Source organism: Streptomyces harbinensis (genome assembly GCF_900116145.1).
GTDB lineage: Bacteria > Actinomycetota > Actinomycetes > Streptomycetales > Streptomycetaceae > Streptomyces > Streptomyces carpaticus.
On sequence record NZ_FPAB01000004.1, the window covers coordinates 502,777 to 558,099 of the forward strand.

The following is a 55,323-nucleotide window of genomic DNA, read 5'->3' on the forward strand; positions in this document are numbered from 1 at the left end:
TTCGCTGCCCCGCGTCTCCGGCCACCGGGCGGCGGAGGCCACCGTCATCGACGTCATCACGGCGGCCCGGTCGGCGGGCGTCGAATGGCTGAGCCTGTACGCCTTCTCCACCGAGAACTGGCGCCGCCCCGCCGGCGAGGTCGACTCCCTCATGCGCCTGGTGCGCCGCGCGGTGCGCAAGCACGCCCCGCTGCTGCACGCGCGCGGCATCCGCTGCCGGTTCCTCGGCGCGAGCGACCCGCGCATCCCTGCCCCGCTCGCCCGGGACATCGCCGACCTGATGACCCTCACCCGTACCAACCGCGGGATGACGCTCACCGTGGCGTTCGACCACGGTGGGCGCGGCGACATCGTGGAGGCCGCCCGGTCCCTCATCCGCAGCGGCGTCCCCGCCGAGGCCGTCGACGAGCGGCACTTCGCCGCCCACCTGCCCTACCCCGACACCCCCGACGTGGACCTCGTCATCCGCACCTCCGGCGAACAGCGCATCTCCAACTTCATGCTCTGGCAGGTCGCGTACGCCGAGTGGATGTTCCCGCCGGTGCTGTGGCCCGACTTCCGCGCGCCGCAGTTCGCGGAGTGCCTGCACGCCTACCGGCACCGCGACCGCCGCTTCGGCGGCGTCGCCCCGCACCCGAACGGAGAGACCCCGCCATGACGGACCCCGCCGACCCACCCGGATCGCTGTTCGGCCCCGACTCCCAGTTCCACCGGTTCTTCAACGATCCGCGCTGGGCGCTCGCCGTCGTCCGCGCCACCGTGCTGGAGGCCGCCCACCCGCAGGTCGGCGCGGCCCTCGCCGACAACTCGACGTTCGTCATGCACCCGTGGCGGCGGCTGCGCAACACGCTGGTGAGCCTCCAGCGCATGTTCGGGCCCGACGAGGCGGTACGGCAGAAGGAAGCCGCGCGCCTCAACCGGCTGCACGCCCGGCTCAGCGGCACCGACGCCCGCGAGCGGCCGTACGACGCGATGGACCCCGCGGTACGGGCCTGGGTGGTCGCCACCCTCTTCGAAAGCTCCGTCACCATGTGCCGGCTGAGCGGACAGCCGCTGGACCGGGCCACCACCGAACGGCTCTACGCCGAGTTCCGCGCCTTCCTGGCCGCCCTCGGCGTCGATCCGGACCATCTCCCGGCCACGCTGCCGGAGTTCTGGAGGTACTACGACCGGGTGGTCGAGGAGGAACTGGAGGACACCGAGGCGCTGCGGATCATCCTCTTCCGGCTCTTCGACCACCTCCCCGCCCCGCCGCTGCTCACCGCCGTACCGACCGTGTGGGCGGCGGGCCGGGCGCTCGCCGGGCCAGCCCTGGGCGCGATCACCGTCGCGTCGCTCCCGGAACCGCTGCGCCGCCGGGCGGGCCTGCCGGAGTTCCCGGGCGCGCAGACGCTCATGCAGAGCGCGTACCTCGCCACCGGCCTGGCCCGCTTCCTGCCCGACGGCTGGCTGCGGACGGAGACGCTCATCGACCTCGTCTACCTCTCCCCGGACGCCGACGGCCCGCACGCGGCGACGCTCGGCGCGCTGCGCGACCGGATGCGGCAGGCCGGCGCGCTGCTGCGGCTGGCCGTCCCGTTCGCCGACCGGGACGGCACGGCGGACGCCGCCGGCCCGCGCTCCGCCGAGGCGTTCTTCACCGAGGTGCTGGACCAGACCGGCGACGGCTTCGTGGAGTGGCCCGACCTGGCCGCGATGGCCCGCGAACTGGCCACCCGCCTGGACCTGGAGGAACCGGCGGAGACCAGGCTCTACAGCGCGTTCGCCGACTGGTGGCGCGAACTCCAGGCCGAACTCGACACGGACGGCGACGGCCGCGTCAGCCGGGACGAGTACGCCCGGGCCGTTCCGTCCCTGTCCGGGCCGGCGCTGATCCGGGTCGCGGAGGTGCTGTTCGACGTCACCGACACGGACGGGAACGGTGTCATCGACGAGGCCGAGTACCGCGCCCTGTTCCGTACCGGGTTCCACCGCACGCCGGAGGGCACGGCGCACGAGGGGTACACGCGGGGCGCGTTCGTCCGCGACTTCCTCGCCTTCATGACGGGCCGCCGCCGCTCCACCCCGTACGACCCGCTGTTGGCGGACGCGTAGCCGGCTTCCCCGTCAGTGCCCGGGGTGCGCGATGTCGACGACGAGCCGCTCCTCCTCGACGTGCACGCGGTAGGACAGCGGCTCGTCGGTGGGGTTGACGACCCCGATGCCGACGCCGAGTTCGCCCTCGAAGATCCCGAGGTCCCGCACCTCGGGCAGCACGGCGGTGCCCTCCGTGACGGGAAAGGAACTCTCCTCCGTGACCCCCACGAGCACGATCTTCAGATGCTGGTCGCCCGGCATCTCGACCTCGGTCCCGAGCCCGCCGTGCGCCAGCGGGTCCGAGGGGTCCGCTATGTAGTCGGGCACCCCACCGCGGAACCGCAGCACCACCCGGTCGTACCCGTCGTCCTCCTCCACCATGACCTCCTCCAGCACGGCCGGGCTCACATGCGTCCCGTGGCCGTCACCGCGGGTCGTATCGGTGCTCCAGGGCTCCTCCTCCACCGCCGGCGCGGACCCCGCCGGCCCCTCCGGCTCCGGCGTCTCGCTCCCGCACCCGGCGGCCAGCAGCACCACGGCCCCCGCCACCGCCAGCCCACGCCCGACCCGTCCACCGAACGAATGCACCCGACGCATGTCCCAACCTCCCACTCCCGCCGCCCACTCCGGACGCTCAGGACCACTCACGCTCCCACGGAAGGCTCACGTACCCGAAACCCGCCCGCACAGACGCCCGCGCCGGCCGGCCCCGGATCAGCGGCGGACGGCGCGCGCCTCCTGGAGTTCGGTGAGCCGGTGGACGACGGCGATGGACAGCGCCGCGCTCGGGATGCACAGCAGGTTGAGGAAGATGGCCCAGCGGTTCGTGGCCAGCATCCGGTCGAAGTAGATGCCGTCCGGTTCGATGGCTCCCTCCAGCACACCGGGCAGGAAGAAGAGGACGGTGAGGGCGAGATGGAAGACGATGGTGCTCGCCCACCACCAGCCGAGCAGGACCCGCCCCTCCCAGCGGCGGTTCGTCTGCCAGCCCCGTTCCCCCGGCCGGCCCCGGTCGCGGTCACGGAGCGAGGCGTACCAGGTGTCGTAGGCGATCTTGCCCGGGATGATCCAGCCCGCGACCGGGATGAACCAGCCGCCCACCGCCATGCCCTGCGTGTACCGGTGCTCGCCCGGGGCGAACACCTCGGCGTTGCCGCGTACCCGCCAGAACCAGGTCAGCAGGACGGCGTAGATCCCGGCGAAGAACAGGAGATCCACCGTGACCAGGGTGGCCGCGTCCGCGATGAGCCGGTCCACATCGACCCACAGGGCCCAGTCGTCCCGCTTCCAGCCGTCGATCTCGCCGCCGAAACCGCTGTGCAGGGCGACGGCCAGGCATTTGAAGCCGATGTAGAGGCCGAACAGCCAGGACAGCGCGGTGGCCAGGCCCCGCGGGGAGCGCAGCATGGCCTGCCGGCCGCCCCAGGGTGAGGCGGTCGGGGCGGCGGGTATCGGCTCCTGCCGCACGTAGTGGGTGTGCGGCGGACGGGCGGGTGGCGTCGGCCCGGGGCGGCCGGCCGGGGGCTGCGGCGGCGGCGCGGGGGCCGCCGGGGGGCCGCTGGGCGCGGTGACGGTCGGGACGTACGGCAGCCCTTGCGCGGGCGGCGGGGCGGGCGGCGCCGGACGGGGCGGGGTCTCGGCCGCCGCATCGCCGCCGCCCCGGGGGCGCCATTCCCCCTGGGCGAGCGCGCGGCCGGAGATCCGGGCCACCTCGGCGAGCGCGCGGGCCGGCAGCCAGGGCTCGGCGTCGCCCGGCCCGGCGGCGTACGCGCTGAGCCGTCGGGCCAGCTCGGACATGTCCGGCCGGTCGGCGGCCTCCTTGGCCAGGCAGGCCCCGACGATGTCGCGCAGTTCGGCCGGCACCTGCCCGTAGGACGGCTCCTGCTGCACCACGGCGAACATGAGCGCGTGCTGGTTGGCGCCCTCGTCCACCTCGAAGGGCAGCGCGCCGGTGGTCGCGTACACCAGCACGCTGCCCAGGGAGAACACATCGCTGGCGGGTGTGAGGGAGCGGCCGAGCACCTGTTCCGGCGACATGTAGCCGGGCGAGCCCACCGACGTACCGGTACGGGTCAGCCCGCCGCTGGTCGACGCGTCGACGAGCCGGGCGACCCCGAAGTCGATCAGCCGCGGCCCCTCGACGGTGAGCAGGATGTTCGACGGTTTGACGTCGCGGTGGATCAGTCCGGCGCCGTGGACGGCCGCCAGCGCGCGGGCGAGCCCCAGCGCGAGCGCCCCGGCGCTCCGTACGGGCAGCGGCCCCTGGGCGGCGACCAACTGCTGGAGGGACGCACCGGCCACGAACTCGGTGGCCACCCAGGGCCGTTGCCCGCCGTCCCCGGGCTCGGAGTCCACGACCCGGGCGATGCCCTCGGCGCGGACCATGGAGCTGGTCTCGATCTCCCGCGCGAACCGGGCCCGGAACCCGGGCTCGTCGGCGTACCCGTGCCGGATGGACTTCAGCGCGATCCGCTCGCCGCCGCTCCCCTCGGCGAGGTACACGGTCCCCATCCCGCCCTCACCCAGCCGCGCCAGCAGCCGGTACGGCCCTATCCGCGGCGGATCCCCCTCATCCAGCGGCCACATACGTACGTCCTCCCCGGCCGGCCCCCTGCCCGCCCATGATCGCGACCAGAGTGCCCCACCCCCACACCCCCGCGCCAGTGTTCTGCGACGGACCGAAGCGCGCCTGCTGCGGCCGTACCGGCCGGCCTACTTGCCCTGCTCCGGGCCGTACCACTGAAGGGCCTGGCCGGTCACGGAAGCGATGCACTCGAAGTCGTGATCGCGATGGAGCAGGGTGAGCCCCTGCAACTCGGCCGTTGCGGCGACGACGAGGTCGACCGCTCCCGCGCTCCGGTGTCTGCCTTGCTTGGTCAGAGCCTCCTGGACCTGCCAGGCGCGATCGTAGGCACGGTCGTCCACGGCGACCCAGCCGAAGATCAGCCGCATGTCCTCGATGCCGCGCGCCCGGTCGGCGGCCGACCGGGCGCTGTAGAAGAATTCGAGCTCGGTGATGGGGCAGGTCGCGATGAGTCCCGCTGCGGCGGCCTGGTCCCAGCCGTACTGCTCGGCATCCGCGCGCATGAACCGCGCGAGCGCGCTGGTGTCGATCAGGAACTGGGCCGCGTTCACCGGCGGTAGTTCTCCTTGTTCTCGAACAGGTCCAGATCGAAGGCGCCGTCGTCGGCCGCGGCCCGCAGCCGAGCGAGAGCGAGGGCCCGGCGCCGGCTCTCCAGCACCTCGCGGAGAGCGGTGTTGACGGTCTCCTTCTTGGTGCTCGTCCCGAGGGCTTTGGCCACGTCCGCGACCAGGTCGTCGTCCAGGTCGATGACCGTCCGGCTCATCCGCGCCTCCCTGATATCACGAGTCGAATCCAATATATCTCGGCAGGTGCATTCTTGCCCTCCTGGCCGCTCTCCCGGAGTGGCCGCCGAGGCTGCCGCCCGCGACGCCTCCGGCGACCCACGATCTCGGATCAGCGCGCCAGGGGCCGAACCCACCGGGACTGGGACCATCCGGGTGAGGCGTCCCGGTCAATACGGTTACTCCTCCCTGAGACGGATTGCCAGCACGGTCCCGTCGGCGCGGATGGACACCGCGCTCCAATGTTTCGCGGTGCTCCGGCCCGGCCACTGGTCTCGGAGCTCGTGTACTGCGCGTCGGTACTCGTTGACGCGCCCGTGGTGAAGATGCATGTACAGGCTCTTCCTGAGGCCGGAGAAAGCCTCCACGCGGGTGCCGTTGAGGCGGTAGATGTGGTCCGTGCCGACGAAGTCGATCCCGTGGATCTGGTGCGCCGCATCTCTCAGCTTGTCCGTGTCGGCGTGGACGTTGTGCTGGAAGTGACGTTGTCCTTGCTCTTTGGTGAGGTACTGCGCGGTGGGTTTCCCACCTCCGGTGAAGGCTGTCAGCGTGGCCGCTTCCGTCCGTGCAAGCACGGCGCTGAACCAGGGGAACGACTCAGGCAGTACCTGGAATCCGGGGATGGTTGTCCGTCCTCGTTCCGTGTGCTGCACGACCTCAGCCATGCGGTTCCCCTGGTCCAGGGTGAGGTCCAGGTCGGCCTCTGACGTCTCTCCGGACGGGCGGAGGACGGTCGTACCCGGCGCCTCCAGCATGTGCAGGGCGAGGCTTTCCTTCTTGGGGATCTCTGTTCCGATGAGCAAGTACGGGACGGTGCCGTAGGGCCCGATGTGCACGGACTCCACGTGAGCACTGGCCGTGCTGAGCTGCTTGTGCACCTGCTGGACGCTGCTGTGGGTCCCCTTCGAGGATACGAGGAGGACCTTGGACGGCTGCCCCGGTTGCCAGGCTTCGACGAAGAAGTGGGGCCGTCGCTGTAGCGGCTCGGGGCGCGCGCCCGTTCCGGAGGCGCTGCGGAGTGTCCAGCCGGCCTTCAGTGCGACATCCGCGGGAACCACGGAGACCGAGTGGTCGGGGTACCGGGACCTGACCAGCTTCTCGGCCAGGAGGGAGGCGAAGCCGGTGCCGATCTCCCCGGACTGCGTGGCTTTGTAGAAGCGCAGGAGATCGCGCCCTTCAGAGGACAGCCGCAGGTAGTCGCCCTCGTTGCTTTCCAGAGCCTGGATATAGCGCAGGCTCCCCCAGTGCTCGGCCAGCCCTCGTCCCGCACCTTGGCGGGCGGAAGCAGCTCCGAGGCCGATGGCGTGAATGATTTGCCAAGGGGTGAGGCTCAGTGAGCGCGGCGCGTTTCGGACGGTTCTGTAGTCGGTCCGTCGGCGAAGCGGTCCCTGCCCGTTGTCCGTCCGCTTCTCGTCCTCATCTTGCGCAGCCTCGGAGACACGGGCAGCCAGTTCGACGGACGAGCGGATCTGAACGTGTGAGGTGTTGCTCAGCTCCTGGAGAACATCGCTGACGGCTTTGGATTCGTCCTTGTGCACCGGCTGCCCTTCCATCGGTGTCGTGGGCGTGAGCCGAAGGACGTTAGGGCCCGGCAGGGGAGCGCAAGCAAGTGCGCACGAGGGGGCGCAGACCGCTATTCGGCCATTCCTTGACAGCTGCTGGTGCGGTACGACGGCGGGACCGCCGCCATGTGATGCCGTTCCACAACAGATGGTTGAGGACGGCCAGGACCCCTCCCACCCAGGTCTGCGGCTGGCCGGAGGGAACTGCAACCACGCACGTCGAAGGGCCCCACCGCGAACGGTGGGGCCCTTCTGTACAGCCCGGTGAAGGCTGGGCGGAGGATACGAGATTCGAACTCGTGAGGGTGTGAACCCAACACGCTTTCCAAGCGTGCGCCCTAGGCCACTAGGCGAATCCTCCGCCGGAAACAATACAAGACGCGGAGGGGTGGTCGCGACCAGCCGGGGGTGGGGGTGGGAGGGGGCCGGGATCGGGTAGGCTGGCGTCAGCCCCTCACGTGGCGCTATCTCGCTGAACTCCCCCAGGGCCGGAAGGCAGCAAGGGTAGGCGGGCTCTGGTGGGTGCGTGGGGGGCCCTTGTCAGTGGTGGCCGATATCGTCGGGGTTGTGTCGTCTCTCGCGCTGTACCGCCGCTATCGTCCCGAGACCTTCGCCGAGGTCATCGGGCAGGAGCATGTCACCGACCCGCTGCAGCAGGCGCTGCGGAACAACCGGGTCAACCACGCGTATCTCTTCAGCGGCCCGCGCGGCTGCGGCAAGACGACCAGTGCGCGCATCCTCGCCCGCTGTCTCAACTGCGAGCAGGGCCCCACGCCCACCCCGTGCGGTGAGTGCCAGTCGTGCCGCGATCTGGCGCGGAACGGCCCCGGGTCGATCGATGTGATCGAGATCGACGCCGCCTCGCACGGTGGTGTCGACGACGCGCGTGAGCTGCGGGAGAAGGCGTTCTTCGGGCCCGCCTCCAGCCGGTACAAGATCTACATCGTCGACGAGGCGCACATGGTCACCCCGGCGGGCTTCAACGCCCTGCTGAAGGTGGTCGAGGAGCCGCCCGAGCATCTGAAGTTCATCTTCGCGACCACCGAGCCCGAGAAGGTCATCGGCACCATCCGGTCGCGCACCCATCACTATCCGTTCCGGCTCGTGCCACCCGGCACCCTGCGTGAGTACCTGGCGCAGGTCTGCGAGCAGGAGGCCATCCCCGTCGAGAGCACCGTGCTGCCGCTGGTGGTCCGGGCCGGGGCCGGGTCCGTGCGGGACTCCATGTCCGTCATGGACCAGCTGCTCGCCGGCGCGGGAGAGGCCGGTGTGACGTACGACATGGCCACCGCGCTGCTCGGGTACACCGACGGCGCGCTGCTCGACGCGGTGGTGGACGCGTTCTCCCGGGGCCGGGAGGGCGGGGCCGCGGCGTTCGACGTGGTGGACCGCGTCATCGAGGGCGGGCACGATCCGCGCCGGTTCGTCGCGGATCTGCTGGAGCGGCTGCGGGACCTGCTGATCCTGGCGGCCGTGCCGGACGCCGCCGACAAGGGGCTGGTGGACGCGCCCGCCGATGTGCTGGAACGGCTCCAGGCCCAGGCGAACGCGATGGGTGCGGCCGAGCTGAGCCGCGCCGCCGATCTTGTCAATGCCGGGTTGACGGAGATGCGGGGCGCCACCTCGCCCCGATTGCAGCTGGAGCTGATCTGCGCCCGGGTGCTGCTCCCGGCTGCCTACGGGAACGACGAGCAGGCTCTTCAGGCGCGCCTTGAGCGGTTGGAGCGGCTGGGGCCCGTGGCCTCTGCCGCGGTCCCGGGCGCGGTGGCACCCGGGGCGGCGGTGCCGCCGCCGGTGCGCCCCGCGCCTGCGGCACCGCAGCAGGCCGCTCCGCCGCCGCCTCCCGCTCCGCAGGCCCCGCAGGCGTCCCAGGCCCCACAGCCGGCGGCTCCTGCCGCGGGTGGGCCCCGGCCCGGTGCCTGGCCGACCGGTACCGGTACGGGCGCGGGAGGCGGCTCCGGTACCGGTGCGGGCACGGGGACCGAGGGCGGTCCCCGGCCCGGTGCCTGGCCCACCGCTCAGCCCGCGCAGGCCCCCGCCCCCGCCGCGCCCGCTCCGGCGGCGCCCGCGCCGTCCGGCCCGGCCTCTCCGGCCACCGAAGGCGCCGCTGCCGGTGGTGCGGATCTCGGGCGGGTGCAGAGCATGTGGGGCGACATCCTCGACGCAGTGAAGGGCCGCCGCCGGTTCAGCTGGATTCTGCTGAGCCAGAACGCCCACGTGGCCGGTTTCGACGGCACCACCCTCCAGCTCGGGTTCGCCACCGTCGGCGCCCGCGACAGTTTCCTCGGCAGCGGCAGCGAGGAGGTGCTGCGGCAGACCCTCAGCGAGGTCTTCCACGTGCAGTGGAAGATCGACACCGTGATCGACGGCGGCATCGGCGGCACCCCCGCCCCCGCCGTCACCCGGCCGCTGCCGCAGCCGCCCGCGCCCCAGGCCCCGCCGCCCCGGCCCCAGCCGTCGCAGCAGCCGCAGCAGCAGGCCCCGGGCCCCGCCGCGCCGCCGCCCGCCGCCCCCGCGCCGTCGCAGGCCCCGTCGTCCCGGCCCCAGTCGCCGTCGCCCGAGCCGCCCCCGCCGCCGCCCGTCGAGCCCTCGCCCGAGGACGATCCGCCGGCGCCCGACGACTACGACCCGGGCAGCTCCTCCCTCTCCGGCCGCGAACTGATCATGCGCGAGCTGGGCGCGACGGTCATCGAGGAGTTCCACCACGAATGAGCCACCCGCGGCCCGACCCCGTAGGCTCGGAGGCGACAGCGAAGCAAGAGAATGTTGCCGACGGACCAGGAGTGAGCGCCCGTGTTTCCCGGTGGTGGCGGAGCCGACATGCAGCAGCTGCTGCAGCAGGCCCAGAAGATGCAGCAGCAACTCGCCGAGGCCCAGGAGGAGCTGGCCGGCACGCCGGTGGAGGGCAGCGCGGGCGGCGGCCTGGTCAAGGCCACCGTCACCGGCGCCGGTGAGCTGAAGAGCCTGGAGATCGACCCCAAGGCCGTGGACCCGGAGGACACCGAGACCCTCGCGGATCTCGTGATCGCCGCCATCCGCGACGCCAACAATTCCGCGCAGGCGCTGGCCCAGGCCAAGCTCGGCCCGCTCGCCCAGAGCCTCGGCACCGGCACCCCCGGTGGCGGCAGCGGCATCCCCGGACTGCCGTTCTAACCCCCCGGTTACTCCGGTTTCTCTAGCCCTGCGGCTGACCGGCAACTAGCCTCATCCGCAGGGAACCCGCCCCTCCCGTGGGCCCAGTGGAAGGCGTAGGCATCTCGTGTACGAAGGCGTGGTCCAGGACCTGATCGACGAGCTGGGCAGACTGCCCGGTGTCGGGCCCAAGAGCGCCCAGCGGATCGCCTTCCACATCCTCCAGGCCGAGCCCACCGACGTACGCCGGCTCGCCCACGCGCTCACCGAGGTGAAGGAGAAGGTCCGCTTCTGCGCGCTGTGCGGCAACGTCGCGCAGCAGGAGCACTGCCGGGTCTGCCAGGACCCGCGCCGCGACCCGGCCGTCATCTGTGTCGTGGAGGAGCCCAAGGACGTGGTGGCCATCGAGCGCACCCGCGAGTTCCGGGGCCGGTACCACGTGCTGGGCGGCGCCATCAGCCCCATCGAGGGCGTCGGCCCCGACGATCTGCGGATCAGGGAACTGCTCGCCCGCCTCGCCGACGGCACGGTCACGGAGCTGATCCTGGCCACCGACCCGAACCTGGAGGGCGAGGCCACCGCCACCTATCTGGCGCGGATGGTCAGCACGCTGGGACTCAAAGTCACCCGGCTGGCCAGCGGGCTGCCGGTGGGGGGAGACTTGGAGTACGCCGATGAGGTCACGTTGGGGCGGGCCTTCGAGGGAAGGCGGCTGCTCGATGTGTAACGCCAGGGGTATCGCTGGGGAGGCGATCGCATGACGTCCACGGTTCACGTCCATGACCAGGCCACCACTCCCGGTAACGGCAGCGGCAGCGGCAGCGGTGCCGGGCAGGTCGCCGGCCCCGCGGAACCCATAGGCCCGGACGCGTTCGCCGTCCAGATCGCCGATCAGATCGAGAGCTTCACGGTGGCCGTGGTGGAGGTCGCCAAGGGCGGCGACCCGGACGCCGCCGTGCCCCATCTGCTGCTCCAGGTGTCCCAGCTGCTGCTCGCGGGCGGCCGGCTGGGCGCGCACGAGGACATCGTTCCCGAGGAGCGCTACGAGCCCGACACCGGCCCCGAGCCGGACATGGACGAACTGCGCGAGCGGCTGGCCCACATGCTGGCCCCGGTGGACGTCTACTCCGAGGTCTTCGACCCGTACGTCCCGCGCAGCACCCCGGTTCCGAGCCGGATCTCCGACGACATCGCCGACATCGTGACCGATCTGCGGCACGGCATGGCGCACTACCGCGCCGGCCGGGTCAGCGAGGCACTGTGGTGGTGGCAGTTCTCCTACCTCTCCAACTGGGGCCCGACGGCCGGGGCCACGCTGCGCGCGCTCCAGTCGCTGGTCGCGCACGTCCGGCTGGACACCCCGCTCGCCGAGCTGGACGGTCTGGACACCGACAGCGAGGCCGCCGAGGCCGAGGAGGGCGTGCTGGAGCGGCAGGCCGGCCGCGTCATGGCCGCCGAGATCGCCGCCCCGCTGGGGCTGCGGCCCCAGCCGCGGGACTGATGGCCGCGCCCCAGGAGCCGCCCACGGAACCGGCTCCGGACCCGGCCCCGGACCTGGGCGAGCCCCCCGGTACGCCGCTGATCGCCGACGCCTGCCTGCGGCTCGGGCTGCCGCTGCGGCTCGCCCCCGCCGGCCTGCGCCCGGTACGGTCCGGCGCCCGCGTGGCCGCCCCCGTGCTGCCGGTCCGGCACTACGGCAGCGTCGATGTGTTCCTGGAGGCGTTCGAACGCGCCACCGCCGCCGGTACGGCCCCGGGCGCGGTCCTCGTCGTCGACAACGGCGGCCGGACGGACGAGGCGTGCATCGGCGATCTCGTCGTCCTGGAGGCGGAGGCGGCCGGACTCGCGGGTCTGGTGGTGTGGGGCCTGCACCGCGACACGGCGGACATCGCCGCCATCGGACTGCCGGTGTTCAGCTACGGCGCCCTCCCGGCCGGCCCGGTGCGGCTCGACGACCAGGAGCCGCAGGCCCTCACGAGCGCCCGGTTCGGCCCCGGACTCGTGGTGGACGGTACGGACGTGGTGTTCGGCGACGACGACGGCGCGCTGTTCGTCCCGGCGGCCCGCGCGGCCGAGGTGGTGCGGACGGCGCACGCCATCCTGCGGACCGAACGGGACCAGGCCCGCCGCATCCGCACCGGCGACACCCTGCGCCGCCAGACCGGCTTCGCCGGCTACCTCACCCGCCGCGCCGCCGACCCGGCCTACACCTTCCGCCATCACCTGCGCCGCATCGGCGGCGCCATCGAGGAGTAGGAGGAGAGCGGGGGAGGACGGGCCGGCCGCCGGCACAGCACGACGGTCACGGAACCGTCCGTCCGCTCATCCGTGCCGACGTCGGCGCCGTGGCCCGCGCCCCGGCGCGCGCAGCGCGTCCAGGTCCTCCGTCGTGAGCGCGGTGCGCACCGGAACGCCCGTCGCCCCGGCCGCCGCGAGCCGTTCGCGGATCTCGCGCGGATGCCGGGGCCGCCAGCCGGGCCCGTCGCAGCAGCGCGAGTGGAAGGTGACGCCCGCGTTCAGCAGCGCGCCGAGCGCCTTCCACCCGGCGGTGTCCCGCCGCGCGGGTACGGCCAGATCCTGCCCGGCGTCGATGAGCTCACCCCGGCAGCGCGGACAGCGGTGCGCCCCCGGTGTCTCACCGGGTACGGGCCGCTTCTTGTAGCCGGCGCGGCACGGCAGGCAGATGTAGTGCCGGCGGGTGGTCGTCGGGCGGAAGCACATGCCGTCAGTGTGGCGCACCGGCACCCGGCGGCACGAGCCAATTCCCCGCCCCCGCCCGCGTGGACGCGATCCCGGCGGCTGCCGCCGGGCGTCCGCACCACTGGGCACACTCCGCCCACCCCCGCACGTCCGCGCGCCCCCGGCCGCCAAAGGACCTGCACCGCCCCACCCCGGCATGGCACGGTGACCGCATGACCCAGCCACCGCCCTCCCCCCGGAACACGCCCCCGCACGACGGCCGCGTGATCATCCTGACCGGCCCGCCCGGAGCCGGGAAGAGCACCGTGGCGCGCTTGCTGGCGGATCGCCTGACGCCCAGCGTCCACCTGCACACCGACGATTTCTGGAGCGCCATCAAGCGGGGCGCGATCGCGCCTTATCTGCCCGAGGCGCACCAGCAGAACGAAGTGGTCCTGCGGGTGCTGGTCTCGGCGGCGTTCGGCTACGCGGACGGCGGTTACCAGGTGATCTGCGACGGTGTCGTCGGCCCCTGGTTCATCGATCTCTTCCGCGCGGCGGCCCGCGAACGCGCCCTGCCGCTGAGCTACGTCATCCTGCGGCCGGACGAACGCACCACCGTGGCCCGGGCGACGGCCCGTTCCGGCGACGCCCTCACCGACCCCGGGCCGGTCCGCGCGCTGCACGGCCAGTTCAGCGATCTGGGCGGGTACGAGGCGCACGTACTCGACTCCACCGGACTGACGGCCGACGCGACCGCCGACCGCGTACTGCGCGGCCTCGCGCGCGGCGCCCACCTCCTCGACCCGGGCGGTACCCCCACCAGCGCGGACGCCCCGGCCCACCGTTCCTGACGCCGCACTCCGCCGTGCGGCCCATGGCCCGTGACCTGCGGCGCAGTGGTGCGGGCGCGGCTGCCGGCCGTTGAGGAACAATCGTTCTTGACTGATCGTTCCCAAACCCCGTAGGGTCATGTCATGGGAAGGCCAAGGGCGTTCGACGAGGACATGGCGGTACGCGCCGCCGTGGATCTGTTCAGCAGTCGTGCCTACGACGGGGTGTCCGTCGACGATCTGGTCACACACCTCGGCGTGCACCGCAACAGCCTGTACAAGACGTTCGGCAGCAAACGGGGCCTCTACATGGCCGCCCTGCGCCGCCACCTCGCCGACGACGTCCGCCCGTTGGTGAACGTACTCACCACGGCACCGGACGCGGCGACCGTGCTGCGGCTCATCACGTCGGCCGACCTCGGCCTGCTGCTGCTCGCGGTGGCCGAACGGGCGCCGGCCGACGAGGAGGTCGCCGCCGAGGTGCGGGCCGCGCTGGGCGCGGTCGACGAGGCGATCGCCGGCGCGCTCGGTCTTCCCGCCGCCCAGGCCACCGCCCTCACCGCCGCCGCGCTGGGCATGCTCCTGCGCAAAAGCCCCGAGAGTGTCGGCACCGCGCTGTCCCAACGCCTCGATCTTCTCGTCTGACAAGGAAACGACATGGCACTGGTCCGCATCGACGGTGACGACCTCGTCGTCGTGATCGAGGGTCTGCACAAGGTCTGGGCGCTGAAGAGCAGCCTGACCATCCCGCTGGCCAACGTGCGCGGCGCGACCGCCGACCCCGGCATCTCCGCCGAACCCAAGGGGATACGGGCGCCCGGCACCCGCGTCCCCGGCCTGATCACGGCGGGAACGTTTCACCTCGACGGCGAGAAGGTGTTCTGGGACGTCCGGGACCCGGCGAAGACGGTCGTGGTCGAACTCGCCGACGAGCACTACGCCCGGCTGGTTCTCCAGGTCGAGGACCCGCGCGCCACCGTGGCCCTGGTCGAAAACGCCCTCCTCTAACCGAAAGAGGCAGCCTGTGTTCCTGAACATCGTCGCGGTCGTGATGGCGTTCGCCGTCGTGACCGCCACCCCGGCCGAGGCGGCCCCCCGCCTGGTGCCCGCCTCCGACCGCGAGGTCGTCTTCACCGTTGACGGGACGACGACGTACGGCACCCTGCACGTTCCCGAGCACCGCCCCGGCCAGCGACTGCGGGCCGCCCTGCTGCTGCCCGGCAGCGGCCCCACCGACCGCGACGGCAACCAGCCCCCCGCGCTCTCCCCGAACACCCTGGCCCTGGTGGCCGACGCGCTCGGCGACAAGCAGGTCGCCACGCTGCGCTTCGACAAGTACGGCACCGGCCGCACCGGGCTCGGCGCCTACGAGGGCCGTCCGGAAGAACTCGACTACCCGGCGTTCGTCCGCCAGGCCACGGCCGCCTACGAGACGTTGCGGGACCAGCCCGAGACCGACCGCCGCGCGCTGATGGTCGTCGGGCACAGCGAGGGGGCGATGACCGCACTGCAACTCGGCGGCACCGTCAGCCCGCGCCCCGTCGGCCTGGCGCTGCTGCAACCGCAGGCGATACGCCTGCTGGACCTGGTCACCCTCCAGCTGAAGGAGCAGATCGCCGAAGCGACCCGGCAGGGCCACCTCACCCCCGAGGAACAGCGCACCATCGACGCGGCGATCGACGCCGCTGTCGCCGCCCTGCGTGACGACCGGCCGGTGGACACCACGGAGCTGCCGGCCCCGATCGCCCAGCTCTTCGAGGCCTTCCAGGGGACGAACCACCGGTTCGTGACCAGCTCGGACGCCATTTACCCGCCGGACACCGCCGCCGCACTCCGGCCCGGGACCAGGGTGCTCCTGACGTGCGGTACGAACGACCCCCAGGTCCCCTGCGACACGACCGACGCCCTGACCACCGCCCTGCGCCGCGCGCACGTCGGCATGCCGGGCCGGGTGACGCTGCACGGAGTGGACCATCTCCTGCACGACGAGAACCACCCGGACACCCTCGCCCCGGCGGTGCTCAGCGCCTTGCACCGCTTCGCGAAACGCTGAGGCGGCCGGAAGACGAAACCCGGACCGGTTCGGACGCTCCGGCGACACCGGCGCAGCGAGGCAGCGGGGCGACGAGTTCGGCGCAGGGCCCGCCGAGGAAGTGGTGGACGTTGATGCCGCCGTACAGCGCGCCATCGGCGGCCCGGACGGCGGCGCCCATCGTGTGGACGCCGTCCTCCCCGTCGGTCTGGGTGTCCACGATCCGGCGCGCGTACGCGATGAGTTCGTGGTCGTCGTCCGTCAGGTCCCGGGCCGGTACGCGCATGCGGGCATGCTACGGCCCGTGGCGGGACGGACGGCGCGCGTCCGCCGCCTCAGGCGGTCTTCCCGTCCCGGGCCGATGGTTCGCTGTCCCCCGGGCGGTCCGGGAAGATCCAGGTCACCCCGCCGTGGATCAGCCCGTACGCGCAGAGCCCGATCGCGAATCTCACGTACCGCATGTCGCCGGACCAGCCGTTCGGCGCGCCGAAGAAGATCCAGAACGCCAGCGCGATCCCGAGCAGTATCCCTGCCGCGCCGATCATCCTTCGCAAGGAGTCATGCATGAAGGGGAGCCTTTCATACGAGTACCCGCTCGTAACATACCGAGATCGCCGAGCCCACGTACGCGCCGAACAGCGGGATCGGACGGTACCCCTGCCGCCGGTAGAACCGTTCGGCGTCCGGCTGCCGGTGGCCGGTCTCCAGCCGGAGCGTCGTCCAGCCGCGCTCGACGGCCGCCGCCTCCAGGGCGCGCAGCACGGCGGCGGCCACCCCGGTGCCCCGGGCCTGTGGCGCGACGTACATCCGCTTCACCTCTGCGCTGCCCGCGTCGAGCCGCCGCAGCGCGCCGCACGCCAGCGCCGCCCCCGCACCGCCGCCGTCCCGGGCCACCAGGAACAGGTCGATGTCGGCGGCGGACGGTACCGTCCCCGGCTCGTGGTCCTCGCTCCCGTACCGCGCGTCGAGTTCGGCCCGCTGCGCGGCGCGCAGCGCGGCGCCCTCGGGGTCGTTCCAGTCCAGCGCTTCGATCGTCCACCCGGACATATGCCGCCACCTCCGTAACAACTGTTACGGTAACAAGCGTTACGAGCCCCCTCCCAGCCTCCCGAGGTGAGATCCGTGTCACGACCGTCCCACGGCGGCGCAACCGACGAACGCCTCACCCGGGCCGTGCACGACGTCCTCGCCCGGCAGGGCCTCGAACGCCTCACCATCCGCGCCGTCGCCACCGCCGCCGGATGCACGACCGGCCTGGTCATGCACCGTTTCCCCAACCGCCGCGCACTGCTGCTGCACGCCCGCCGCACCATGCACGAGAACGCCCGCGCCCGCGTCGAGGCCATCGAGGCGGCGGCCCCCGACCCGCGCACCGCGCTGCGCGACGTCCTGCGCAACGGCCTGTCGCTCGACGAGCCGACGACCGACGCCAGCGTCGTCTGGGTCGGCTTCCTCGCCGCGTCCGTGACCGACCCAGAACTCACCGCCGAACACCGCGCGCACAACGCCTCCTGGCGGCAGCGCATCACCCGGCTCGTCGCCTCGGCCGCCCCCGACTGGCCGGCGGAGCGGGTACGCACCGTCGCGTACGCCCTCGTCGCCATGGTCGAGGGCGCCGCCGCCCTCGCGACCGCCGACCCGGACACCTTCACTCCGGCCGAACAGACCGGACTGCTGGATGCGACGCTGGCAGCTCACGGCCTGGCGTGAGCGCAGCCGAGGCCAGCCGCAGGTGCGCGATCGCGGCACCCATCGCCTCGCACAACTCGGAGCCGTTCGTCGCCAGCGGCTCCATCGGAACCGGCGGTACGAGCCACCGCCGCCCGCACAGCGCGTGCCGGTGCGACCCCACGGCGGCCAGCGGCGTCGGCCACCGGATCGCGCCACGCCCCACGCACCGGGTGCCCGGCAGCGGTGGCCAGCTCACGCTGGTCCCCAGCGGCACGACGAACTCGATCGCCCCCCGCAACGGCGCATCCAGCACCGCCCCCAGCCGCACCCCCAGCACCCGCGCCCGCGCCACGGTCAGCGCCCCGACCGCGTGCGTCACACGCGCCACGTCCCAGGCGGTACCGACCGGCACCTCTGCGGCCTGATCCCACCGCCACTTCGACTCGACATCGAGACGGCAAGCCCCGGCCGCAACTGCCCTCGAAAGGGCGGAACTTTCTGCATCCATGGGACACACGGTGGATGACCAGCGGATACTCGCGTCAGTGACGAGGTGGGTACGTAAGGTGTACGTGCGGCCTCGGAGACGCCTGGTACGTACCGTAAGAGGGAAGGCCGCTCACATGGCAGATGAGAGTTCCCAGTTTCCGGTCAGCTATCGCTATTTCGGCAGCCAGTTCCAACTCTGGCGCCAGAACGCCCAAGTACGGCGAGAAACGATCGCCGAGGCGGCGAACTACTCCGTGGACACGGTGAAGTCCGTCGAACAGGGACGGAGGCGGGTCCCGCCCCGGCTCGCGGAGATCGCGGACGAGATGTTCGGGGCGCGGGGGTTGCTCCTGGCCGGCATCCCGTACTTGAAGCGGGAGCGCTACCCGGAACGGTCCCGCACGTACTTCGAGTACGAGAACGAAGCGATCGCGATGTGGTGGTACGAGCCTCTGCTCATCCCGGGGCTCTTGCAGACGGAAGAGTACGCCAACGCCCTGATCAGCGGTCGCTACCCGCCCTGGGAGGACGACGAGGCGGAGGAAAAGGTCAGGGGGCGACTGGCGCGGAGGGCCCTTCTGACGAGCAAGCCAACCGTTGCCTTCAGCTTCGTACTCTACGAAGCTGTACTGCGCTGTCCTGTGGGAGGCGACCAGGCCCTGAAGGAACAACTCTGTCACCTGGTGGAGGTGGCAAAGCTGCGCAACGTCTCTATTCAGGTACTCCCGTTCGAACGGGTGGTGCCCTCAGCGCTCAATGGCCCTATGGTCCTGTTGGAAACGCGAGATCACGAGCACTTCGCCTTGGTTGAAGGCCAATCACTGAGCCAGCAGACGACTGCACCCACCGATGTCAGCACGCTGACTCAGCGTTATGGCATGATCCGCACGCAGGCTCTCAGCGAAGAAGAGTCCGTGTCTTTCATCGAACGAATGGTGGAACCTCTATGAGTGACGAACTGATGTGGTTCACGTCCAGCTACAGCGACACGGAAGGCAGCGCCTGCGTCGAAGTCGCCCTTGCCTGGTACAAGTCCAGTTACAGCGACGACGAAGGCAGCGCCTGCGTCGAGGTGGCGGCCTGCCCCACCACCATCCACGTCCGGGACTCCAAGTGCCCGGCCGACCCGCACCTCAGCTTCCGGCCGGACGCCTTCACCGCGTTCCTCGACACCATCCGCTGAGCCGCACGTTCAGTCCAGACAGAACTCGTTGCCCTCGACGTCCTGCATCACGATGCACGACTCGTTCTCCTCGTCAGCCGGGAGCAGCCGTACCCGCGTGGCGCCGAGGGCGACCAGGCGCGCGCATTCGGCCTCCAGCGTGGCCAGGCGTTCCGCGCCGACGAGACCGATGCCGGCCCGTACGTCGACGTGCACGCGGTTCTTGACGACCTTGCCCTCGGGTACCCGCTGGAAGTACAGGCGCGGGCCCACGCCGGAGGGGTCTGCGCAGGCGGCCCACGTGTCCCGCTCCTCCGGCGGCAGGGACTCGTTGTACGCCTCCCACGTGTCGTAGCCCTCCGGGGGCGGCGCCACGACGTACCCGAGCGTCTCGGCCCAGAAGCGCGCGACGCGCAGGGGCGAGGCGCAGTCGAACGTGATCTGAACCTGCTTGATCGATGCCATCGGCGCACCATAGCAACGGAGGGGGCCCGCTTCCTCCCCTTTTTCCGCGTGCGTCAGGAGGTGCGCGCCTCGTGGCTCTCGCGGTGCGCGAGAACCTCGCCCATGTGCGTCTGCGCCCAGCCCCTGACCTCGCGCATGACGTGGTGCAGCGACAGCCCGAGGCCGGTCAGCTCGTAGGAGACGGTGACCGGGACGGTCGGCGTCACGGTACGGGTGAGCAGCCCGTCCCGCTCCAGCGAGCGGAGGGTCTGGGTGAGCATCTTCTGGCTGACCCCGGCCAGCAGCCGGGAGAGTTCGGAGTACCGCATCGCCCTCGGCCCGTCCGCCTGCGCGCTTGTCTCGCCGGTCCGGCCGGGGCCGCTGTCGCCGCCCAGGGCGCACAGGATCAGGACGGCCCACTTGTCGGAGATCCGGTCGAGCAACTGCCGGCTGGGGCAGCCCGCCAGGAACGCGTTGTACTCCGCCTTGGCCTGCGCCCGCCGCTGCGCCGCGTTCATCGTCGTCATCGCTCGCACCTCTCCCCGCTGGGTGGGTTACGCACTCGGAAGTGCCTACTTCCCGATGGGAAGCAGCTCTCCCATGCTGAGGGAGGGAGGCGGCAGGCGCCACCCCCTCCGTGCACGACGAAAGGCAGCAGCATGAGCAGCACACCCTCCCTTCCTCTCCCCGGTGGTACCTGGGCCCTGGGGACCTGACCGTTACCCGCTTCGGTTACGGCGCGATGCAACTGGCCGGGCCGTGGGTCATGGGGCCGCCGGCCGATCGCGAGGGGGCGCTGGCCGTGCTGCGGGCGGCGGTGGAGGCGGGTATCACCCACATCGACACCAGCGACGCGTACGGGCCGCGTATCACCAACGAGTTGATCCGCGAGGCGCTGCACCCCTACCGGGCGTCGCTGCACATCGCGACGAAGGTGGGCGGGACGCGCGACGCGCAGGGTGGCTGGCCTCCGGCCCGGCGGCCGGAGGAACTGCGCCAGCAGGTCCGCGACAACCTCACGTCCCTCGGTCTCGATGTCCTCGATGTGGTCAACCTCCGGCTCGGCGACGCGGAGGGGCCGCAGCCCGGCTCGCTCGCCGAGGCGTTCGGGACGCTCGTCGAACTCCAGCAGCAGGGGCTGATCCGGCACCTCGGGGTCAGCAATGCCACCGCCGAGCAGGTCGCCGAGGCGCAGGGCATCGCTCCGATCGTGTGCGTGCAGAACCTGTACAACCTCGCCCATCGCCAGGACGATCCGCTCATCGACCGGCTCGCGGCCGAGGGGATCGCGTACGTGCCGTTCTTCCCGCTCGGAGGCTTCACCCCGCTCCAGTCCGCTGCCCTGTCGGCGGTCGCGGCCCGGCGCGGGACGGCTCCGATGTCCGTCGCGCTGGCCTGGTTGCTGCGACGGTCGCCGAACATCCTGCTCATCCCCGGTACGTCCTCGACGGCCCATCTGCGGGAGAACATCGCGGGTGCGGGACTCGACCTCTCTCCCGAGGACCTGACCGAACTGGATGCCATCGGCCGGTGACCGCTCCACAGCGTCAATGCGCGTACGGAATGTTCATTCCCCGGGGGGCGAACGGTATTTCGAAATATCGTGTGTTGATGCAGGTGGTACGGCGTGGCGAGGGGAATTCACTGGGGTTTTGGCCAACGCTTGGGGCTTGCGTCGTCACTATGTGCGACGCGTAGTGTCTGCGCTGTTCAGAGCCACAGCAAAAGCCCCCGCGATGCTGGAACATCCGGGGGCGTGACACCAAGGGACGACAGCCCTCGATGCGTTCTCATCGTACCCGGCCGACGCGCGGATTCACCACTCTGCGGAACGACATGATCCGCGACCGGCGGCTTTCCTTCGCCGCCCTCGGGCTGATCGTCTACCTCCTGTCGCTGCCCGCCATGGCCCGGGCCAGCATCCGGCACTTGGCCGGACTGCGCACCGAGGGACGGACGCGGATCGGGCGCATGCTGCACGAACTCGAAGACGGCGGTTATCTGAAGCGTGTGGTGCGCAAGACCGACGAGGGACTGTTCTACACCGAATACGAACTCTTCGACGTGCCCGGTGGGTCCTGTGCGTGTGGCTCAAACTGGGATCCCCGTGCGACAGGCTCCCTTCCTTCGGAAGAAAAGACGGGGTTGCAAGAACCCCCCTCCCTCCCCCCGGAACCCGAGCCCGAGCCGGAACCCGAGCCCGAGCGGGAGTTGGGTCCGGAGCCGGAGTGGGAACCGGAGCCCGAGCCGGAGTTGGGTCCGGAGCCGGAGCCGGAGCCCCAGCCGGTCGCGCCGGTGGAGTGGCCGGAGCCTCCCGCTCCGCCCGCACCGCCCACTCCACCCCGCCGGGCCAGGCTGCCCCGCCAGGCCAGGGCGCCGCGCCGGGCGGAATCACCCGGCCCGGTCGAGGTACCCGAGGCGCTGCGGCACGAGATCGAACTGCTCGGCTCCCTCGGCCGCTGCGTCCCCGCCCTGGCGCTCGGCGCACGCGACGCGATCGAGCTGGCGCCGCTGCTGCGGCCCTGGCGAGCCGCAGGACTCCCGGACGCGGCGGTACGCGAGCAGCTGACCGCCGGATTGCCCGAACGCGTCCTGTCCGCCGCCGGGTTGCTGCGGGATCGGCTCGTTCGGAAGGCTCCGGCCCCGCCTCCGCCGCCACCTCCGTCCGGCGCGACGCCGCCGCCGGGGCTGCGCGAGTGCCCCGGCTGCCGGGGCGTGAGCCGCACCGCCGGGCTGTGCCGTACCTGCCGGGAAGGCCCGGAGGCCGTGGCGGACCACAGCGCCGCGTCCGAGGCGGCGCGGCGCGGCGCCGCCCTGGCCCGCGCCGCCCTGCGCGGCGGCCCGGGACGCCCGGCGGCTGTCCCCCGGCGCTCGCGGCGCCCGGCAGCGCCGCGCACGCCTTCGGCCCCCACGCCGGCCCCAGCCCTCAGCCCGAACCCCACCCCAACCGAAAGAGGCTCCCATGAGCGATGACGCCACCGCCTACGTCCGGATCGAGCAGCGGCTGACCGAGGACCACCGGATCTCGTTCGGCGCCCTGGGCCTGCTCAGCTACCTGCTCAGCGTCCCGCCGGACGAGCGGGTCAGTATCGAGTCGCTGGCCCCGCTGCGGGTCGAGGGGCAGACCAGGATCGCCCGCTATCTGCGCGAGCTGGAGGAGCACGGCTATCTGAAGCGCGTGGTGCGCAAGCTGCCGGACGGGCGGTTCTGGACGGCGTACGAGCTGTTCGGGCCCTCCGGGCGCCGGTACCGGCCCGCCTGAACCCCGCCCGGCGAACCCGCCACCCTGTCATGTCCCCGACGGGATTCGCGCGGGCAGGCCCTGGGGAACCTTCAGCAATGGGAGAACTGCTCACCGTTGGTGTCGAGGAAGAGTTCTTGTTGGCCGACCCCGTCAGCGGGGTGGCGATGCCGGTGTCCGAGGACGTGATCGCGGCCGATGCCCCCGCCGCCGGGCCGGTCGGGCGGCTGAAGCCGGAGACCTCCCTGGCCGTGATCGAGACGGCCTCGGAACCGCACCGTGAACTGTCCCGGCTGGCCGACGATCTGCGGTCCCTGCGGTCCGCCGCGGCCACCGCCGCCGAGGCCGTGGGGTGCGCCGTACTGCCGTGCGCCACCGAGCCGCTGCCCGCGCCGCCCTCGCCGCCGACCGGCGGGGAACGGTACCGGCGGATCTACGAGAAGTACGGCGCCCGGATCTTCGGCCACATGACCTGTGGCATGCACATCCACATCGGGATGCCGGACCGGGAGCGGGCGGTCGCGGTGAGCAATCACCTGCGGCCCTGGTTACCGGCGCTCCAGGCGCTCGCCGCCAACTCCCCCTACGCCCTCGGCGAGGACACCGGCTGGGCCAGCTTCCGGTCCGTGTGGTGGGGGTACATGCCGGTGGCCGGTCCCGCGCCGGTGTTCGCCTCGGCCGCCGCGTACGACGCGCTGCTGGACCAGCTGGTCGCCTCGGGCGTCATCCTGGACCGGAAGATGGCGTACTGGTTCGCCCGTCCCTCCGAGTTCGTGCCCACCATCGAGGTCCGGGTCACCGATGTGTGCCCGACCGCCGACACCGCCGTCCTGCTCGCCGCGCTGACCCGCGCCCTGGTGGCCACCTGCCAGGAGGAGCTGGACACCGGCGCCCCGCCCCCGGCCGTCTCCGGCCAGCTGCTGGCCGCCGCGCACTGGCAGGCGGCGCGGTACGGGATGGAGGGGGACGCCGTGGACGTGTTCACCGGCCATCCGGTGCCCGCCTGGTCCTGGGTGGAGAAGCTGGTCAAGCACATCACCCCGGCGCTGTCCGACGCCGGGGACCTCGCGTACGTCACCGGTGGGCTCGCCGAGCTGCGCGCGCACGGGTCGTGGGCCGCCCGCCAGCGCGGAATCGTTTCTGCGGGCGGCGGCCCCGCCGACGTCGCCGCCTACCTCGCCTCGCTCCTCCTGAAGTAACCCGCCCGCGACGGCGCACCCCCGCACCCCGCACACCCCGCGCACACGGCGCGCGCGTCCGTCCGGGGGAGGCCCGCGCCTCCCACCGGACGGCGACCGTCCGTGTGAGCCTCGTTACGTTTCGCCCGTGTTTCGTGTGGGCTTTTCCAAGCCGGGCAGGGCTTCCCGCTGGATGAGCCCGGTGTCTCAGGATGTGGCATCGGATGGGCGGTTTTCGCCTGCTCGGTAGACTTCAGCAGACCGTGGTCCCCGCTCGGATCACGGCGTGAGAGATACGAGGAGCGAGCACACGTGGGCCTTGTCGTGCAGAAGTACGGCGGCTCCTCCGTTGCCGATGCCCAGGGCATCAAGCGCGTCGCCAAGCGAGTCGTCGAAGCCAAGAAGAACGGCCACCAGGTGGTCGTCGTGGTTTCCGCGATGGGCGACACGACGGACGAGCTGATCGATCTCGCGGGTGAGGTGTCCCCCGTCCCGTCCGGGCGAGAGATGGACATGCTGCTGACCGCCGGAGAGCGCATCTCCATGGCCTTGCTGGCCATGGCGATCAAAGCGCTCGGGCACGAGGCGCAGTCCTTCACCGGCAGCCAGGCGGGCGTCATCACCGACTCCGTTCACAACAAGGCCCGCATCATCGATGTGACCCCGGGCCGTATCCGTTCCTCCGTCGACGACGGCAACATCGCCATCGTCGCCGGGTTCCAGGGTGTCTCCCAGGACAAGAAGGACATCACCACGCTGGGCCGCGGTGGCTCCGACACGACGGCGGTCGCCCTGGCCGCCGCGCTGGACGCCGAGGTGTGCGAGATCTACACGGACGTCGACGGGGTGTTCACCGCCGACCCGCGCGTGGTCTCCAAGGCCCGCAAGATCGACTGGATCTCCTTCGAGGACATGCTGGAGCTGGCCAGCTCCGGTTCGAAGGTGCTGCTGCACCGCTGTGTGGAGTACGCGCGCCGCTACAACATCCCGATTCACGTACGGTCGTCCTTCTCCGGTCTCAAGGGCACCTGGGTCAGCAGTGAGCCGCCGCAGGCGCAGTCCGCACAACGGGAAGGACAAGGGGAGATGGAGCAGGCGATCATCTCGGGGGTGGCACACGACACGTCCGAGGCCAAGGTCACCGTCGTCGGGGTGCCCGACAAGCCGGGCGAGGCGGCGAAAATCTTCCGCGCGCTGGCCGACGCCGAGCTGAACCTCGACATGGTGGTGCAGAACGTCTCGGCCGCCTCCACCGGGCTGACCGACATCTCCTTCACCCTGCCCAAGGACGAAGGACGGTCGGCCATCAACGCGCTGGAGAAGCGGCGTCCGGACATCGGGTTCGACTCCCTGCGCTACGACGACCAGATCGCGAAGATCTCGCTCGTCGGCGCCGGTATGAAGACCAACCCCGGTGTCACGGCGCACTTCTTCGAGGCGCTGTCGAACGCGGGCGTGAACATCGAGCTGATCTCGACGTCCGAGATCCGCATCTCCGTCGTCACCCGCGAAGACGATGTGAACCCGGCGGTCAGGGCGGTGCATACGGCGTTCGGTCTGGACAGCGAGTCGGACGAGGCCGTCGTGTACGGCGGGACGGGGCGCTGAGCTGGCCCCGGATCGCCGGGCGTACCGCTGCCGTACCGGCACCGGGCCCGGGGCGATGCGTGACCTTTTGAACGACATTGGCGGGATGTGAAGCTCCCGTGACCAACTCGTAGGTCCGGATCGCTTGATCCGGACCAATCCCCCGGGGGACGATTTCAACTCCCCGCACCCACTCACGGACCATGTGCGGTGCGGGGAGCGTCTTTTCCACCCTCTCGCGAGGGCCACAGGCGCTGCACCACTCGGACATTTCAGGGTAGGCGGTAGGTGTGAGCCGATGTGACTCATTCAGAAACCGACCCGCGCCGTACAACCTTCGCGGGGGAGAGAGTGTCCAACTGGCGTGGCAGAGGTCCTGGAATTCACCGCGACGGCACCTCCGCATCTCCCGCGCCCGAAGGGTTCGGACGGTGCCGGGGGCATGCCCGTGATCGCCCCGCTGCCGGCTCCCGGGTCCGTCCCGGGCCCCGCCTCCGGGTCCGCCTCCCAGCCCGTCCCGCCGCCCGTCACCGGCCCCGCCGGCCCGTCCGCCGCGCCGGATGCGCCCCACCGCGCGCCGTCGCCGTCCCACGACGCGGACACCGCTATGGCTGAGGGGACCACCACCGACCACCTGACCGAGACCTACCGGGCCCACTACCGCTCGCTGCTCGGTCTCGCTGCGCTGCTGCTCGACGACATCGCCTCCTGCGAGGACGTGGTCCAGGAGGCGTTCATCCGGGTGCACTCGGCGCGCGGCCGGGTCCGCGACCCGGAGAAGACCCTGGCGTACCTGCGGCAGACCGTCGTCAACCTCTCCCGCTCCACCCTGCGCCGCCGCATCCTGGGCCTCAAGCTGCTCTCCAAGCCGATGCCGAACATGGCGAGCGCGGAGGAAGGCGCCTACGAGCAGCTGGAGCGCGCCGAGCTGATCCAGGCCATGCGCGGACTCCAGCGCCGCCAGCGCGAGGTGCTGGTGCTGCGCTACTTCGCGGACATGACCGAGGCGGAGGTCGCCAGGACGCTGGGGATCTCGGCGGGTTCGGTGAAGGCGTACGGTTCGCGGGGCATCGCCGCGCTGCGGGTCGCCATGGAGGCGGCCCGATGAGCGACCGCGATCCGCACGCGGGGGACGACCGGGAACGCGAGCCGTCCGGCGCCGGGGAACCGGCCCCCGCGCCGGACGGCTGCTCCGATCTGCCGCCCCTCCCCGAGGGCATCGACATCCCCGACAGCCCGGGACTGCTGTCCGACGAGGAGAACCTGCGCCGGCTGCTGCACGACGCGGTGGGCACCATCCCCGTCCCGGACGTCTCCCTCGACGCGCTGCGCGACGGCATCACCGCCCGGCGCCGCCGCCGGCGCCAGCTGCTGCTGAGCACCGTGGCCGCCGTCGGCGTCCTGGCCATCGGCACCCCGGCAGTCCTGGAGGCCACCGGCAACGGGGTCCGGCGCGGCAACGACCAGGCCACCGGCCTGGCCGGCGAGGCCGCCGCCGAGGGCGGCCCGGCCCCCTCCAGCGGCGCGGACGGCGGCCCCGAGGCGTACGACGGCCTGGGCGAACCCCCGCTGGGCGACCCCGCGTACGGCTCCGACGACGGCGCCGCCCACCAGCCGGACGGCACGGGCGGCGCCGCCGCCGAGAGCGGCACCCCCTACGACGGGCGGCTCACCGGCGCCGACTCCCCGCGCTGCACCGCCGGTCAGCTCGGCGCCGCGAGCGCCGTCACCGAGGAGCCGGACGCGCTCGGCAAGGTGTACGGCACCATCCGGGTCGCCAACGTCTCCGAGACGCCCTGCCGGGTCACCGGCGACACCGACGACCTGTCCGTCCTCCCCGCGGCGACCGGCACCGGCGGCTCCGGCGAGGTGCAGATCGTGCCGCGCACCGAGGACGACCGGGCCATCCGGCTGCCGGGCCCCGAGGAGGCGCACAGCGAACTGGTGCTGCCGCCCGGCGAGGCGTACGAGGTGCGGTTCGCGTGGGTGCCGGGCGCCGGGGCGTCGCGGGCCTCGTGCGCCGTGCAGCCCGACCCGGGCGGGCTGAGCCCGGACGCGGGCCGCGGCGCCGAGCCGCTGCCCGACGAACTGGAGGGCGGCGCGGGCGGTGCCGGCGGCGGTGACGGCGCGGGGCCAGGCGACGGGGACGCGGGCGGCGGCGAGCAGCCCGGCGGCCCCGGCGACCCGGGCGAGGGCGAGCCGGGCGGCGGCGACAGCGGCGCGGCCCCGACGAACGGCGCGGGCAACGGCACCCCGGGCAGCGGCGGCTCCGACAGCGCGGCCGGCGGCTCGGGGCCCGGCGGCGCGACCACCGGGCCCGGCACCGGACCGCCCCCCGGCCCGGACGAGGACACCGTCGTGCTGCGCTACACCCCGCCGGCCGGCAACGCCGCCGTCGACATCCACCTCGAAGGCACCTGCACGGGCACCGTCTACCGCACCGGCGTCCTGCCGTCCCCGAGCGCTTCGAGCACCCCGGCGCCCTGACCGCCCCGGCCCACCCCGTACCGTGGGCACGTGTACCGGTTTCTGCTGACTCCCCGCTGGTGGGGGATCAACGTCTTCGTGGTGCTGTCCGTGCCGTTCTGCCTCTTCATGGGGTTCTGGCAGCTCGACCGCTTCGAGGACCGGGTGGACAGCCACCGCGAGCGGGAGAAGCAGGCCGAGGCGGCGGAGGTCGCCGAGCCGCGCCCGCTGCGCGAGCTGCTGCCCGTCACCACCGCGACGGTGGGGGAGCAGGCCACCGTCACCGGTACGTTCGATCCCGAGCAGGAACTGCTGGTCCCCGAGCGGATGCTGGACGGGGAACGCGGCTTCTACGTCCTCACTCCGCTGCTGCCCGACGACGGCGGCGACGCGCTGCCCGTGGTCCGCGGCTGGCTGGCCGGTGACGCCGACCCGGCCGCCGTACCCCCGGCGCCGACCGGCGAGGTGACGGTCACCGGGGCGCTCCAGGGCGCCGAGTCCCCGCGCGATGTCGGCCCGCCGACCGGGCTGCCGCCCGGGCAGCTCGGCGTGATCGGCTCCGCCTCGCTCATCAACGTGCTGCCGTACCCGGTGGAGAACGCCTGGGTGACGGTGCGCGAGCCCGCCGAGCCGCTGCGCGCGGTGCCGCCGGCCACGGCGACCAACACCGGTCTGGACATCAAGGCGTTCCAGAACCTGGGCTACACCGCCGAGTGGTTCGCCTTCATCGCCTTCGCGCTGTTCATGTGGTACCGCTTCTTCCGCCGCGAGCTGGAGGCCCAGCGCGATGCCGCGCTGGGCCTCGGAGAGCCCGGGGCGCCCGGTGAGTCCGGGACGCCCGGGACGCCCGCCGCCGTACCGGCCGCGGGCGGGGCCCCGGCTACGGAAGATGACGCAGGGCGAACTCGATCTCCATCCGCGTCTGTTTGATCCGCTCCTCCACCACCAGCGAGCCGTGGCCGGCGTCGTACCGGTACACCTCGTGGGGGGCGCCGCGCTCCTTCAGCCGGTCCACGTAGTTCTCGATCTGCCGGATCGGGCAGCGCGGGTCGTTGACGCCCGCCGAGATGTACACCGGCGCCGTCACCCGGTCCACGTACGTGATCGGCGACGAGTCGCGCCAGCGCTCGGGCTGCTCCTCGGGCGTGCCGCCCAGGAGCGTGCGGTCCATCGCCTTCAGCGCCTCCATCTCGTCGTGGTAGGCGGTGACGTAGTCGGCCACCGGGACCGCCGCGACCCCGACCGTCCACAGCGCGGGCTGGACCCCGAGGCCCAGCAGGGTGAGGTAGCCGCCCCACGAGCCGCCGGTGAGCACCAGGCGCTCCGGGTCGGCCAGGCCGGTCTCCACGCACCACTCGCGGACGGCGGCGATGTCCTCCAGCTCGATCAGCCCGATGCAGTGCCGCAGGGCGTCCGTCCACTCCCGGCCGTACCCCGTCGATCCCCGGTAGTTGACCCGGACGACCGCGAAGCCGTGGTCGAGCCAGGCGGCGGGGGCCGCGGCGAACGAGTCGCTGTCGTGGTGGGTCGGGCCGCCATGGATGTCGAAGACCGTCGGGAACGGGCCCTCGCCCTCCGCCGGGCGCTGCACCAGCGCGTGCACGGCGCCGCCGGGGCCGTCCACCCACACGTCCTGCACCGGCAGCGACGGGGGCGCCGTCTCGCCGGGCGGGTCGAGGACGGTGGCGCCGGTGCTGGACTGCACGCGCGGCGGCTCGGCGGCCGAGGACCACAGGAACTCCACCGACCCGTCCGGGCGCGCGGTGGCGCCCGCCACGGTGCCGGCCGGGGTGTGCACCCGGGTCAGTTCGCCGAGGGTGTGGCCGTCGACGTCCGCGCGCCACAGCTCGCTGCGGGCCCGGTAGTCGTGCTCGATGAGCACACCGGAGCCGTCCGCGTACCACTCGGCGCCGACCTCGCCCGGCAGCTCGCAGGCCAGCTCGCGCTGCTCGCCGGTGAGCGGGTCCCAGATCAGCAGTTCCCAGCGGCCGTGCCGCTGGTGGCCGACCAGCAGCCGGCTGTCGCCGTCCACCGGGGCGAAGCCGAGCACGGACAGACCGAGGTCCTTGGTGCCGGCCTCGGTGTCGTCCAGCTCGGCGACCGGGGTGCCGTCGAGGCGGACCACGCGGATCGCCGAGTGCATGGCGTCGCCGTGCTCGGTGTGCTCGATGGCCAGCAGGGTGCCGTCGTGCGAGAGGTCGCCGACGCCCGCCGACTCGCGGTGCCGGTAGATCTCCACCGGCGCGGAGCCGTCGGGGCGCGCCACGTGGATCGTGGTGCCGACCTCCTCGGTCATCCGGCCCACCACGACGGTGCCGTCGCGGCCGAGCGCGAGACCGGCCGAGTACGCGGGCTCCAGGCCCGGTACGGCCGCCTCGTGCGGGCCGCCGGCGAACGGCTGGCGGTGCCAGACGCCGAACTCGTCGCCGTCGCTGTCGGCGAACCACCACACGTGCGCGCCGTCCGGGCTGAGCGTGCCGTGGACGGTGCCGTTGGGGCGGTCGGTGGCCTGCCGCCGCTCCCCGGTGGCGCGGTCCCAGGTGTACAGCTCGAAGGTGCCGGTGGCGTTGGAGATGAACAGCGACCGGTCGGGGGCGTCCAGCGCCCACTGGGGGAGGCTGACGCGCGGGGCGCGGAAGCGCCGTTCCCAGTCGGGGAGGGTGACGTCCTCGCCGTGGCCGCCCGGCTCGTCCGCGGGCTCCGGCCGCTCAGTCATCGCTGTCCCCGGTCTCGTCGATCTCGACCTGGATCTCGACCTCGACGGGGGCGTCCAGCGGCAGCACGGCGACCCCGACCGCGCTGCGCGCGTGTCGGCCGGCCTCGCCCAGGACCTCGCCGAGCAGCTCGCTGGCGCCGTTGATGACGCCGGGCTGGCCGGTGAAGGACGGGTCGGAGGCGACGAAGCCCACGACCTTCACCACCCGGACGACGCGGTCCAGGCTGCCGGCCACCGACGCGACGGCGGCGAGCGCGTTGAGCGCGCAGATCCGGGCCAGCTCCTTGGCGTCCTCGGGGCTGACCTCGGCGCCCACCTTGCCGGTGCGCGGCAGTGCGCCGTCCACCAGCGGCACCTGGCCCGAGGTGTGGATGTAACGGCCCGAGCGCAGTGCCGGTACGTACACCCCGGCCGGGGCGGGCACCGGCGGCAGGGTGATCCCCAGCTCGGCGAGCCGGGCCGCCACGCGCCCGGCGCTCACTGGGTCTTCTCGCGCTTGAAGTACGCCACCAGCTGCTCGGGGTTGGCGGGGTTCTGGAGCACCTGCACCAGCTCCCAGCCGTCCTCGCCCCAGGTGTCGAGGATCTGCTTGGTCGCGTGCACCAGCAACGGCGCGGTCGCGTATTCCCACTTGGTCACGGTCGTCATGGCGCCCACTCTAACGACCGGGCGGCGGGCGGCCGGGCCTGCGCCCGGGGCGGGCCGCCGGCTCCGGCGGGTGCGGTAAAAAAATCACCGATGTGTGGCCCGGGGAGGATTGTCGATCATCGCACCGGGCAGACTGCCCATCGGAAGCCCACTCCGGCGGCTCTAACCGGCTGCCGCGTAACCCCCGTCACTGTCGTAGGTGTTCTCGTACGCGTTCTCGTACTCACAGCGGGCTGTTTCCAGCAGCCTGCGCCAGGACGTGACCGTGGGACGGCGACGCAGCAGTGCGCGTCGTTCCCTTTCGGTCATGCCGCCCCATACGCCGAATTCCACGCGGTTGTCGAGCGCGTCCGCGAGGCATTCGGTGCGTACCGGGCAGCCGGTGCACACCGCTTTGGCGCGGTTCTGTGCCGCGCCCTGCACGAACAGTTCGTCCGGATCTGCGGTGCGGCAGGCGGCCTGCGCGCTCCAGTCGGTTACCCAGCTCATGACCGGTGCCGTCCTCTCCCGAATCGAGGCTCCCCCACGGCGGCAAGTGGCATATTCACCCTTGCCGGTTGAGGACGTTACGGAAGGCGGCGGGAGCGCAACACCCCCAGAGGGTCCCATCTTGAATGGCCCGTTCGGACTAGGGGAGTTCCCTCATCACCCACGTGAGTGAATGCCGAACATGATCCGCATTTCGGAGGGTGCGCGAATAGCAAACTCTGCGGGCATATGACCAGAGCCAAATCCTCATCTCACTCACACGAGTGAAGATCGCTTGACGGTTCCCCCGTGCCCGGTCCACGGCAGCCTAACGAACGCCCGGCCATCTGTCCGGCGTTCGACCGCTTACGCTTGCTCCATGGGTAGGAAGCGCCCGGGAGGCGGACTGAGCACGACACAACAGGCGGCCAAGTTCCTCGGGGTCAGCGTGCTGTCCGGGGCGGTGCTGGCGGGGCTGGCGCTGCCGGCCGTCGGCGCCCTGGGGCTGGCGGCCAAGGGGACGGTGCAGACCTTCGACGAGATCCCGAGCGAGCTGACGCGGCCACCGCTGAGCCAGAGCACGCTCATCCTCGACGTCGAGGGCAACAAGATCGCGGAGGTGTACTCCCGTTACCGCACGGTGATCGAGGCGGACGAGATGGGCCCGTACGTCCGCCAGGCGCTGGTGGCGGTCGAGGACGCGCGCTTCTACGAGCACGGCGCGATCGACCTGAAGGGCATCCTGCGGGCCCTGAACCGCAACGTGACCTCCGGCGGCGTCCAGGAGGGCGCCTCGACCCTCACGCAGCAGTACGTGAAGAACGTCTTCGTCGAGCAGGCGGGCGACGACGCGGAGGCGGTCGCCGAGGCCACCGCCCAGAGCGGCGCCGAGGGCATGGGCCGCAAGATCCGCGAGATGAAGTTCGCCATCCAGCTGGAACAGGAACTCACCAAGGACGAAATCCTTACCAACTACCTCAATATCACCTACTTCGGACAGCAGGCGTACGGCATCGAGGCCGCCTCCCAGCGGTACTTCTCCAAGCCGGCCGCCGACCTGGAACTGCACGAGGCCGCCCTGCTGGCCGGGCTCGTCCAGTCCCCCAGCGCGTACGACCCGGTGAACTCGCCCGACAAGGCGGTCAACCGGCGCAACGTCGTCCTGGAGAAGATGGTCGAATCCGAGGACATCACCCGCGCCGAGGCCGACGAGGCCAAGGCCATGGACCTCGGCCTCAACGTCAGCCGCCCGCAGAACGGCTGCATCACCGCCGTCCACGACGCCGGCTTCTTCTGCGACTACGTGCGCAAGGAGATCCTGAACAACCCCGCCTTCGGCGAGACCGAGGAGGAGCGCAGCGAACTGTGGCGCCTCGGCGGCCTGCGGGTGCGCACCACCCTGGACCCCACCGCCCAGGCGGCGGCGGCCCAGGCGGCCAAGGACGGCGCGTACGCGGACGACGAGGTGACCGCGGCCGTCGTCCAGGTCCAGCCCGGCACCGGCCACATCCTCTCCATGGCGCAATCCCGGCCCTACGGCCTGGACGTCACGGCGCACGAGACCACGCTCAACCTGAACGTCTCCAGCTCCATGGGCGGGACGACGTACGGCTTCCAGCCCGGCTCGACGTTCAAGCCGATCACCGCGGCCGTGGCCCTGGACGCGGGGATCAGCCCGGCCGAGGTGTACAGCTCGGACCGGAAGATCACGCTGCCGATGGACCAGTTCCGCGACTGCGAGAACAAGCCGCTGGGCTCCGCCGACGAGCGCGAGTGGTCGGTGCAGAACGAGCGCGAGGACATGAAGGGCAGCTGGGACATGACCGACGCCCTCGCCCAGTCCGTCAACACCTACTTCGCCGACCTGGAGCGCCGGGTCGGGGTGTGCGAGACCGTCACCCTGGCCGGTGAGATGGGCGTGCGCGGCGGCAACGACCAGGAGCTGCCCGCCAGCCCCTCCGCCACGCTGGGCGGTCTGGAGACGACGCCGCTGATGATGGCGAACGCCTACGCGACGTTCGCCAACCGCGGCACGTACTGCGAGCCGGTGGCCATCCTGGAGGTGACCGACAGCAACGGCCAGGCGCTGGACGTACCGGAGAGCACCTGCACCCTGGTGATGTCGGAGCACACCGCCGACACGATCAACATGATGCTGCGGGGCGTCGTCGAGGACGGCACCGGCCAGACGGCCGGCCTGACCGACCGCGAGAACGCCGGCAAGACCGGTACCTCGGACAACCGCAAGAACGTGTGGTTCGTCGGCTACACCCCCGAACTCTCCACGGCGGTCCGGGTCGGCGGCGACGCCACGCTGATCCCGATGGAGAACATCACGATCGCCGGCAAGCCCTGGGAGAAGGCGGGCGGCGGCAGCGTCGCCGGCCCGATCTGGCGGCAGGCGATGACCGGGGCCCTGGCGGGCGTTCCCGCGTCGACGTTCCACGAGGTGGACGTACCGCGCGGGAACGACGACAAGGACGACGACAAGGACGACGACCGGGACCGCGATCGGGACCGGGACCGGGACCGGGACCGGGACCGCGACCGGGACGATGACGGGGACAACCCGGACATCGACCTCGGCGACTGGGGCGACTGGGGCGACTTCGACTGGGGCGACAACCGCCCGGGCAACGGCTGGGGCCGCGACCGCTGAGTGACACCGCACGACGAAGGGGCGGACCGGATCCTCCGGTCCGCCCCTTCCCCTGTACGCGGTCAGCCGGCCAGGGCCCGCTTCACCAGCCCCGCCACCCGGCCGCCCTCGGCCCGGCCGGCGACCTTCGGGGACACGATCTTCATCACGGCGCCCATCGCCTTCGGCCCCTCGGCGCCACCCGCCTTCGCCTCGGCCACCGCCTCCGCGACGATCGCCGCCAGCTCCTCGTCCCCGAGCTGCTGCGGCAGGTACTGCGCCAGCACCTCGCCCTCGGCGCGCTCCCGCTCGGCCTGCTCGGCCCGGCCGCCCTTGTCGAACGCGTCGGCCGCCTCGCGCCGCTTCTTCGCCTCCCGCGCGACGACCTTCTGCACCTCGTCGTCGGACAGCTCGCGGGCTTCCTTGCCGGCCGTCTCCTCGTAGGCGATGGCGGTGAGCGCGAGCCGCAGCGTGCTGGAGCGCAGCTCATCCCGCTCCTTGATCGCCGCGGTCAGATCGTCGGTGAGCCGGGACTTCAACGTGGTCATGCGATCATTGTGTCAGGCAGGGCCTGCCTACGATGGGACGCATGCGTGCTCGCTCCGCCGTCCCGCTCGGCATCGCCGCCCTGGGGGCCGCCACCCTCGCCTACGCCGCCGGCTACGAGGTCCGGTCCTTCCGACTGCGCCGGGTCACCATCCCGGTCCTCCCGCCGGGCATGCGCCCGCTGCGGATCCTCCAGATCTCCGACATCCACATGGTCAGCGGCCAGCGCAAGAAGCAGCGCTGGCTCCAGTCCCTGGCCGCCCTGCGGCCGGACCTGGTGATCAACACCGGGGACAACCTCTCCGACCCCGAAGGCGTCCCGGAGACCCTGGACGCGCTCGGCCCGCTGATGGAGTTCCCCGGCGCGTACGTCTTCGGCTCGAACGACTACTACGCCCCGAAGCTGCGCAACCCCGGCCGCTACCTGGTGGAGCGCGTCCAGGGCCGGCACGGCCTCAACGGCAACGCCCCGGCCGTCGGCGTCCCGCGCAACCCCTGGTGGGACCTGCGCGACGCCTTCGACGAGGCGGGCTGGGTCAACCTCACCAACACCCGCGGCCGGATCAAGACCGCGGGCGCCGAGATCGCCCTGACCGGCCTGGACGACCCGCACATCAAGCGCGACCGCTACGGCGAGGTGGCGGGCGGCCCCGAACCGGGCGCGGACCTCTCCCTCGCGGTGGTGCACGCCCCGTACCTGCGCGTCCTGGACGCCTTCACGGCCGACCGCTACCCCCTGATCCTGGCCGGCCACACCCACGGCGGCCAGCTGTGCGTCCCGTTCTACGGCGCACTGGTCACCAACTGCGACATCGACCCGGACCGGGTGAAGGGCCTCTCCACCCACGAGTCGGCGGGCGAACGCGCCTACCTCCACGTCTCGGCGGGCTGCGGCACGAACCGCTACACCCCGGTCCGCTTCGCCTGCCCCCCGGAGGCCTCACTGCTCACGCTGACCCCCCGGGACAGCTGACCGCAGAACCAGATTTCGCGTATGCCCCCGGGCCGGGTAGAGTAATCCTCGCTGCACCGGGGTGTGGCGCAGCTTGGCAGCGCGCTTCGTTCGGGACGAAGAGGCCGTGGGTTCAAATCCCGCCACCCCGACAGACCAGGGGCCCGATCCAGACCATGGATCGGGCCCCTGACGTATGTCCGGGGGTTGTCGCCGGGTCGGTGTCCGTCCGTTCCGGGGAGCCGGCCGTGCCGCACCCGGCGCGGCGGCGGGGGTACGACGGTCCCGTCCGTTTCCCCCGGCGCCGAGGAGCCCGCCGTGTCCGTTCCCGCCACGATCGATCAGGACGCCAGGGCGTACAGCCTTGCCCACGCCTACGGGCTGGCGCGCGCAGCCGAGTTGGCGTACAAGGACGAGGCCGCCGTCGCCTCCCAGGCCGGGGTGTGGGGGTTCGACCGGCGGCGGCACCACGAGTCGCGGTTCACGCCGCCGTTCCCGCTCCAGGACACCCAGGCGTACACCATGGCCAGCGATCGGATGATCATCACGGCCTTCCGGGGCACGGAGCCGGAGCAGATCAAGGACTGGCTCTCGGACACCACCACCCCGCCCTGGCCGGGGCCGGGGCCGGGCGGCACGGGCTATGTGGACTACGGGTTCGCGGAGGCGCTGGACTCGGTCTTCCCGGCGGTGCGGGACACCCTCGCGGAGTTCCGGGACAACGGTCAGACGGTGTGGTTCACCGGCCACAGCCTCGGCGGCGCGCTGGCCATGCTGGCCGGTGGCCCGGATGCGGCTGGAGGAGCCGCGGCTGCTGGCGGACGGCATCTACACGTACGGCCAGCCCCGCACCTGCGACCGGCTGCTGGCGGCGGTCTACGACCAGGACTTCGCACAGCGGATGTTCCGCTTCGTCAACAACAACGACATCGTCCCGCAGCTGCCGCCCGAGCCCGCCTACACCCACGTCGAGGCGCTGCGGTACATCGACACATCCGGGAAGGTGCGCGACAGCATGCCCCTGCTGACCGGGCTGGGCGACCGGGCGAAGGGCCTGACGGCGGACATGCTGGCCCCGGCGAGCGACACACTGCGGGACCACCCGGTGCGGCGGTACATCGAGGCACTGGAGAAAAACCTCGGCTGAGGGCCGCACCCCGGCCGGGGGCAACTGTGCGGGAGCCGCTACCCGGTCCGTGAGATGAGCGCCAGGAGCCGGGCCAACTCCTCCCGCCCGCGCATGATCACGTCGAACGCGGCTGCCCGGTCCGCGTCGGGAGGGAGCGGGGTGTCGGTGAGGAGGTCCGTGCGGGTGTAGGGGGTGCGCAGCCAGCGCTCCAGCGCGCGCCAGTCGATGAGCCGGTCGAAGGGCAGGACATCCGTCCAAGGCGTCGCTTCGTACGGTGTGCCGTCGGCGCCGTTCGCGTGGAGAAGGCCGGAGCGGCGCACCAGGCAGGGGAAGCAGAGACCGCAGTTGGCCAGACGCCGGCCACCTTTGCGGCGGGCGGGCGGCTTGCCGCAGCTGAGGGTGCGTTCCAGCTGGGACGATGTGAGACCCGCGGTGAGTCCGGCCGCGCACACCTCGCCTTTCGTCCGCAGGGCCCAGGGGTTGACCACCTGGACGCCGGTGTCGTGGTCACCCACGGCGGTCAGGAGCGCATTGAGGCTGTGCAGCGTCCCCGGGTGCACGGAACGGGTGGAGAGAGCGGCGGAACGGGCGGCTGTCAGCGGCGGGTTGAGGGCGACCTGGCCGTTCTCGGGGATGTGGACGGTGGCCACTCCGTGCGCGGTGGCGGCGCGGATGGCGCCGGCCGCGTAGAGCAGCCCCCGGGTGCGGGAGGAGGGCTCCAGCCGTTGCCGGGTCCCGTCGCCCTTCGGGGTCTGGTCCATCCGCAGCAGGATCACCGGCCGGCCCCGTTGTGCGACGGCTTGGTACACCTGGTCCTGGAGGGACTTGAGGCCGATCTCGCGGAACATCACCAGGAGCAGGGGCCGGGGGTCGTCGGCGACGGCGCGGGTGGCGGCCCAGGTGAGGGAGTCCAGACCGCCGGAGAACAGCGCCACTTCCGAGGCGCGCTGCTCGCCGGGATCGGTCATCGCCGGCTGGATGTGCCGTCCCTTGAGCGGGCGGAGGTCCAGATCCCAGAGGTCCCCGGTGAGGCTCTGAAGAAGCGTCGCGAGGTGGGTGCGGGCGTCGGGACGCTGCCACCGGTCGTGTTCCGTGACGGGGACGGAGAGGGTGATGCGGCGGGTCCACCGGTCCTGGACGCGGTGCCTGCGGGCGTATTTGTCGGCGATGAAGATGGCCCGGGCGACACGGAACAGATCCTCGGCCCAGTCGGGAACCGGGCCGGGCAGGCGGTGCAGACCGGTGGTGTGCTGCTCGGACCGCTGGAAGGCGTGCTCGTCGACGGACGCCCAGGCACCGTCGTGCGGCGGCGACCCGAGGGGGTCGCGCCACCACAGGTAACAGCCGGAATCCGTCATACCTCGGCTCCCTTTCTTCCGGTGGTCTCCTCGGTGGTCAGGCCGAGTGCGCGGCCGACGACCTCGGGCACCATCGATGCGGCGATCTCGGGCAGGGTGGGGGGTGGTTCGGGCGAGGGGTCCGCTGCCGGGCCGGGTTCCGGGGGAGCGTCCGCTCTCTCGCACGGGCTCGGCAACCAGCCCAGCACCGTGTTCGCGACCGAGCCGGCGATTCTCTCCTCCGGGTCGACGGCGATGAGTACGGGCACGGCCAGCTTGAGGTGTTCGGCGACGACGGACCGCAGGAACTCCGCGACCAGGCCGGCGAAGAAGAACCGGTAGAGGTCGCACAGAATGTCGGAGGCGATACCGCCGCGCGCCGCGCCGGTGTCCAGGGCGTGGTCGAGTTCCGGGTGCAGAGCCCGGACGTCGCGGACCGCCGTGGCCAGCCCTCGGCGTACCGCGGCGTCGGCGAGGGTGCCGCCGTCTCCGCCGACCTCGCGGATGAGCCGGGCGAGCAGGGCGTCCGCCGACTCCTCGCCTGCGGCGGCCAGCGAACCCATGACGCGGGCCAGTTGTTCGCCCGCCGCGCTGGCGACGTCGTACAGTCCGAAGGCCGAACGGTCGGCGCGCAGCGTTTCGTGCAGGGCGCGCAGCTGGTCGTCGGCGATGGATTCCAGTCGCTGAGCCGCCTTGGCCGGCTGCTCGGGCAGGCGGGCCAGCCTCCTGCTCGCGTTGCTCCACCGGCCGCCGGCCGGTCCCTTCCACCGTGTGGATGTGCCCACAGTGCCCCCAAGCCGCCGGTTGTGCGATCAGCGCTCCTCAGCCATGGCACCAGAGCCGGCGATCTTCGGATAGGGCGGGACTCGGCCAGGGCGGCTGGGGTACGGCCGGCCCGGTGTCCGCTCGGAACGCCACCGCCCGTGTGGCGTGGCGTGGTGGGTGGGGCCGTCGTGGTTCCCGGTGTCCGAGAGGGCACCGGGCCGGGCCGGGGGTGTGCCGGGAGTGCTCCGTGGGTCCTGGTGGCCGGATGGTCCTCCCGGTGCGGAGGGCTTGATTCCGTTCCGGTGCGCGATCGCCGACGAGCTGTCCGCCTGGCCTCAGTTATTGATAATGGCAGTCATGTTCATTTAGGCTTCCGGGGTCCCGTCCGTGCTCCCGAGGAGGAACCCCGTGGCCGTTCCCAAGCGCAAGATGTCCCGCAGCAACACCCGGCACCGCCGGGCTCAGTGGAAGGCCACCGTGCCGCAGCTGGTGCCGGTCACCGTCGACGGCGAGACCAAGCTGGTACCGCAGAACCTCGTCAAGGCGTACCGGCGCGGCCTGCTGTAGTCCGGGCGGCGGGGGCCGGTCCGCTGGTGTGGGCCAGGGTGTGCAGGTCGTGGTGGTAGGCGGTGGCCGCCGTGGTGACGCGGGTGAGGTGGGAGAGCAGCACGGCCGGGGTGGCGGTGCGGGACTCCAGGTGGGCCAGGCCCGCGATCAGGGCCGCGCGGACCGTGTGGAGCAGGAGCCCGTCCAGGGTGATCGCCTCGCGCCAGAGCTTCTCCGCCCGGCGGAGGGTGGCCGGGTCCGCGGTGGAGAGGGCCGCGTAGAGGTGGGGGGAGAGCGGGTCGGCGGGGGGTGGGGAGGCCGGGGCGCCGGTCAGGTCGTGGTGGAGCTGACCGGTGATGTCGCGGTAGGTGCGGTCGTGGAAGCGCTCGTGCGCCTCGATAGCGAACTGGAGGGTGTACGGGGTGAGTTCGGCCGGCTGGGAGGCCAGGCTGGTGCGGGCCTCGCGGATGGAGAGGTCGGTGGGGAAGGCGTTGCCGCGCCGGGTGAGTTCGGTGGCCCAGCGCAGCCAGCTCGGGTACGGCTCGGAGTCGTTCCGGGTGATCCGGCCCACCCGCAGTTTCCGCAGCCGGGCCGCGACCGCCTTGTCCCGGTGGTGGCCCAACTGCTCGAAGATCCCGGTGGCGTCGGTGCCCAGGTAGCTGAGCAGTGGCGCGACACCTCCCGGGTGGCGGTCGAGGAAGCCGGTCACGTCGTAGACGCCGTCGTCCACCACGATCCACGGGCGGTCCGCCGCGTGGTCGTGGCGCAGCACTTCGGAGAAGGGCAGTGAGGGTTCTCCGGCCGGTGCGGCGCCCGCCGGGGCGGGAGCGGGTGCCGGCGGGGCGGGGCGCTCCGCCCGGGACGCGGCCAGTTCGCCCGCCACCCGGGCCGCCGCCGGGAAGCCGGAGATGGTGACGTCGCGGCCCACCCGGTACGAGGTGTTGAGGTAGCCGGCCACCTTCAGCCGGTGCCGGGCCAGCAGCCCGTTCTCCCCGGCGTACACCGCGCGCAGGCCCGCCAGCGCCGCGTGCAGCGGCGGGTGGGCGGTGGCCGCCGCGTGGCCGCTGATGTCCGCCGCCGCCACGCTGTCGATGAACGCCCGCCAGTTCGCTGGGTAGTTGGCTCGTAGCCGGCCCGCCTCCTCGCCGATGAACGAGCGGTAGCCGGTGCGCCCGATGACTGCGTCCAGCAGGTGGAACATCGGAGAGGCGGTGCCGCTGGGCCCGAGCCCGTGCCGTACCAGCGGCACGGCGAGCGGGGCCACCGTCTTGGCCCACACGACCGGGTCGACATGGAAGCGCCGGCCCGGCCTAGGATCGATCTTACGCAGCCCCAGCGCGGTGATTTCCCGCACGCATTCGGTCATCAGCAGCAGCCGGTCGGTGAGGGCGCGGGCGTCCTCCTGGGCCGCGGCCGTGTGGGCGTCGACTGCCGCCGCCACCAGCGGGGTGCCGCGCGAGAGCATCTCCAGCTGGGTGAGGTAGAAGAACTGTTCCTCGTCGGTGCCGACGGTGGGTACCAGCAGCCGTACGTCCTCCACCAGGAGCGGCCGGGCCGGGGAGGTGTCCTGCGGGTCGCTCGGGCGCCAGTTGGTGATGACGAGATCCAGGTAGGACAGGAAGGGCGTGTCCCGGCCCAGACGTGCGCACACCTGGTGCCAGGGGGTGAGAACGGAGGCCGGTGTCGGGGTGTCGTGGCGCGGTTCCACCCGGTGGTAGGCATGCACCAGGATGCCCAGGACGGTCGCGGCCCGCTGGAGGAAGGCGTCCGGCAACGCCCCCGGCCCTGCGTCCAGGACGGGCAGCGACTCCAGGCGGCGGCGCAGCCGCAGCCCGGCGTACAGTCCGGGCAGCTCCGCGGCCATCTCGTCCCACAGCGCGTGGGAAGCGGGTAACCGCTGGACGGGGGGTGCCGCCGAGGTGAATCCGGTGGCCCACGACAGCGGCCCCGCGTTGTCATGGCCCTGTTTTCTCGACAGGTTTTCCGCTGCGTCGACTATCTCTCCCGGGGACGGTGGACGGCGCATCGCAGGACCCTTTCGCCGGGGTTTATCGATCCCTGTCACCCTGCAATGACGGGATCCGGCGAATCAATCAATTATCGTCTGGACCCGGTTAATTCTCATCCGGTCCGCAGGGTACGGAACTCCCCGGGAGTGATGCCGAACTCCTTGCGGAATGCCAGGTGATACCCCACATGGCTCTGGTAGCCGACCAGCTGGTGGATCTCCCGCAGCGGCACCGAGGCGTCCGCCAGCAGCCGGCGCGCCTCCTGGAGCCGGCGCACCATCAGGTGCCTGGCGGGCGGCTCGCCGACCAGTTCGCGGAATACCTGGGAAAAGGCCGAACGGGACATGCCCGCTTCCCGGGATAGCGTCTCCACCGTCCACGGGGTCGCATACGAGGCGTACATCGCGGTCAGCGCCCGGCTGATACCTGGATGCCGCAGCGCCCGCAGCGCCGGGGAGTCGGCCGCCAGCCGCTCCATCGCCGTGCGCAGGGACAGCACCAGCACCATCTCGAAGGCGCGCAGTGACACCATCCGGGCCCCCGGCGCGGTGCGGGTGATTTCCGCCGGGAGGGACTGGAGGGTGCGCAGTAACAGGGGCTCGTCGCCCAGCATGTGGGCGCGCAGCACGATCACCCGGGGCAGGGCCCGGTACAGAGCGGGCTCGGTGGTGCTGTCGAAGTGCAGGCTCGCGCACAGGATCTCGGTGTCCGGCCGGGCGTCGCCGACCCTGACCACATGGGAACTCCCGGCCGTGCGCGCGGGCAGCACCTGGTGCAATTGGGTGGTGGTCACCCCGGGCGCGGCGGAGAAGGTGTGGGCGGTGCCATGCGGGAACAGCGCGAGGTCACCTTCGTGCAGCCGGACCGACTCCTCGCCGTCGCAGGTGATGAAGCATTCACTGCGCACCATGTAATGCAGGACGGCATGGCTGTCTTCTTGGCCCGCGACGCCCCAGACGCCGCCCGCCAGCCACTTGCTGTAGTAGGTATCCGTCAGCCGCAGTGGCTTGAGCAGTTCGCTGAGCACGTCTTTTTCGTCCACGGATGATCCTTAAGTCGTGCTGGTTTCTTTTTAATTGATCCTAGCCGCGCACTGATGAAAGCTGACGGGTGTGGGACCGGAGAGGGGGGAACACCGGCCACACATCACTGACGTATGGGGGAACAGTCGATGAATATCCTGATCGCCGGCTGCGGGATCGGGGGTCTGGCAGCCGCCCTCAGCCTTTACGAGGCAGGGTTTCGCGATCTGCGACTCGTGGAGGCGGCGCCCGCCGTCCGGCCGCGCGGCGCCGGGGTGAATCTTCAGCCGAACGCGGTGCGCGAACTCGCCGCACTCGGCCTGTACGAGCAGGTCTCCGCCCGCGCCGCCGCCATCGCCCGCCTCGGCTACCACAACCACCTCGGTCAGACCGTGTGGCACGAGCCGCGCGGCCGGGCCGCCGGCCACCGCTACCCGCAACTGGCCGTGCACCGCGGCGAACTGCTGACCATCCTCGCCGACGCCGTTACCCGCAGGCTCGGCCCGGACGCGATCCGCACCGACGCCAAGGTCACCGGGTTCGAGCGCACGGGAACGGACGGATTACGGGTCCGGCTGGCGCACCGGCGGGAAGGTGCCGGCGTCGAGAGCACCACCGAGGCGGCGCTGCTGATCGGCGCCGACGGCATCCACTCGGCCGTGCGCGCCGCCCTCTACCCCCACGAGGGCGCGCCCCACTCCGGCGGCACCGTCGTGTGGCGCGGCATCACCCGCGTCCGGTCGTTCCTCGGCGGCGACTCCATGGTGGTGATGGGCGACGGCCGCTGGAAGGCGGTGGTGTACCCGCTGGCCGGGGCGCCCGGCGCCGACGGCCTGGTGCCCGTCAACTGGGCCGCCTCCCGCGCCGCGCCCGCGGGAGAGGCCGACGACCGTACCCGCCCGGTGCCCCGGACGGCCTTCGCACCGCACTTCGCGCACTGGCGGGTGGGCGATCTGCGGCTGCGCGAGGTGCTGGCCGGGCCGGACGACATCGTCCAGTTCCCGCTGATCGACCGCGACCCGCTGCCGCGCTGGTCCTTCGGCAGGGTCACCCTGCTGGGCGACTCGGCGCACGCCATGGCGCCGATGGGATCCAACGCCACCACCCAGGCCATCGTCGACGCCCGCGCCCTCGCCCACGCGCTGGCACACGACCGGGCGGATCCCGACCGCGCCCTGCTGGCCTACGACCGCGAACGCCGGCCCGCAATGAACCGGCTCGCGCTGATGAGCCGCGCCAAGGGCCCCGAGGCCGTCATCGACCTGGCCTGCGAGCGCGCTCCACACGGCTTCCGGCACATCGGCGAGGTCGCCGACCGGGCCGAACTCGCCGCCCTGGCCGAGGCCTACGCCCGTGCCGGGCAGCTCGACCCGCCCTCCGCCAACGAGCCATCGCCGTACGGCGTACCCGCGCCGGCCTGAAACCCGCACCTCTTCCCGACCCCTGACCAGGAGACAGCAGACATGACCCGCAGCGGCCAGGACTACCTCGACTCCCTGCGTGACGGACGGTCCGTGTGGCTGGACGGCGAACTCGTCAAGGACATCACCGAGCACCCGGCCTTCCGCAACACCGCCCGGTCGATAGCCCACCTGTACGACCTCGCCCGGGACGAGAAGCTGCGGGATGTCCTCACCGTGCCCGGGAACGGCGCGGACCCGCACGGCCGGATCCTGCGCGCCTACCACGTGCCGCGCTCGGCCGACGACCTCGTAGGGCGCCGGAAGGCGTTCAAGACCTGGTCCGAGGCCGGCTACGGCTTCCTCGGCCGTTCGCCCGACTACATGGCCGCCGGGATCGCCGGCTTCGTCTCCGCCCCGGAGATCTTCGCCGGTACGGACGGCGGCTTCGACGGCCGGGACAACCTCGCCGCGTACTACCGTCGGATGAGCGAGGGAAGCCTCTACCAGGCCTTCACCATCACCAACCCGCAGATCGACCGCACCAGATCCGCCTCCGAACAGGAGGAGAACGATCTGTACGTCCGCGTCGTCAAGGAGCGCGACGACGGCATCATCGTGCGTGGCGCCAAGATGATCGGCACCGCGGCGGTCTTCGGCGACGAGGTCATCGTCGGCACCATCGAACCGCTCGCCCCGCAGGACGTCGAACACGCCCTGACCTTCTCGGTGCCCATCGACACCCCGGGTCTGAAGTTCATCTCCCGCGCCTCCTACGAGGCGAGCGCCCGCAGCGTCTTCGACAACCCGCTGTCCTCCCGCTTCGACGAGAACGACGCGCTGCTGGTGTGCGACGACGTGTTCGTGCCCTGGGAACGGGTGCTGACCTACCGCGATGTGCAGGCCAGCTTCCTGATGTGGTGGGGCACCCCCGCGTACCACAACTTCGTGCACCAGGCCGCGGTCCGCTTCTGGACCAAGCTGGAATTCCTCACCGGCCTGGCCATCCTGATCGCCAAGTCCAACAACACCTATCAACTGCCGCCGGTCCAGATGCAGATCGGCCGGCTCATCGGCTGGCTCAACATCGCCAAGTCGATGGTGCTCGCCGCCGAGAGCGCCTACGAACGGGTCGGCACCGACCCCGAGGGGCCGGTGCACATCAACCGCGAGATCGCCTCCGCGCACCGCGCCATGGCCGGTGACCTCTACCCCAAGGTCATCGCCGAGGTCAAGATGCTGGCCGGCGGCGGCCTGATCCAGCTGCCCGCCTCCGGCTACGACCTGACGCACCCCGAACTCGGCCCGCTAGTCGCCAAGTACGTCCGCTCCCCGGGCACCCCCTCCGAGCAGCGCATCAAGCTGCTCAAACTCGCCTGGGACGCGCTGGGTTCCGAGTTCGCTTCCCGTCACGAGCAGTACGAGCGCTTCTACCACGGCGCCCCGCACGTCTACCTGCCCGGCATTGTCCGCGACGGCGACCCCGAGCGGCTCGAAGCCTTCACCCAGTCCTGCCTGGACGGCTACGACCTGGGCGGCGGGCCGGCCGGAGCGGCCGAAACGGGGGCCGGACGTGCGAGCTGACCACCGGCGGGCACTCGCCCTGCTGGCCTGCACCCAGTTCCTGCTGCTGCTCGACACCTCGGTCATCAACGTCGCCGCCCCCTCCATGGGCCGCGACCTGGACATCTCGCCCGCCGCGCTGTCCTGGGTGGCCAACGCCTACCTCGTCTCCTTCGGCGGGCTGCTGCTGCTCAGCGGCCGGGCCGCCGACCTGCTGGGCCGGCGCCGGGTGTTCGTCATGGGGCTGGCCACCCTCACCGCCGCCTCCGTCCTCGGCACCGTCGCCAACAGCGCCGCCCTGCTCATCACCGCCCGCGCCGCACAGGGCGTCGGCGCCGCGATGGCCGCCGCCGCCGCGCTCGCGCTGCTGCTGATGCTGTTCCAGGACGGCCCGGAACGGCACCGAGCACTGGGCATCTTCGCCGCCATGGCGGGCGCGGGCGGCGCGGCGGGCACGGTGCTCGGCGGCGTGCTCACCAGCTGGCTCGGCTGGGAATCCACCTTCGCCATGAACGTCCTGGTCGGCATCGCCCTGATGCTGCCGGTCCGCCGGCTGCTGCCCGCCGACCGGCCGGCGACGGACGGCCGCGGCATCGACCTGCCCGGCGCCGTCACCGTCACCCTCGGGCTCGCCCTGCTCGCCTACGCGCTGGTCAACGCCGGCGAGACCGGCTGGCGGGCAACCGAAACCCTCGCCACCGGAGCGGCGGCGCTCGTCCTGCTCGCCGTTTTCGCCGCGCTGGAGCGCCGGGCCGCTCACCCCCTCGTCCCCCTGGAGATCTTCCGGCGCCGCACCCTGCGGCTGGCGAATCTGCTGGCGGCGCTCTGGCAGATGTCGCTGTTCCCGATGTTCTTCCTGGTCAGCCTGTACCTCCAGGCCGTACTCGGCCACGAGCCGGTGATCGGCGGCCTCGGCCTGCTGCCGCTGTCGCTGGTCGTGGTGGTGACCGCGTCGTTCGCGGACCGGCTCATCGGACGGTTCGGGCTGCGCGGCGTGATGACCGCCGGCTTCGCGCTGGTGGCCCTCGGGATGGCCTGGCAGTCACTGCTCAGCGCGGACGGATCGTTCGTCACCGACGTACTGCCACCCTCGCTGATCCTCGGCGTCGCGCTGCCGCTGGTGTCGATCACCACCAACGTGGCCGCCACCCTGGGCACTGCCGAGCACGAGGCGGGCCTGGCCTCCGGACTGGTCAACACCAGCCTCCAGTTCGGCTCGGTCATCGGCCTCGCCGTGCTCTCCGGAGTGGCCGCCGCCCGTACCGGGGCGAGCGACGCCACCGACGCGGGCGTGGCGCTCACCGAGGGGTTCGGCACCGCCTTCCTCGTCGGCGCCGCGGTCGCCGTCGTCGCCGGCCTGCTCAGCACGCGGCTGGTGATCCCCGATCCGCCGGCCGCCGCCCCGGGGGCGATCGGCGAATCCGCCACCCGCGGCTCCCGGACCGCCCCCTGAGCCGGGCGCCGGCCGCCCCCACCCCCGACCCGATCAAGGGAGACAGACACATGACCCACACCCGCCGAGAGCGGTGCTACCTCGTCACCGGAGCCACCGGCTTCCAAGGCGGCGCGGTCGCCCGGCTGCTGGCCGGACGCGGCGACACCGTGCGCGGCCTGGCCCGGCAGCCCGGACGCGCCGACACCGCCGGCGCCCCTCTCGTCACCCCGGTCGCCGCCGACCTCGGCAACGCCGAGGACCTGCGCAAAGCCTTCGACGGCGTCACCCACGCCGCCGTGGTGATGCCCCTGGAGTACGCGGCGGACACCGTTGCCCGCTACGCCCGCAACATCGCCGACGCGGCCCGCGACGCCGGTGTCGAGCGGATCGTGTACAACACCAACACCCCGCTGCCGGACGCCGTCACCGGCTTCGCCGGCTTCGAGACCCGCCGGGCCGCCGAGGAGATCCTGCTGGGCAGCGGGGTGCCCACGGTGGTGATCCGACCGCCGGTCTACCTCGACAACCTCTTCAGCCCCTGGAACGGCCCCGCCCTGGTCAACGACGGCGTGCTCGCGTACCCGCTGCCCGCCGGCCAGCGCGTGGCGTGGATGTCGCACCAGGACCTCGCCACCGTCGTGGCCGCCGCCTTCGAGGCGGAGCACCTGGTCGGCCGGGTACTGAACGTCGGTGGCGCGGAGGTCCTCACCGGCCCGGAACTCGCCGACCGGTTCGGCCGGGCGCTGGCGCGGGAGGTCACCTACGTGCCGCTGGAGGTCGCCCGGTTCGAGGAGGGTCTCGCGCAGGTCGTGGGCAGCGCGGCTGCCGCCGGGGTGGCCGGCATCTACCACCACGTGGCCGGCGGTACGGCCGCGCACCTGCTGGATCCGGAGCCGGCCGATGTTGAGCATGAGTTGGGCGTCCGCCTCACACCGGCACTGGAGTGGATCGGCGCGCAGCCCTGGCAGACCTGGGCCAGAGCGGCCGACTGACCCGGAGGCCGGCGCGGCACCGGACCACTCCGCGCCGGCCACCGGACATCAGCGAGAGGGGGAACGACCATGTCCGCACATCACACCGGGATTCCGTCCGCGGCGGCCGAGCCGATCGCCGTCATCGGCATGGCCTGCCGACTGCCGGGGGCGGCCGGCGTCGCGCAGCTGTGGGAACTGCTGTGCCGGGGCGCTGAGGCACCGGGACCGCACATCGAGGGCCTCGACGGCCGGACGCCGGGCACGGACCCGCCCGGCACCGCCGCCACCGGCGGTACCGACCCGCAACAGCACCTGCTCCTGCACACGGCTCGTGAAGCGCTGGCCGACGCGGGCACCGATCCGGCCGCCCTGGCCGGCACCCGCACCGCCGTCTTCGCCGGCCAGAGCCAGGCCGACCACTGGGAACGACTGCGCGAGACCCGCGCCGAACGCCGGCTCGATCCGCTCACCGCCCTCACCGACGGCGGCCAGCAGCGCTCCGTCCTCGCCGGCCGGCTGTCGTACGCCCTCGGACTGCACGGCCCGAGCGTCACCCTCGACACCGGCCAGGCGTCCTCGCTCGCCGCCGTCCATCTCGCCTGCACCAGCCTGCGGGCCGGCGAGTCCACGCTGGCGCTGGCCGGCGGCGTCAACGCCATCCTCTCCCCGGTCGCCGGGGACCTCTTCGACCGGGCGGGGGTGCTCGCCGCCGACCGCCGCTGCAAGTTCGCGGACGCGTCGGCCGACGGTTTCGTCCGCGCGGACGGAGCGGGCGTGGTGGTGCTCAAGCCGCTGCGTACCGCGCTCGCCGACGGCGACCGGGTACGCGCCGTCCTGCTCGGCAGCGCCATCAGCCACGACGGCGCCACCAAGAAACGGCTCACCGACCCGTCAGTCACCGGTCAGCGGCTGGCGATGCGCTGGGCGTACGAGGCGGCCGGCGTCCCGCCGGGCAGCGTCGGGTACGTCGAGGCGCACGGCACCGGAACCGGCATCGACCGGGTGGAGCTGGCCGCGCTCAATGAGGAGCTGGCACCCGGGCGACCCCCGGGGCATCCGCTGCTGGTGGGCTCCGTGAAAACCAACATCGGGCACTGCGAGGCCGCCGCCGGAGTGGCCGGCCTGATCAAGACGGTGCTGTGCCTGGAGCACCGCACCGTGCCACCGAGCCTGCATTTCAGCACCCCCTCGCCGTACGTGGACTGGGACCGGCTGCCGATCACGGTGCCCACCGCCACCCGGCCACTGCCCACCGTGCCCACCGGTACCGGGGCCGGCCCCGACTCCGCTCCCGCGCCGGCAGCCGTCAACGGCCAGAGCATCTCCGGAGTCAACGTCCATCTGGTTCTGCGCGCGGCACCCGCCGCCGACCCGGACACCGGACCACCACCACCGTCCCGCACCTCGGCCGCGCCGGCCACCTGACCGGCGCCCCGCCGCCACGCGCCCCCGCCGCCGCGTCCCCAGCGCGCGGCCGCCCCCTCACGCCCGCACGCACGCGCCGGCCCGCGCGCCGCCGCATCCCCACGTGCCGTGCGCGGACGCCGCACCTCGCGCGCCCCACGCTCCACACCTCCCCACGCCACTCACGGGCGCCGTCGTGTCGCGCGACGCCCCGACCGTCGACGTCCGTGCTTCCCGTCGACCCATCCGACTGTCCGATGCGCTCCAGGGAGATCCCGATGCCCACCCGCACCCGGCACACCACACCCGATCCCGACCTCGGCAACCCCATACGGGTGGCCACCATCCGCGACCTCGACCCGTTATCGGCCGACCGGGCCTGCTTCGCGCTGCGCCGGCAGAATGAGGCCGCCGATGTCCCGGCCCTCACCGCCGCTCTGCGCGCCCTGCTGCCCGCTCCCGGGACGGTCGCCACGTACTCGTTGGAGGAGTCCGTCGCCGCGATGCGCGACCTGGGCATGTTCCTGGGCTCCATCAAGCGGCACGGGCCCGAACCGCTGGACCTGGTGCCCGAAGCGCTGCCCGTCCTGCGTGAACTCGGCAGCCGCACCGACATGGTGCCCCGCGACACGGTGCACCACTACTGCACCTGGAACCCGGTGGGCGCCCGGCAGCGCATGTACACCGGGGACGTCCAGGAGGCCTACCTCCAGGAGTCGGTGCGGATGGTCTTCCCGCACCTGCGCGACGGCCTCGAACTCGCCGCCACCCTCGGCGACACCGACCTGGCCGACCCCAAGTTCGTGCTGCTGACCGACGAACTCACCCAGCACACCGAGACGATGGTCACCGCCATCGACATGGTGGTCGCCAACGTCGGCCCCGAGTTCTTCGCCCGTGTGCTGCGGCCCTACTTCGAGGAGATCGACGTCGGCGACCGGGTGCTCCTCGGCCCGGCCGCGGCACAGGTCCCGCTGTGGCTGATCGACCTCGCCATCTGGGCCGCCGACCACAGCGACCCCGGCTACCAGGAGTTCCTGAGCGACTCCATCCCCTACAGCCTGCGCCGCTGGCGCGACCTGTACGACCGCTGGGTCCGTACGCCGTCTGTGGTGGGCCGGCTGGTGGAGGCGTTCGGCGACGACCCGGCCGCGGCGGAGCGGCGCTCCCCCGCGCTGCGCGCGAGTACCGAGGCGCTGGCCCGCCTGCTGCGCGTGCTGGTGGTCTTCCGGGGCCGGCACCTGGGCATCGCGCGCAAGGCGTACGACGCCGACCTGCGGCTGTACCCGGTCGGCAGCGGCGGGGCCAGTGTCGATCTGCTGCGGCAGATCATCGACCTGACCCGGGCCGCCGCACGGCTGGCGCGGCCGTCGTCCGGTCCGGCGCCCCACGAGCGGCGGAGGGCGGCGGGATGAGTGTGCTCATCGCGGGGGCCGGCATCGGCGGACTCGCCACGGCGCTCAGCCTGCACGCGGTCGGTGTCGGCGGGGTACGGCTGCTGGAGGCCGTGCCCGAGATCCGGCCGCTCGGTGTCGGCCTCAACATCCTGCCCAACGCGGTCCGGGAACTGGACGGACTCGGCCTGCTGGAGCGGCTGTCGGCCGTGTCCGTGCCCACCGGCTCGCTCGGCTACTACAACCGGCACGGCCAGTTGATCTGGCACGAGCCGCGCGGCCGTGCGGCCGGCTACCACTGGCCACAACTGTCCATCCACCGCGGTGCGCTCCAGTCGGTGCTGGCCCGGGCGGTGTGCGAACGGCTCGGTCCGGAGGCGATTGTCACCGGGGCGCGGGTGGAGCGCTTCGAGGAACTGCCGGTCGGCGGACGGGTACGGGTGCACGCCGGCGGCCGGGTTTACGAGGCGGACGCGCTGATCGGCGCGGACGGCATCCGGTCCGCCGTACGGGCCGCCTTGGTCCCCGGGGAGGGGCCGCCGCCCTGGAACGGGCTGATCGTATGGCGCGGTACGACCTGGGCTCCGCCCTTCCTCGACGGACATACCATGATCATCGCTGGGGACGACCGGCGCCGGGCGGTGATCTACCCGATGTCCGAACCCACCACCGGCGGTTCGGTGCTGATGAACTGGGCGGTGGCCAGGGCGGCGCGGCCCGGAGAGGAGTTCGCGCCGGCCGACTGGAACCGGGCGGTGCCACCGCGGGAGTTCCTGGCCGACTTCGCCGACCTGGCCTTCGACTGGCTGGACGTCCCCGCGCTGATCCGCACCGCCGACGAGGCGTACGTCTACCCGATGGTGGACCGCGATCCGCTGCCCCGCTGGACGCACGGCCCCGTCACCCTGCTCGGGGACGCCGCGCACGCCATGTACCCGATGGGGTCCAACGGCGCCACTCAGTCCATCGTCGACGCCCGGGCCCTGGCCCGGCACCTGGCCGCGGCTGGCGGGGTGCGGGAGGCGCTGGCCGGCTATGAGCGGGAACGGCTGCCCGCCGTCACCCGCGTGCAGCACAGCACCCGGCGCCGTGGCCCGGAGGTCGTCATCGATCTGGCGCACCAGCGCGCGCCCGGCGGCTTCCGGTCCGTGCGGGATATCTTCCCGGGCACCGAACTACGCGACATCTCGGAGGAGTTCGCCCGGACGGGCGGCTTCGACCCGGCCACGGTCAACGAAGGAGCGTCCCGGTGAGAATCGACGTCTGGTCCGACGTGTCCTGTCCCTGGTGCTACATCAGCAAACGGACCTTCGAACGCGCCCTCGCCTCCTTCGGGCACCCCGGCACCGAAGTGATGGCGCACCCCTACCAGATCGACGGCGAGCGCCCGGCCGAGCCGATGCCGATGCTGGCGTGGCTCGGCGGCAAGTACGGGCAGGAGCGCGCCCGGGCCATGAGCGAGGAGGTCACGGCGGCCGGACGCGGCCACGGCATCACCTTCCGCAACGAGCAGGGCTTCGCCGCCAACACGCTGTCCGCCCACCGGCTGCTGTGGTGGACGGCACGCGAGCACGGCCACGGGGTGCGGAGCCAACTGGAGGAACTGATCTTCGCCGCCTACTTCACGGACGCCGCCGACATCTCCGATCCGGCGGTGCTGGTCGACCGCGCGGCGGCGGCCGGCGTGGACGGGCCTGCCGCACGGGAGTTCCTGCGCTCGGGGGACGGGACCGAAGAGGTCAGACGGGCGGTGCGTTCGGCCCGGGATCGCGGGATCGACACCGTTCCCGTCTACCGGTTCAGCGGCGGTGAACGGTTCGAGGGTGCTCAGACCGACCCGCGGGTCTTCCGAGCGGCGCTGAGCCGGGAGAGCGAGGCGAGCACGACATGAGCGTGCTGGCGGACATCATCACCGGGGTCCGTGAGGATCTAGAACGGCGTAGGGCCGCCGTCCCCGAGAGCGCGCTGCGTGAGCGCGCCGCGGCGTACGGGGGCGGCCCGGCCGCTGTCGCCGGGACAGCGGAGCGGCTGCGACGGCCCGGCGCCGGCGGCGGGCCGCGGGTGATCGCGGAGGTGAAACGGGCCAGCCCGTCCAAGGGCTCGTTGGCGCCCATCGCCGACCCGGCCGCGCTCGCCGCCTCGTACGCGGCGGGTGGCGCCGCGGCGATCAGCGTGCTGACCGAGGGCCGCAGGTTCGGCGGCTCGCTGGCGGATCTCGCGGCGGTACGGGAGAGGGTGCCGGTGCCCGTCCTGCGCAAGGACTTCGTCGTCGATCCGTACCAGGTGTGGGAGGCGCGGGCGCACGGCGCGGACCTGGTGCTGCTGATCGTGGCGGCGCTGGACCAGCCGCTCCTGACCGGGCTGAGCGCGCTGGCCAGGGAGGTGGGACTGTGCCCGCTGTTGGAGGTGCACGACGAGGAGGAGGCCGGCCGGGCGCTGGCCGCCGGTGCCGGGGTGATCGGCGTGAACGCCCGGGATCTGCGCACCCTGGAGGTGGACCCGGGGGTGTTCGGCCGGGTAGCGCCGCTGATCCCGGACACGGTCGTGCGGATCGCCGAGTCCGGCGTCCGCGGTCCGGCGGACGCCGCCCGGTACGCGGCCGAGGGCGCGGACGCGGTGCTGGTCGGTGAGGCGCTGGTCCGGGGCGCGGACCCGGCGGCGGCGGTCGCGGCGCTGACGGCGTCCGTACCGGCCCGGTGACCGCCTCCGGCGCCCGGTTCCGCCTGCGGTGGTCGGGGCGCGCGCCCGCCCCGACCATGGCGTGCGCGCGGCCGGTTCCGGCGCCCGCCGCCCGGGGCGAGCCCCCACGCGCCCCGGTGGGAACGGCGTCGTGCGGCGAGCGGCCCGGGGGTGGGGCCGCCGCCCGGCTCAGCCGGTCCGCGCGGCCTCCGCGTGCTTCGCGCAAGCGTCCCTCCAGCGGGACAGGACGGCCTGTGCCGCGCCCGAGTCCAGCGAGGCCGTCGCCTGGGCGTATCCGGCGGCCAGCCGTTCGGTCACCGTGCCGTCCACCGGCGCGAGGGCTGCGAGGCCGGCCGCCGCGTTCAGCAGCACCGCGTCCCGTACCGCACGCGCCACCGGCTCGCCGCCCAGCAACGCACGTGCCACCGCCGCGTTGTACCCCGGGTTCCCGCCGCGCAGCGCGTCCTGCGGCGCGCGCGGGACGCCCAGTTCCGCCGGGTCGAACCGCTCGCGGCGCACATCGGCACCCTGTACCGACCAGATCGTGGAGGTGGTGGTCACCGTGATCTCGTCCATGCCGTCGTCGCCCCGGAAGACCAGCGCCGACACTCCCTGCCCGGCCAGCGCCCCGGCCAGCGTCCCGGCCGCCGCCGCGTCGGCGACGCCCAGGGCCAGCGCGGCCGGCGCGGCGGGGTTCGCCAGCGGGCCCAGCAGGTTGAAGACCGTGCGTACCCCCAGTTCGCGCCGGGTGGCCGCCGCGTGCCGCATCGCGGGGTGGAACAGTGGCGCGAACGCGAAGGTGATGCCGGCCTCGTCGGCGATCTCCGCGACCGCCTCCGGAGGAAGCCGCAGTTCCACACCCAGTTTCTCCAGCACATCGGCGGAGCCGCACCGGGAGGACGCCGACCGGTTGCCGTGCTTCACGACCCGTGCCCCGGACCCGGCCGCGACGATCGCGGCCATGGTGGAGACGTTGACGCTGTCGGAGCCGTCCCCGCCCGTCCCCACGATGTCCAGCACCGGCCCCGGTACCGGCAATGGCAGCGCGTGCGCGCGCATCGCCCGTGAGAGGCCGGCGATCTCGTCCGGCGTCTCGCCCTTGGCGCGCAGCGCCACCAGCAGCGCGGCCAGCCTGGCGGGCCCCGCTTCCCCCGCCATCACCCGGCCCATGGCCCATTCCGTGTCGGCCGCCGCCAGATCGCGGCCGGACAGCAGGGAATTCAGCATCAATGGCCAGCGATCCTGCTCCGGTTCGGTCACGGGATTCTCCTCAGCCGGGATGGTGCGGCAAAAGCCGGGGGCGAAATGAACGCGCCGTCCATCGTGATCGGGAATGCGACGCCGCACCAGACCGATTCCGCACCGCCGATACATACCAGTGAGGGAGAACATTGCCGTGCCTCTGCACATGGCCATCCCGGTATCCCGGAATTCCGGGGCATCGCTCACCGCCCAGATCCAGGCATTCATCCGGCAGGAAATCGAGGCGGGAACGCTCCAGCCCGCCACCCGGCTTCCCTCCAGCCGCCGGCTCGCCGAGGACCTCGGCGTCTCGCGCAGCGTCGTGGTCGAGGCGTACGCGCAACTGGTGGCCGAGGGCTACCTGGACACCGCTCGTGGCGCCAGCACCCGCGTAGTGCGGCACCTGCCGCGCGAGCGGGTGCTCTCGCCGCTGCTGGACGGCGGTCATGTCCCGGTGGCCCGCTGGGATCTGCGTACCGGCGGCCACAGCAGCGCCGTCTTCCCGCGCACCGAGTGGCTGGCCGCGTACCAGCGGGCC

56 protein-coding genes, 2 tRNA genes, 1 other RNA gene and 2 pseudogenes (2 of these 61 cut by a window edge) are annotated in these 55,323 nt (G+C 72.4%); 39 read left to right on the forward strand and 22 right to left on the reverse strand.

What is annotated here, in order from left to right:
* Nucleotides 1–658, forward strand: the 3' portion of a protein-coding gene (gene uppS, locus BM385_RS13680; RefSeq protein ID WP_037756013.1) for a polyprenyl diphosphate synthase. 32 nt of this gene lie to the left of the window's left edge; only the last 658 of its 690 coding nucleotides appear in the window; its start codon lies off the left edge, out of view; its stop codon occupies nt 656–658.
* On the forward strand, nt 655–2,094 hold the full coding sequence (locus BM385_RS13685) for an oxygenase MpaB family protein (protein ID WP_093843198.1): 1,440 nt from the start codon (nt 655–657) through the stop codon (nt 2,092–2,094). The genes uppS and BM385_RS13685 overlap by 4 nt, the downstream gene beginning before the upstream one ends.
* Nucleotides 2,095–2,106: 12 nt before the next feature.
* Here BM385_RS13685 and BM385_RS13690 read toward each other — a convergent pair whose 3' ends face one another.
* The 6 genes from BM385_RS13690 to BM385_RS13715 all read right to left on the reverse strand — a co-directional run bounded on the left by BM385_RS13690 (nt 2,107) and on the right by BM385_RS13715 (nt 7,365).
* Complete coding sequence (locus tag BM385_RS13690; protein WP_139275172.1) at nt 2,107–2,673, reverse strand: AMIN-like domain-containing (lipo)protein; 567 nt, start codon at nt 2,671–2,673, stop codon at nt 2,107–2,109.
* A gap of 117 nt (nt 2,674–2,790) precedes the next feature.
* The gene (locus BM385_RS28215; protein ID WP_093843200.1) at nt 2,791–4,662 is read right to left on the reverse strand and encodes a protein kinase domain-containing protein; all 1,872 of its coding nucleotides are present in this window, start codon (nt 4,660–4,662) and stop codon (nt 2,791–2,793) included.
* A gap of 126 nt (nt 4,663–4,788) precedes the next feature.
* Nucleotides 4,789–5,211, reverse strand: coding sequence for a PIN domain nuclease (locus BM385_RS13700; protein ID WP_093843201.1), 423 nt, complete (start codon nt 5,209–5,211; stop codon nt 4,789–4,791).
* Nucleotides 5,208–5,423 carry a type II toxin-antitoxin system VapB family antitoxin gene (locus BM385_RS13705; protein WP_093843202.1) on the reverse strand — a complete coding sequence of 72 codons (216 nt, stop codon included), beginning with the start codon at nt 5,421–5,423 and terminating at the stop codon, nt 5,208–5,210. Before BM385_RS13705 ends, BM385_RS13700 begins: the two co-directional genes overlap by 4 nt.
* Nucleotides 5,424–5,621: 198 nt before the next feature.
* Nucleotides 5,622–6,980 carry a hypothetical protein gene (locus BM385_RS13710; RefSeq protein ID WP_093843203.1) on the reverse strand — a complete coding sequence of 453 codons (1,359 nt, stop codon included), beginning with the start codon at nt 6,978–6,980 and terminating at the stop codon, nt 5,622–5,624.
* A 300-nt stretch (nt 6,981–7,280) separates the two neighbouring features.
* Nucleotides 7,281–7,365, reverse strand: a tRNA-Ser gene (locus tag BM385_RS13715).
* Between the two features lie 85 nt (nt 7,366–7,450).
* Here BM385_RS13715 and ffs point away from each other — a divergent pair.
* The 6 genes from ffs to BM385_RS13745 all read left to right on the forward strand — a co-directional run bounded on the left by ffs (nt 7,451) and on the right by BM385_RS13745 (nt 12,392).
* Nucleotides 7,451–7,545, forward strand: an RNA gene (gene ffs, locus BM385_RS13720) — signal recognition particle sRNA small type.
* A gap of 26 nt (nt 7,546–7,571) precedes the next feature.
* Entirely contained in the window at nt 7,572–9,716 is a 2,145-nt protein-coding gene (locus BM385_RS13725; RefSeq protein WP_093843339.1) for a DNA polymerase III subunit gamma and tau, read from the forward strand.
* A gap of 81 nt (nt 9,717–9,797) precedes the next feature.
* On the forward strand, nt 9,798–10,157 hold the full coding sequence (locus BM385_RS13730; RefSeq protein WP_026047470.1) for a YbaB/EbfC family nucleoid-associated protein: 360 nt from the start codon (nt 9,798–9,800) through the stop codon (nt 10,155–10,157).
* Nucleotides 10,158–10,263: 106 nt separating this feature from the next.
* A complete protein-coding gene (gene recR, locus BM385_RS13735; protein ID WP_019434059.1) occupies nt 10,264–10,863 on the forward strand; it encodes a recombination mediator RecR in 600 nt (199 codons plus the stop codon).
* Between the two features lie 30 nt (nt 10,864–10,893).
* Entirely contained in the window at nt 10,894–11,637 is a 744-nt protein-coding gene (locus tag BM385_RS13740; RefSeq protein ID WP_019434058.1) for a DUF5063 domain-containing protein, read from the forward strand.
* Nucleotides 11,637–12,392 carry an RraA family protein gene (locus BM385_RS13745; protein WP_019434057.1) on the forward strand — a complete coding sequence of 252 codons (756 nt, stop codon included), beginning with the start codon at nt 11,637–11,639 and terminating at the stop codon, nt 12,390–12,392. Before BM385_RS13740 ends, BM385_RS13745 begins: the two co-directional genes overlap by 1 nt.
* A 66-nt stretch (nt 12,393–12,458) precedes the next feature.
* On the opposite strand, the gene BM385_RS13750 is transcribed toward BM385_RS13745, so the two are convergent.
* Nucleotides 12,459–12,857 carry a hypothetical protein gene (locus tag BM385_RS13750; protein ID WP_037756011.1) on the reverse strand — a complete coding sequence of 133 codons (399 nt, stop codon included), beginning with the start codon at nt 12,855–12,857 and terminating at the stop codon, nt 12,459–12,461.
* A gap of 191 nt (nt 12,858–13,048) precedes the next feature.
* Between BM385_RS13750 and BM385_RS13755 the strand changes: the two genes are divergently transcribed.
* The 4 genes from BM385_RS13755 (at nt 13,049) to BM385_RS13770 (ending at nt 15,701) form a co-directional block, all read left to right on the forward strand.
* On the forward strand, nt 13,049–13,669 hold the full coding sequence (locus BM385_RS13755; RefSeq protein WP_019434055.1) for an AAA family ATPase: 621 nt from the start codon (nt 13,049–13,051) through the stop codon (nt 13,667–13,669).
* Nucleotides 13,670–13,792: 123 nt separating this feature from the next.
* Complete coding sequence (locus BM385_RS13760; RefSeq protein ID WP_037755987.1) at nt 13,793–14,293, forward strand: TetR/AcrR family transcriptional regulator; 501 nt, start codon at nt 13,793–13,795, stop codon at nt 14,291–14,293.
* A gap of 12 nt (nt 14,294–14,305) precedes the next feature.
* Nucleotides 14,306–14,656 (forward strand): hypothetical protein, encoded by a 351-nt coding sequence (locus BM385_RS13765; RefSeq protein WP_019434053.1) that lies wholly within the window; start codon nt 14,306–14,308, stop codon nt 14,654–14,656.
* A 43-nt stretch (nt 14,657–14,699) separates the two neighbouring features.
* Nucleotides 14,700–15,701: an alpha/beta hydrolase family protein gene (locus BM385_RS13770; RefSeq protein ID WP_380979496.1), complete on the forward strand. Its 1,002-nt coding sequence runs from the start codon at nt 14,700–14,702 to the stop codon at nt 15,699–15,701.
* On the opposite strand, the gene BM385_RS13775 is transcribed toward BM385_RS13770, so the two are convergent.
* Genes BM385_RS13775 through BM385_RS13785 form a run of 3 tightly spaced genes read right to left on the reverse strand, consistent with a single transcriptional unit; the run spans nt 15,670 to nt 16,727 of the window.
* Nucleotides 15,670–15,966, reverse strand: a complete 297-nt coding sequence (locus BM385_RS13775) for a hypothetical protein (RefSeq protein ID WP_093843204.1) — start codon at nt 15,964–15,966, stop codon at nt 15,670–15,672. The two genes, BM385_RS13770 and BM385_RS13775, sit on opposite strands and share 32 nt — an antisense overlap.
* 49 nt (nt 15,967–16,015) lie before the next feature.
* The gene (locus BM385_RS13780; protein WP_139275173.1) at nt 16,016–16,246 is read right to left on the reverse strand and encodes a hypothetical protein; all 231 of its coding nucleotides are present in this window, start codon (nt 16,244–16,246) and stop codon (nt 16,016–16,018) included.
* Nucleotides 16,247–16,259: 13 nt separating this feature from the next.
* A complete protein-coding gene (locus BM385_RS13785; protein ID WP_093843206.1) occupies nt 16,260–16,727 on the reverse strand; it encodes a GNAT family N-acetyltransferase in 468 nt (155 codons plus the stop codon).
* Nucleotides 16,728–16,802: 75 nt separating this feature from the next.
* Between BM385_RS13785 and BM385_RS13790 the strand changes: the two genes are divergently transcribed.
* The 4 genes from BM385_RS13790 (at nt 16,803) to BM385_RS13805 (ending at nt 19,023) form a co-directional block, all read left to right on the forward strand.
* Nucleotides 16,803–17,390, forward strand: coding sequence for a TetR/AcrR family transcriptional regulator (locus BM385_RS13790; protein ID WP_019434048.1), 588 nt, complete (start codon nt 16,803–16,805; stop codon nt 17,388–17,390).
* Nucleotides 17,387–17,776: a hypothetical protein gene (locus BM385_RS27145; protein WP_093843207.1), complete on the forward strand. Its 390-nt coding sequence runs from the start codon at nt 17,387–17,389 to the stop codon at nt 17,774–17,776. Before BM385_RS13790 ends, BM385_RS27145 begins: the two co-directional genes overlap by 4 nt.
* A 198-nt stretch (nt 17,777–17,974) precedes the next feature.
* On the forward strand, nt 17,975–18,790 hold the full coding sequence (locus BM385_RS13800; protein WP_093843208.1) for a helix-turn-helix domain-containing protein: 816 nt from the start codon (nt 17,975–17,977) through the stop codon (nt 18,788–18,790).
* Nucleotides 18,787–19,023, forward strand: a complete 237-nt coding sequence (locus tag BM385_RS13805) for a DUF397 domain-containing protein (protein WP_093843209.1) — start codon at nt 18,787–18,789, stop codon at nt 19,021–19,023. The genes BM385_RS13800 and BM385_RS13805 overlap by 4 nt, the downstream gene beginning before the upstream one ends.
* A gap of 9 nt (nt 19,024–19,032) precedes the next feature.
* Here BM385_RS13805 and BM385_RS13810 read toward each other — a convergent pair whose 3' ends face one another.
* Together BM385_RS13810 and BM385_RS13815 are read right to left on the reverse strand one after the other, a co-directional pair.
* Nucleotides 19,033–19,467 (reverse strand): VOC family protein, encoded by a 435-nt coding sequence (locus tag BM385_RS13810; RefSeq protein WP_093843210.1) that lies wholly within the window; start codon nt 19,465–19,467, stop codon nt 19,033–19,035.
* A gap of 53 nt (nt 19,468–19,520) precedes the next feature.
* Nucleotides 19,521–19,973, reverse strand: a complete 453-nt coding sequence (locus BM385_RS13815; protein ID WP_093843211.1) for a winged helix-turn-helix transcriptional regulator — start codon at nt 19,971–19,973, stop codon at nt 19,521–19,523.
* 132 nt (nt 19,974–20,105) lie between these two features.
* Here BM385_RS13815 and BM385_RS13820 point away from each other — a divergent pair.
* The 8 genes and pseudogenes from BM385_RS13820 (at nt 20,106) to BM385_RS13855 (ending at nt 28,848) form a co-directional block, all read left to right on the forward strand.
* Nucleotides 20,106–20,980: pseudogene (locus BM385_RS13820) on the forward strand (aldo/keto reductase family oxidoreductase).
* A gap of 302 nt (nt 20,981–21,282) precedes the next feature.
* Nucleotides 21,283–22,419 (forward strand): hypothetical protein, encoded by a 1,137-nt coding sequence (locus BM385_RS13825; RefSeq protein ID WP_019434041.1) that lies wholly within the window; start codon nt 21,283–21,285, stop codon nt 22,417–22,419.
* Nucleotides 22,409–22,708, forward strand: coding sequence for a helix-turn-helix domain-containing protein (locus tag BM385_RS13830; RefSeq protein WP_019434040.1), 300 nt, complete (start codon nt 22,409–22,411; stop codon nt 22,706–22,708). The genes BM385_RS13825 and BM385_RS13830 overlap by 11 nt, the downstream gene beginning before the upstream one ends.
* A gap of 77 nt (nt 22,709–22,785) precedes the next feature.
* Nucleotides 22,786–23,886: a carboxylate-amine ligase gene (locus BM385_RS13835; RefSeq protein WP_175542981.1), complete on the forward strand. Its 1,101-nt coding sequence runs from the start codon at nt 22,786–22,788 to the stop codon at nt 23,884–23,886.
* Nucleotides 23,887–24,177: 291 nt separating this feature from the next.
* Nucleotides 24,178–25,473 carry an aspartate kinase gene (locus BM385_RS13840; protein WP_019434038.1) on the forward strand — a complete coding sequence of 432 codons (1,296 nt, stop codon included), beginning with the start codon at nt 24,178–24,180 and terminating at the stop codon, nt 25,471–25,473.
* A 343-nt stretch (nt 25,474–25,816) separates the two neighbouring features.
* Nucleotides 25,817–26,560: a SigE family RNA polymerase sigma factor gene (locus tag BM385_RS13845; protein WP_380979430.1), complete on the forward strand. Its 744-nt coding sequence runs from the start codon at nt 25,817–25,819 to the stop codon at nt 26,558–26,560.
* Nucleotides 26,557–27,939 (forward strand): hypothetical protein, encoded by a 1,383-nt coding sequence (locus BM385_RS13850; protein ID WP_093843213.1) that lies wholly within the window; start codon nt 26,557–26,559, stop codon nt 27,937–27,939. The genes BM385_RS13845 and BM385_RS13850 overlap by 4 nt, the downstream gene beginning before the upstream one ends.
* A 30-nt stretch (nt 27,940–27,969) precedes the next feature.
* Nucleotides 27,970–28,848 (forward strand): SURF1 family protein, encoded by an 879-nt coding sequence (locus tag BM385_RS13855; protein WP_093843214.1) that lies wholly within the window; start codon nt 27,970–27,972, stop codon nt 28,846–28,848.
* Here BM385_RS13855 and BM385_RS13860 read toward each other — a convergent pair.
* From BM385_RS13860 to BM385_RS13875, 4 genes are all read right to left on the reverse strand, one after another.
* On the reverse strand, nt 28,799–30,634 hold the full coding sequence (locus BM385_RS13860) for a S9 family peptidase (RefSeq protein WP_093843215.1): 1,836 nt from the start codon (nt 30,632–30,634) through the stop codon (nt 28,799–28,801). The two genes, BM385_RS13855 and BM385_RS13860, sit on opposite strands and share 50 nt — an antisense overlap.
* On the reverse strand, nt 30,627–31,115 hold the full coding sequence (locus BM385_RS13865; RefSeq protein ID WP_246338326.1) for a RidA family protein: 489 nt from the start codon (nt 31,113–31,115) through the stop codon (nt 30,627–30,629). The genes BM385_RS13860 and BM385_RS13865 overlap by 8 nt, the downstream gene beginning before the upstream one ends.
* Nucleotides 31,112–31,273: a Sp36 family protein gene (sp36, locus tag BM385_RS13870; protein WP_106438433.1), complete on the reverse strand. Its 162-nt coding sequence runs from the start codon at nt 31,271–31,273 to the stop codon at nt 31,112–31,114. Before sp36 ends, BM385_RS13865 begins: the two co-directional genes overlap by 4 nt.
* Before the next feature lie 171 nt (nt 31,274–31,444).
* On the reverse strand, nt 31,445–31,771 hold the full coding sequence (locus BM385_RS13875; protein ID WP_019434031.1) for a WhiB family transcriptional regulator: 327 nt from the start codon (nt 31,769–31,771) through the stop codon (nt 31,445–31,447).
* A 358-nt stretch (nt 31,772–32,129) separates the two neighbouring features.
* On the opposite strand from BM385_RS13875, the gene BM385_RS13880 reads away from it, so the two are divergent.
* Nucleotides 32,130–34,409, forward strand: coding sequence for a transglycosylase domain-containing protein (locus tag BM385_RS13880; RefSeq protein ID WP_254791551.1), 2,280 nt, complete (start codon nt 32,130–32,132; stop codon nt 34,407–34,409).
* 62 nt (nt 34,410–34,471) lie between these two features.
* Here the strand turns inward: BM385_RS13880 and BM385_RS13885 are convergent, their stop codons facing one another.
* Entirely contained in the window at nt 34,472–34,936 is a 465-nt protein-coding gene (locus BM385_RS13885; RefSeq protein WP_019434029.1) for a GatB/YqeY domain-containing protein, read from the reverse strand.
* 41 nt (nt 34,937–34,977) lie between these two features.
* Between BM385_RS13885 and BM385_RS13890 the strand changes: the two genes are divergently transcribed.
* The 3 genes and pseudogenes from BM385_RS13890 (at nt 34,978) to BM385_RS13900 (ending at nt 37,033) form a co-directional block, all read left to right on the forward strand.
* Nucleotides 34,978–35,907, forward strand: coding sequence for a metallophosphoesterase (locus BM385_RS13890; RefSeq protein ID WP_019434028.1), 930 nt, complete (start codon nt 34,978–34,980; stop codon nt 35,905–35,907).
* A gap of 57 nt (nt 35,908–35,964) precedes the next feature.
* Nucleotides 35,965–36,038 (forward strand) — tRNA-Pro (locus BM385_RS13895).
* A 166-nt stretch (nt 36,039–36,204) separates the two neighbouring features.
* Nucleotides 36,205–37,033 (forward strand): annotated as a pseudogene (locus BM385_RS13900) (lipase family protein).
* A 38-nt stretch (nt 37,034–37,071) separates the two neighbouring features.
* Here BM385_RS13900 and BM385_RS13905 read toward each other — a convergent pair.
* Nucleotides 37,072–38,373, reverse strand: a complete 1,302-nt coding sequence (locus BM385_RS13905; protein ID WP_093843218.1) for a hypothetical protein — start codon at nt 38,371–38,373, stop codon at nt 37,072–37,074.
* A complete protein-coding gene (locus BM385_RS13910; RefSeq protein ID WP_093843219.1) occupies nt 38,370–39,137 on the reverse strand; it encodes a hypothetical protein in 768 nt (255 codons plus the stop codon). Before BM385_RS13910 ends, BM385_RS13905 begins: the two co-directional genes overlap by 4 nt.
* Nucleotides 39,138–39,525: 388 nt before the next feature.
* Here BM385_RS13910 and rpmF point away from each other — a divergent pair, with 388 nt between their 5' ends.
* Nucleotides 39,526–39,684 (forward strand): 50S ribosomal protein L32, encoded by a 159-nt coding sequence (gene rpmF, locus BM385_RS13915; protein WP_093843220.1) that lies wholly within the window; start codon nt 39,526–39,528, stop codon nt 39,682–39,684.
* Here rpmF and BM385_RS13920 read toward each other — a convergent pair.
* Nucleotides 39,656–41,689, reverse strand: coding sequence for a cytochrome b5 domain-containing protein (locus tag BM385_RS13920; protein ID WP_093843221.1), 2,034 nt, complete (start codon nt 41,687–41,689; stop codon nt 39,656–39,658). The genes rpmF and BM385_RS13920 overlap by 29 nt on opposite strands.
* 95 nt (nt 41,690–41,784) lie before the next feature.
* Complete coding sequence (locus BM385_RS13925) at nt 41,785–42,714, reverse strand: AraC family transcriptional regulator (RefSeq protein WP_093843222.1); 930 nt, start codon at nt 42,712–42,714, stop codon at nt 41,785–41,787.
* Between the two features lie 129 nt (nt 42,715–42,843).
* Between BM385_RS13925 and BM385_RS13930 the strand changes: the two genes are divergently transcribed.
* The 9 genes from BM385_RS13930 to trpC all read left to right on the forward strand — a co-directional run bounded on the left by BM385_RS13930 (nt 42,844) and on the right by trpC (nt 53,564).
* Nucleotides 42,844–44,115, forward strand: a complete 1,272-nt coding sequence (locus BM385_RS13930) for an FAD-dependent monooxygenase (protein ID WP_217650951.1) — start codon at nt 42,844–42,846, stop codon at nt 44,113–44,115.
* Between the two features lie 42 nt (nt 44,116–44,157).
* Complete coding sequence (locus BM385_RS13935; RefSeq protein WP_093843224.1) at nt 44,158–45,678, forward strand: 4-hydroxyphenylacetate 3-hydroxylase family protein; 1,521 nt, start codon at nt 44,158–44,160, stop codon at nt 45,676–45,678.
* Nucleotides 45,668–47,110, forward strand: a complete 1,443-nt coding sequence (locus tag BM385_RS13940; protein ID WP_093843225.1) for an MFS transporter — start codon at nt 45,668–45,670, stop codon at nt 47,108–47,110. Before BM385_RS13935 ends, BM385_RS13940 begins: the two co-directional genes overlap by 11 nt.
* 50 nt (nt 47,111–47,160) lie before the next feature.
* Nucleotides 47,161–48,084, forward strand: a complete 924-nt coding sequence (locus tag BM385_RS13945) for an SDR family oxidoreductase (protein WP_093843226.1) — start codon at nt 47,161–47,163, stop codon at nt 48,082–48,084.
* Between the two features lie 69 nt (nt 48,085–48,153).
* Nucleotides 48,154–49,491, forward strand: a complete 1,338-nt coding sequence (locus BM385_RS13950; RefSeq protein ID WP_093843227.1) for a beta-ketoacyl [acyl carrier protein] synthase domain-containing protein — start codon at nt 48,154–48,156, stop codon at nt 49,489–49,491.
* A gap of 257 nt (nt 49,492–49,748) precedes the next feature.
* Nucleotides 49,749–50,885: a monodechloroaminopyrrolnitrin synthase PrnB family protein gene (locus BM385_RS13955; RefSeq protein WP_093843228.1), complete on the forward strand. Its 1,137-nt coding sequence runs from the start codon at nt 49,749–49,751 to the stop codon at nt 50,883–50,885.
* Complete coding sequence (locus BM385_RS13960; RefSeq protein WP_093843229.1) at nt 50,882–52,117, forward strand: flavin-dependent oxidoreductase; 1,236 nt, start codon at nt 50,882–50,884, stop codon at nt 52,115–52,117. The genes BM385_RS13955 and BM385_RS13960 overlap by 4 nt, the downstream gene beginning before the upstream one ends.
* Nucleotides 52,114–52,755 carry a DsbA family oxidoreductase gene (locus tag BM385_RS13965; RefSeq protein ID WP_093843230.1) on the forward strand — a complete coding sequence of 214 codons (642 nt, stop codon included), beginning with the start codon at nt 52,114–52,116 and terminating at the stop codon, nt 52,753–52,755. Before BM385_RS13960 ends, BM385_RS13965 begins: the two co-directional genes overlap by 4 nt.
* A gap of 2 nt (nt 52,756–52,757) precedes the next feature.
* Nucleotides 52,758–53,564 carry an indole-3-glycerol phosphate synthase TrpC gene (trpC, locus tag BM385_RS13970; protein WP_380979493.1) on the forward strand — a complete coding sequence of 269 codons (807 nt, stop codon included), beginning with the start codon at nt 52,758–52,760 and terminating at the stop codon, nt 53,562–53,564.
* A 168-nt stretch (nt 53,565–53,732) separates the two neighbouring features.
* Here the strand turns inward: trpC and trpD are convergent, their stop codons facing one another.
* Entirely contained in the window at nt 53,733–54,770 is a 1,038-nt protein-coding gene (gene trpD, locus BM385_RS13975) for an anthranilate phosphoribosyltransferase (RefSeq protein WP_217650954.1), read from the reverse strand.
* A 169-nt stretch (nt 54,771–54,939) separates the two neighbouring features.
* Between trpD and pdxR the strand changes: the two genes are divergently transcribed.
* On the forward strand, nt 54,940–55,323 hold the start of the coding sequence (gene pdxR, locus BM385_RS13980) for a MocR-like pyridoxine biosynthesis transcription factor PdxR (RefSeq protein ID WP_093843233.1). 1,002 nt of this gene lie beyond the right edge of the window; the window shows 384 of its 1,386 coding nt (coding positions 1–384); it begins with the start codon at nt 54,940–54,942; the stop codon falls past the right edge of the window.

Coding starts and splice junctions, on each gene's coding strand:
- BM385_RS13685 (WP_093843198.1), top strand. CDS start 655: ATGACGGACCCCGCCGACCCACCCGGATCGCTGTTCGGCCCCGACTCC.
- BM385_RS13690 (WP_139275172.1), bottom strand. CDS start 2,673: ATGCGTCGGGTGCATTCGTTCGGTGGACGGGTCGGGCGTGGGCTGGCG.
- BM385_RS28215 (WP_093843200.1), bottom strand. CDS start 4,662: ATGTGGCCGCTGGATGAGGGGGATCCGCCGCGGATAGGGCCGTACCGG.
- BM385_RS13705 (WP_093843202.1), bottom strand. CDS start 5,423: ATGAGCCGGACGGTCATCGACCTGGACGACGACCTGGTCGCGGACGTG.
- BM385_RS13740 (WP_019434058.1), top strand. CDS start 10,894: ATGACGTCCACGGTTCACGTCCATGACCAGGCCACCACTCCCGGTAAC.
- BM385_RS13745 (WP_019434057.1), top strand. CDS start 11,637: ATGGCCGCGCCCCAGGAGCCGCCCACGGAACCGGCTCCGGACCCGGCC.
- BM385_RS13750 (WP_037756011.1), bottom strand. CDS start 12,857: ATGTGCTTCCGCCCGACGACCACCCGCCGGCACTACATCTGCCTGCCG.
- BM385_RS13755 (WP_019434055.1), top strand. CDS start 13,049: ATGACCCAGCCACCGCCCTCCCCCCGGAACACGCCCCCGCACGACGGC.
- BM385_RS13760 (WP_037755987.1), top strand. CDS start 13,793: ATGGGAAGGCCAAGGGCGTTCGACGAGGACATGGCGGTACGCGCCGCC.
- BM385_RS13765 (WP_019434053.1), top strand. CDS start 14,306: ATGGCACTGGTCCGCATCGACGGTGACGACCTCGTCGTCGTGATCGAG.
- BM385_RS13770 (WP_380979496.1), top strand. CDS start 14,700: ATGGCGTTCGCCGTCGTGACCGCCACCCCGGCCGAGGCGGCCCCCCGC.
- BM385_RS13775 (WP_093843204.1), bottom strand. CDS start 15,966: ATGCGCGTACCGGCCCGGGACCTGACGGACGACGACCACGAACTCATC.
- BM385_RS13780 (WP_139275173.1), bottom strand. CDS start 16,246: ATGCATGACTCCTTGCGAAGGATGATCGGCGCGGCAGGGATACTGCTC.
- BM385_RS13785 (WP_093843206.1), bottom strand. CDS start 16,727: ATGTCCGGGTGGACGATCGAAGCGCTGGACTGGAACGACCCCGAGGGC.
- BM385_RS13800 (WP_093843208.1), top strand. CDS start 17,975: ATGGCAGATGAGAGTTCCCAGTTTCCGGTCAGCTATCGCTATTTCGGC.
- BM385_RS13805 (WP_093843209.1), top strand. CDS start 18,787: ATGAGTGACGAACTGATGTGGTTCACGTCCAGCTACAGCGACACGGAA.
- BM385_RS13810 (WP_093843210.1), bottom strand. CDS start 19,467: ATGGCATCGATCAAGCAGGTTCAGATCACGTTCGACTGCGCCTCGCCC.
- BM385_RS13815 (WP_093843211.1), bottom strand. CDS start 19,973: ATGACGACGATGAACGCGGCGCAGCGGCGGGCGCAGGCCAAGGCGGAG.
- BM385_RS13825 (WP_019434041.1), top strand. CDS start 21,283: ATGATCCGCGACCGGCGGCTTTCCTTCGCCGCCCTCGGGCTGATCGTC.
- BM385_RS13830 (WP_019434040.1), top strand. CDS start 22,409: ATGAGCGATGACGCCACCGCCTACGTCCGGATCGAGCAGCGGCTGACC.
- BM385_RS13835 (WP_175542981.1), top strand. CDS start 22,786: ATGGGAGAACTGCTCACCGTTGGTGTCGAGGAAGAGTTCTTGTTGGCC.
- BM385_RS13850 (WP_093843213.1), top strand. CDS start 26,557: ATGAGCGACCGCGATCCGCACGCGGGGGACGACCGGGAACGCGAGCCG.
- BM385_RS13860 (WP_093843215.1), bottom strand. CDS start 30,634: ATGACTGAGCGGCCGGAGCCCGCGGACGAGCCGGGCGGCCACGGCGAG.
- BM385_RS13875 (WP_019434031.1), bottom strand. CDS start 31,771: ATGAGCTGGGTAACCGACTGGAGCGCGCAGGCCGCCTGCCGCACCGCA.
- BM385_RS13880 (WP_254791551.1), top strand. CDS start 32,130: ATGGGTAGGAAGCGCCCGGGAGGCGGACTGAGCACGACACAACAGGCG.
- BM385_RS13885 (WP_019434029.1), bottom strand. CDS start 34,936: ATGACCACGTTGAAGTCCCGGCTCACCGACGATCTGACCGCGGCGATC.
- BM385_RS13890 (WP_019434028.1), top strand. CDS start 34,978: ATGCGTGCTCGCTCCGCCGTCCCGCTCGGCATCGCCGCCCTGGGGGCC.
- BM385_RS13905 (WP_093843218.1), bottom strand. CDS start 38,373: ATGACGGATTCCGGCTGTTACCTGTGGTGGCGCGACCCCCTCGGGTCG.
- BM385_RS13920 (WP_093843221.1), bottom strand. CDS start 41,689: ATGCGCCGTCCACCGTCCCCGGGAGAGATAGTCGACGCAGCGGAAAAC.
- BM385_RS13930 (WP_217650951.1), top strand. CDS start 42,844: ATGAATATCCTGATCGCCGGCTGCGGGATCGGGGGTCTGGCAGCCGCC.
- BM385_RS13935 (WP_093843224.1), top strand. CDS start 44,158: ATGACCCGCAGCGGCCAGGACTACCTCGACTCCCTGCGTGACGGACGG.
- BM385_RS13945 (WP_093843226.1), top strand. CDS start 47,161: ATGACCCACACCCGCCGAGAGCGGTGCTACCTCGTCACCGGAGCCACC.
- BM385_RS13950 (WP_093843227.1), top strand. CDS start 48,154: ATGTCCGCACATCACACCGGGATTCCGTCCGCGGCGGCCGAGCCGATC.
- BM385_RS13955 (WP_093843228.1), top strand. CDS start 49,749: ATGCCCACCCGCACCCGGCACACCACACCCGATCCCGACCTCGGCAAC.
- BM385_RS13960 (WP_093843229.1), top strand. CDS start 50,882: ATGAGTGTGCTCATCGCGGGGGCCGGCATCGGCGGACTCGCCACGGCG.
- trpD (WP_217650954.1), bottom strand. CDS start 54,770: ATGCTGAATTCCCTGCTGTCCGGCCGCGATCTGGCGGCGGCCGACACG.